Annotated in this window: 56 protein-coding genes, 4 tRNA genes and 2 pseudogenes (2 of these 62 only partly in view); 24 read left to right on the top strand and 38 right to left on the bottom strand. The window is 68.1% G+C overall.

Annotated elements, in window-relative coordinates:
- From mftF to mftA, 3 genes are all read right to left on the bottom strand, one after another.
- A protein-coding gene (gene mftF / locus ACWEMY_RS05655) for a mycofactocin biosynthesis glycosyltransferase MftF (protein ID WP_375930130.1) crosses the window boundary here: on the bottom strand, positions 1-759 show its 5' portion. Its footprint begins 639 nt before the window's first position; the window shows 759 of its 1398 coding nt (coding positions 1-759); it begins with the start codon at positions 757-759; its stop codon lies off the left edge, out of view.
- 139 nt (positions 760-898) lie between these two features.
- Complete coding sequence (gene mftC, locus ACWEMY_RS05650; protein WP_452389038.1) at positions 899-2395, bottom strand: mycofactocin radical SAM maturase; 1497 nt, start codon at positions 2393-2395, stop codon at positions 899-901.
- 2 nt (positions 2396-2397) lie between these two features.
- Entirely contained in the window at positions 2398-2502 is a 105-nt protein-coding gene (gene mftA / locus ACWEMY_RS05645; protein ID WP_375930131.1) for a mycofactocin precursor MftA, read from the bottom strand.
- Positions 2503-2710: 208 nt separating this feature from the next.
- Between mftA and mftR2 the strand changes: the two genes are divergently transcribed.
- Both mftR2 and ACWEMY_RS05635 read left to right on the top strand, forming a co-directional pair.
- On the top strand, positions 2711-3349 hold the full coding sequence (gene mftR2, locus ACWEMY_RS05640; protein ID WP_375930132.1) for a mycofactocin system transcriptional regulator MftR2: 639 nt from the start codon (positions 2711-2713) through the stop codon (positions 3347-3349).
- 37 nt (positions 3350-3386) lie between these two features.
- Positions 3387-4442, top strand: coding sequence for a 2Fe-2S iron-sulfur cluster-binding protein (locus ACWEMY_RS05635; protein ID WP_375930133.1), 1056 nt, complete (start codon positions 3387-3389; stop codon positions 4440-4442).
- A gap of 7 nt (positions 4443-4449) precedes the next feature.
- On the opposite strand, the gene ACWEMY_RS05630 is transcribed toward ACWEMY_RS05635, so the two are convergent.
- The 3 genes from ACWEMY_RS05630 to ACWEMY_RS05620 form a co-directional block, all read right to left on the bottom strand.
- Positions 4450-5190, bottom strand: coding sequence for a DNA alkylation repair protein (locus ACWEMY_RS05630; protein WP_452389022.1), 741 nt, complete (start codon positions 5188-5190; stop codon positions 4450-4452).
- A gap of 79 nt (positions 5191-5269) precedes the next feature.
- Positions 5270-6034 (bottom strand): glutamate racemase, encoded by a 765-nt coding sequence (locus ACWEMY_RS05625; protein WP_452389021.1) that lies wholly within the window; start codon positions 6032-6034, stop codon positions 5270-5272.
- Between the two features lie 65 nt (positions 6035-6099).
- Positions 6100-7299, bottom strand: coding sequence for an NAD(P)/FAD-dependent oxidoreductase (locus ACWEMY_RS05620; RefSeq protein ID WP_375930136.1), 1200 nt, complete (start codon positions 7297-7299; stop codon positions 6100-6102).
- A gap of 252 nt (positions 7300-7551) precedes the next feature.
- Here ACWEMY_RS05620 and ACWEMY_RS05615 point away from each other — a divergent pair, with 252 nt between their 5' ends.
- Both ACWEMY_RS05615 and ACWEMY_RS05610 read left to right on the top strand, forming a co-directional pair.
- Complete coding sequence (locus tag ACWEMY_RS05615; RefSeq protein WP_375930137.1) at positions 7552-7908, top strand: SPW repeat domain-containing protein; 357 nt, start codon at positions 7552-7554, stop codon at positions 7906-7908.
- Entirely contained in the window at positions 7908-8525 is a 618-nt protein-coding gene (locus tag ACWEMY_RS05610) for a TetR/AcrR family transcriptional regulator (protein WP_452389020.1), read from the top strand. The genes ACWEMY_RS05615 and ACWEMY_RS05610 overlap by 1 nt, the downstream gene beginning before the upstream one ends.
- A 3-nt stretch (positions 8526-8528) precedes the next feature.
- Here ACWEMY_RS05610 and ACWEMY_RS05605 read toward each other — a convergent pair whose 3' ends face one another.
- On the bottom strand, positions 8529-10022 hold the full coding sequence (locus ACWEMY_RS05605) for an MFS transporter (RefSeq protein ID WP_452389019.1): 1494 nt from the start codon (positions 10020-10022) through the stop codon (positions 8529-8531).
- A 102-nt stretch (positions 10023-10124) separates the two neighbouring features.
- Between ACWEMY_RS05605 and ACWEMY_RS05600 the strand changes: the two genes are divergently transcribed.
- The 3 genes from ACWEMY_RS05600 to ACWEMY_RS05590 all read left to right on the top strand — a co-directional run bounded on the left by ACWEMY_RS05600 (position 10125) and on the right by ACWEMY_RS05590 (position 11945).
- Positions 10125-11003, top strand: a complete 879-nt coding sequence (locus tag ACWEMY_RS05600) for a helix-turn-helix domain-containing protein (protein WP_452389018.1) — start codon at positions 10125-10127, stop codon at positions 11001-11003.
- Between the two features lie 55 nt (positions 11004-11058).
- Positions 11059-11490, top strand: a complete 432-nt coding sequence (locus ACWEMY_RS05595) for a PPOX class F420-dependent oxidoreductase (protein WP_452389017.1) — start codon at positions 11059-11061, stop codon at positions 11488-11490.
- Between the two features lie 140 nt (positions 11491-11630).
- Complete coding sequence (locus tag ACWEMY_RS05590) at positions 11631-11945, top strand: nitroreductase/quinone reductase family protein (RefSeq protein ID WP_375935484.1); 315 nt, start codon at positions 11631-11633, stop codon at positions 11943-11945.
- 131 nt (positions 11946-12076) lie between these two features.
- Here the strand turns inward: ACWEMY_RS05590 and tuf are convergent, their stop codons facing one another.
- From tuf to hppD, 7 genes are all read right to left on the bottom strand, one after another.
- Positions 12077-13267, bottom strand: coding sequence for an elongation factor Tu (gene tuf, locus ACWEMY_RS05585; RefSeq protein WP_375930145.1), 1191 nt, complete (start codon positions 13265-13267; stop codon positions 12077-12079).
- Positions 13268-13381: 114 nt separating this feature from the next.
- Positions 13382-15484: an elongation factor G gene (fusA, locus tag ACWEMY_RS05580; protein WP_375930146.1), complete on the bottom strand. Its 2103-nt coding sequence runs from the start codon at positions 15482-15484 to the stop codon at positions 13382-13384.
- 148 nt (positions 15485-15632) lie between these two features.
- Positions 15633-16103 carry a 30S ribosomal protein S7 gene (rpsG, locus tag ACWEMY_RS05575; RefSeq protein ID WP_019049358.1) on the bottom strand — a complete coding sequence of 157 codons (471 nt, stop codon included), beginning with the start codon at positions 16101-16103 and terminating at the stop codon, positions 15633-15635.
- Position 16104: 1 nt separating this feature from the next.
- Positions 16105-16479, bottom strand: a complete 375-nt coding sequence (rpsL, locus tag ACWEMY_RS05570) for a 30S ribosomal protein S12 (RefSeq protein ID WP_019049359.1) — start codon at positions 16477-16479, stop codon at positions 16105-16107.
- Between the two features lie 269 nt (positions 16480-16748).
- Entirely contained in the window at positions 16749-17297 is a 549-nt protein-coding gene (locus ACWEMY_RS05565) for a DUF3558 domain-containing protein (protein WP_452389016.1), read from the bottom strand.
- A complete protein-coding gene (locus tag ACWEMY_RS05560) occupies positions 17294-17821 on the bottom strand; it encodes a DUF3558 domain-containing protein (RefSeq protein ID WP_452389015.1) in 528 nt (175 codons plus the stop codon). Before ACWEMY_RS05560 ends, ACWEMY_RS05565 begins: the two co-directional genes overlap by 4 nt.
- 31 nt (positions 17822-17852) lie before the next feature.
- Positions 17853-18998, bottom strand: coding sequence for a 4-hydroxyphenylpyruvate dioxygenase (gene hppD / locus ACWEMY_RS05555; protein WP_452389014.1), 1146 nt, complete (start codon positions 18996-18998; stop codon positions 17853-17855).
- Between the two features lie 142 nt (positions 18999-19140).
- On the opposite strand from hppD, the gene ACWEMY_RS05550 reads away from it, so the two are divergent.
- Positions 19141-19656, top strand: coding sequence for an Lrp/AsnC family transcriptional regulator (locus tag ACWEMY_RS05550; RefSeq protein ID WP_452389013.1), 516 nt, complete (start codon positions 19141-19143; stop codon positions 19654-19656).
- A gap of 44 nt (positions 19657-19700) precedes the next feature.
- On the opposite strand, the gene ACWEMY_RS05545 is transcribed toward ACWEMY_RS05550, so the two are convergent.
- The 3 genes from ACWEMY_RS05545 to ACWEMY_RS05535 all read right to left on the bottom strand — a co-directional run bounded on the left by ACWEMY_RS05545 (position 19701) and on the right by ACWEMY_RS05535 (position 23508).
- Positions 19701-20813, bottom strand: coding sequence for a winged helix DNA-binding domain-containing protein (locus tag ACWEMY_RS05545; protein WP_452389012.1), 1113 nt, complete (start codon positions 20811-20813; stop codon positions 19701-19703).
- A 61-nt stretch (positions 20814-20874) separates the two neighbouring features.
- Positions 20875-21849, bottom strand: a complete 975-nt coding sequence (locus tag ACWEMY_RS05540) for an NADPH:quinone oxidoreductase family protein (protein WP_452389011.1) — start codon at positions 21847-21849, stop codon at positions 20875-20877.
- A gap of 51 nt (positions 21850-21900) precedes the next feature.
- Positions 21901-23508 carry a protein kinase domain-containing protein gene (locus ACWEMY_RS05535; protein ID WP_452389037.1) on the bottom strand — a complete coding sequence of 536 codons (1608 nt, stop codon included), beginning with the start codon at positions 23506-23508 and terminating at the stop codon, positions 21901-21903.
- A gap of 210 nt (positions 23509-23718) precedes the next feature.
- On the opposite strand from ACWEMY_RS05535, the gene ACWEMY_RS05530 reads away from it, so the two are divergent.
- Positions 23719-24489 (top strand): acyl-[acyl-carrier-protein] thioesterase, encoded by a 771-nt coding sequence (locus tag ACWEMY_RS05530; protein ID WP_452389010.1) that lies wholly within the window; start codon positions 23719-23721, stop codon positions 24487-24489.
- Between the two features lie 120 nt (positions 24490-24609).
- Here ACWEMY_RS05530 and ACWEMY_RS05525 read toward each other — a convergent pair whose 3' ends face one another.
- A complete protein-coding gene (locus tag ACWEMY_RS05525; protein ID WP_452389009.1) occupies positions 24610-26277 on the bottom strand; it encodes an FAD-dependent oxidoreductase in 1668 nt (555 codons plus the stop codon).
- Between the two features lie 157 nt (positions 26278-26434).
- On the opposite strand from ACWEMY_RS05525, the gene ACWEMY_RS05520 reads away from it, so the two are divergent.
- A complete protein-coding gene (locus ACWEMY_RS05520; RefSeq protein ID WP_452389008.1) occupies positions 26435-26926 on the top strand; it encodes a SixA phosphatase family protein in 492 nt (163 codons plus the stop codon).
- A gap of 4 nt (positions 26927-26930) precedes the next feature.
- Here the strand turns inward: ACWEMY_RS05520 and ACWEMY_RS05515 are convergent, their stop codons facing one another.
- Positions 26931-27131, bottom strand: coding sequence for a hypothetical protein (locus ACWEMY_RS05515; protein WP_375930157.1), 201 nt, complete (start codon positions 27129-27131; stop codon positions 26931-26933).
- Positions 27132-27179: 48 nt separating this feature from the next.
- Between ACWEMY_RS05515 and ACWEMY_RS05510 the strand changes: the two genes are divergently transcribed.
- From ACWEMY_RS05510 to ACWEMY_RS05485, 6 genes and pseudogenes are all read left to right on the top strand, one after another.
- On the top strand, positions 27180-27548 hold the full coding sequence (locus ACWEMY_RS05510; protein WP_452389007.1) for a VOC family protein: 369 nt from the start codon (positions 27180-27182) through the stop codon (positions 27546-27548).
- An 88-nt stretch (positions 27549-27636) separates the two neighbouring features.
- Positions 27637-28101, top strand: a complete 465-nt coding sequence (locus ACWEMY_RS05505) for a MerR family transcriptional regulator (protein ID WP_452389006.1) — start codon at positions 27637-27639, stop codon at positions 28099-28101.
- Entirely contained in the window at positions 28098-29114 is a 1017-nt protein-coding gene (locus tag ACWEMY_RS05500; protein WP_452389005.1) for an aldo/keto reductase, read from the top strand. The genes ACWEMY_RS05505 and ACWEMY_RS05500 overlap by 4 nt, the downstream gene beginning before the upstream one ends.
- A 46-nt stretch (positions 29115-29160) precedes the next feature.
- Positions 29161-29631 (top strand): annotated as a pseudogene (locus ACWEMY_RS05495) (carboxymuconolactone decarboxylase family protein); the annotation flags it as partial.
- 15 nt (positions 29632-29646) lie between these two features.
- The gene (locus ACWEMY_RS05490) at positions 29647-29964 is read left to right on the top strand and encodes a GNAT family N-acetyltransferase (protein ID WP_375935487.1); all 318 of its coding nucleotides are present in this window, start codon (positions 29647-29649) and stop codon (positions 29962-29964) included.
- On the top strand, positions 29961-30950 hold the full coding sequence (locus ACWEMY_RS05485; protein ID WP_452389004.1) for a pirin family protein: 990 nt from the start codon (positions 29961-29963) through the stop codon (positions 30948-30950). Before ACWEMY_RS05490 ends, ACWEMY_RS05485 begins: the two co-directional genes overlap by 4 nt.
- A gap of 36 nt (positions 30951-30986) precedes the next feature.
- Here the strand turns inward: ACWEMY_RS05485 and ACWEMY_RS05480 are convergent, their stop codons facing one another.
- Together ACWEMY_RS05480 and ACWEMY_RS05475 are read right to left on the bottom strand one after the other, a co-directional pair.
- A complete protein-coding gene (locus ACWEMY_RS05480) occupies positions 30987-31463 on the bottom strand; it encodes an SRPBCC family protein (RefSeq protein ID WP_452389003.1) in 477 nt (158 codons plus the stop codon).
- Complete coding sequence (locus ACWEMY_RS05475; protein ID WP_452389002.1) at positions 31460-31792, bottom strand: ArsR/SmtB family transcription factor; 333 nt, start codon at positions 31790-31792, stop codon at positions 31460-31462. Before ACWEMY_RS05475 ends, ACWEMY_RS05480 begins: the two co-directional genes overlap by 4 nt.
- 128 nt (positions 31793-31920) lie before the next feature.
- Between ACWEMY_RS05475 and ACWEMY_RS05470 the strand changes: the two genes are divergently transcribed.
- The 3 genes from ACWEMY_RS05470 (at position 31921) to ACWEMY_RS05460 (ending at position 34743) form a co-directional block, all read left to right on the top strand.
- A complete protein-coding gene (locus ACWEMY_RS05470) occupies positions 31921-33159 on the top strand; it encodes an FAD-dependent oxidoreductase (protein ID WP_452389001.1) in 1239 nt (412 codons plus the stop codon).
- Positions 33160-33255: 96 nt separating this feature from the next.
- Positions 33256-33933, top strand: a complete 678-nt coding sequence (locus tag ACWEMY_RS05465; protein WP_452389000.1) for a hypothetical protein — start codon at positions 33256-33258, stop codon at positions 33931-33933.
- Between the two features lie 123 nt (positions 33934-34056).
- Positions 34057-34743 (top strand): hypothetical protein, encoded by a 687-nt coding sequence (locus ACWEMY_RS05460; protein WP_452388999.1) that lies wholly within the window; start codon positions 34057-34059, stop codon positions 34741-34743.
- On the opposite strand, the gene ACWEMY_RS05455 is transcribed toward ACWEMY_RS05460, so the two are convergent.
- Entirely contained in the window at positions 34740-35270 is a 531-nt protein-coding gene (locus ACWEMY_RS05455) for a CGNR zinc finger domain-containing protein (protein WP_452388998.1), read from the bottom strand. The genes ACWEMY_RS05460 and ACWEMY_RS05455 overlap by 4 nt on opposite strands.
- 38 nt (positions 35271-35308) lie before the next feature.
- On the opposite strand from ACWEMY_RS05455, the gene ACWEMY_RS05450 reads away from it, so the two are divergent.
- The 4 genes and pseudogenes from ACWEMY_RS05450 (at position 35309) to ACWEMY_RS05435 (ending at position 38063) form a co-directional block, all read left to right on the top strand.
- Entirely contained in the window at positions 35309-36304 is a 996-nt protein-coding gene (locus tag ACWEMY_RS05450) for an EamA family transporter (RefSeq protein ID WP_452388997.1), read from the top strand.
- 194 nt (positions 36305-36498) lie between these two features.
- A pseudogene (locus ACWEMY_RS05445) lies at positions 36499-37344 on the top strand (formate/nitrite transporter family protein).
- A 21-nt stretch (positions 37345-37365) separates the two neighbouring features.
- Positions 37366-37731, top strand: a complete 366-nt coding sequence (locus tag ACWEMY_RS05440) for a type II toxin-antitoxin system RelE/ParE family toxin (RefSeq protein ID WP_452388996.1) — start codon at positions 37366-37368, stop codon at positions 37729-37731.
- Between the two features lie 2 nt (positions 37732-37733).
- Positions 37734-38063, top strand: a complete 330-nt coding sequence (locus ACWEMY_RS05435; protein ID WP_452388995.1) for a helix-turn-helix domain-containing protein — start codon at positions 37734-37736, stop codon at positions 38061-38063.
- Positions 38064-38139: 76 nt separating this feature from the next.
- Here ACWEMY_RS05435 and ACWEMY_RS05430 read toward each other — a convergent pair whose 3' ends face one another.
- The 5 genes from ACWEMY_RS05430 to rplJ all read right to left on the bottom strand — a co-directional run bounded on the left by ACWEMY_RS05430 (position 38140) and on the right by rplJ (position 48512).
- Positions 38140-42093, bottom strand: coding sequence for a DNA-directed RNA polymerase subunit beta' (locus ACWEMY_RS05430; RefSeq protein ID WP_375930190.1), 3954 nt, complete (start codon positions 42091-42093; stop codon positions 38140-38142).
- Between the two features lie 100 nt (positions 42094-42193).
- Positions 42194-45694 (bottom strand): DNA-directed RNA polymerase subunit beta, encoded by a 3501-nt coding sequence (rpoB, locus tag ACWEMY_RS05425; protein WP_375930193.1) that lies wholly within the window; start codon positions 45692-45694, stop codon positions 42194-42196.
- Between the two features lie 543 nt (positions 45695-46237).
- A complete protein-coding gene (locus ACWEMY_RS05420; protein WP_278261488.1) occupies positions 46238-47305 on the bottom strand; it encodes an ABC transporter ATP-binding protein in 1068 nt (355 codons plus the stop codon).
- A gap of 242 nt (positions 47306-47547) precedes the next feature.
- Complete coding sequence (gene rplL, locus ACWEMY_RS05415) at positions 47548-47934, bottom strand: 50S ribosomal protein L7/L12 (protein ID WP_375930197.1); 387 nt, start codon at positions 47932-47934, stop codon at positions 47548-47550.
- Positions 47935-47966: 32 nt separating this feature from the next.
- On the bottom strand, positions 47967-48512 hold the full coding sequence (rplJ, locus tag ACWEMY_RS05410; RefSeq protein WP_375930200.1) for a 50S ribosomal protein L10: 546 nt from the start codon (positions 48510-48512) through the stop codon (positions 47967-47969).
- Positions 48513-48913: 401 nt separating this feature from the next.
- On the opposite strand from rplJ, the gene ACWEMY_RS05405 reads away from it, so the two are divergent.
- Positions 48914-50530 carry an MFS transporter gene (locus ACWEMY_RS05405; RefSeq protein ID WP_452388994.1) on the top strand — a complete coding sequence of 539 codons (1617 nt, stop codon included), beginning with the start codon at positions 48914-48916 and terminating at the stop codon, positions 50528-50530.
- A gap of 36 nt (positions 50531-50566) precedes the next feature.
- On the opposite strand, the gene ACWEMY_RS05400 is transcribed toward ACWEMY_RS05405, so the two are convergent.
- From ACWEMY_RS05400 to ACWEMY_RS05350, 11 genes are all read right to left on the bottom strand, one after another.
- Positions 50567-51106: an NADPH-dependent FMN reductase gene (locus ACWEMY_RS05400; RefSeq protein ID WP_452388993.1), complete on the bottom strand. Its 540-nt coding sequence runs from the start codon at positions 51104-51106 to the stop codon at positions 50567-50569.
- 113 nt (positions 51107-51219) lie between these two features.
- Complete coding sequence (gene rplA, locus ACWEMY_RS05395; RefSeq protein ID WP_375930209.1) at positions 51220-51933, bottom strand: 50S ribosomal protein L1; 714 nt, start codon at positions 51931-51933, stop codon at positions 51220-51222.
- 79 nt (positions 51934-52012) lie between these two features.
- Entirely contained in the window at positions 52013-52447 is a 435-nt protein-coding gene (rplK, locus tag ACWEMY_RS05390; RefSeq protein ID WP_452388992.1) for a 50S ribosomal protein L11, read from the bottom strand.
- 243 nt (positions 52448-52690) lie between these two features.
- A complete protein-coding gene (gene nusG / locus ACWEMY_RS05385) occupies positions 52691-53497 on the bottom strand; it encodes a transcription termination/antitermination protein NusG (protein ID WP_375935490.1) in 807 nt (268 codons plus the stop codon).
- A 106-nt stretch (positions 53498-53603) separates the two neighbouring features.
- On the bottom strand, positions 53604-53984 hold the full coding sequence (gene secE / locus ACWEMY_RS05380) for a preprotein translocase subunit SecE (RefSeq protein WP_375930212.1): 381 nt from the start codon (positions 53982-53984) through the stop codon (positions 53604-53606).
- Positions 53985-54015: 31 nt separating this feature from the next.
- Positions 54016-54088, bottom strand: a tRNA-Trp gene (locus ACWEMY_RS05375).
- A gap of 198 nt (positions 54089-54286) precedes the next feature.
- Positions 54287-55354 carry a fused (3R)-hydroxyacyl-ACP dehydratase subunits HadA/HadB gene (locus tag ACWEMY_RS05370; RefSeq protein WP_452389036.1) on the bottom strand — a complete coding sequence of 356 codons (1068 nt, stop codon included), beginning with the start codon at positions 55352-55354 and terminating at the stop codon, positions 54287-54289.
- A gap of 126 nt (positions 55355-55480) precedes the next feature.
- Positions 55481-55651, bottom strand: a complete 171-nt coding sequence (gene rpmG / locus ACWEMY_RS05365) for a 50S ribosomal protein L33 (protein WP_019049401.1) — start codon at positions 55649-55651, stop codon at positions 55481-55483.
- Between the two features lie 36 nt (positions 55652-55687).
- Positions 55688-55763 (bottom strand) — tRNA-Met (locus ACWEMY_RS05360).
- Positions 55764-55822: 59 nt separating this feature from the next.
- Positions 55823-55895, bottom strand: a tRNA-Thr gene (locus ACWEMY_RS05355).
- A 230-nt stretch (positions 55896-56125) separates the two neighbouring features.
- Positions 56126-56149 (bottom strand) — tRNA-Tyr (locus ACWEMY_RS05350); it runs 59 nt beyond the window's last position.

Raw genomic sequence — 56149 nt, 5'->3', positions numbered from 1 at the left:
CACCTGCATGGATTCGTCGAATCCGCCCTCGCCGAGCAGTGCGGCCCGGCGCGCGAGCAGCGCGGCACTGGGCACATACGACACGATGCCGCGCGCGTGCACCGCCGACTCGCGCCTGCCCAGATCCAGCGACGAGCGGGTGTGTTCGTAGCGGGCCAGCGCGTTGGACGCCTTGTCCAGGGCGACGATCCGCGGCGCGACCAGCGCCACCTGCGGATCGCTGAAGTGTCCCAGCATCACCTCGAGCCAGCCGCTGCGCGGCACCACATCGGAGTCGAGGAAGGCCACGAACTCGGTTGTCGCCGCCCGCAACCCGGCATTGCGGGCAGCGGCCGGGCCGAGCGGGGACTCGTGGCGCAGCACCGTGACCTGGCCACGGCCCTGGCGCGGCGGGATGCGCACCGGCTCGTCGGAGCCGTCGTCGACGACGATCACGTTGTGCCCGCGCAGCGTGGCCAGCAGCCGCAGCACCCCGTCGGCGTTGTTGTAGAGCGGGATGACGACGGTGATGTCGTCGAGCGAGGGCAGCAGCCGCGGACGCGGATTCGCCACGCCGGAGTCGAGCAGCCGGCGCGCGACCATCGCGGACTTGGTGTCGGTGACCTCCAGGTACCCGTCGCCGATCAGCTCGGCGGCCTCCGGGGCCAGGCGCAGCATCCGTGCGGGCGTTCCGCCGATCAGGATCCGGCCCCCGGAAAATGCGCGTACCCGTGGATCGATCCGAACCCCGAAGCCGTCGGGCAGACGATCATGGCGCATTCCTCGCATGCTATGCGCAGTTGGGCTTCCAGACACCATCACCCCACAAAAAAGGAGGAAAGTTCGCCAGAAATCCGCGCGTGACCGGTTGCCGGACAGACGAACAAGATCGGCAGCGCACTTTCGGCAACCGGCGTGTCTATCCGAGCGGACTCTCGTTGCACGCCTTGGCGGGCGCGCGTTTCACTGTCAAGGGCAGTGACACCCGCCCACGGCCGCTGCGCACCGGACGCGAATGATCCACCGCCGGGCGCGGAATCGTGCGGCCCGGCATCGACAGCGCCGCTTCGCCGTAGCCCTGCACGCATTCCGGGTCGGGACCGTTGGCGGGCAGGCCGGTGAAGAACTTGGCGGCCATACAGCCGCCGCGGCAGGAGTCGTAGTGCGCGCACTTGGTGCAGGCGCCGCCGTCGACCGGTTCGCGCAGTTCGCCGAACAGCTGCGAGGTGGTCCAGACGGCGTCGAAACCGCCGTCGGCGACGATGTTTCCGGCCTTGAAGCGGTCGTGGATGGCGAAGGGGCAGGCGTAGACGTCACCGACCGGGTCGACCAGGCAGACCACCCGGCCCGCGCCGCACATGTTCAGCCCGGGTAGGGCCGAGCCGAAAGCGGACAGGTGGAAGAAGGAATCGCCGGTGAGCACGCCGTCGCCGTTGCGGACCAGCCACTCGTAGAGCTCGCGCTGCTGTTCGGGCAGCGGGTGCAGCTCGTCCCACACGTCGGCGCCGCGACCGGAGGGGCGCAGGCGGGTCAGGCGCAGGGTGGCGCCGTAACGGTCGGCGATGGCCTTGAATTCGTCGAGCTGGGCGATGTTGTGGCGGGTGGCCACGACCGAGAGCTTCGCGTCCTTGAAGCCCGCGGCGGCCAGGTTCGACAGGGCCTTGATGGCGGTGTCGTAGGAGCCGGGACCGCGCACGTGGTCGTTGACCTCGGCGGTGGCGCCGTCGAGGGAGATCTGCACGTCGACGTAGTCGCTGGCGGCCAGCCGGGCGGCGACCTCCTCGTTGATCCGAACGCCGTTGGTGGAGAACTTGACTCCGACGTGGTGGGCAGTCGCGTAGTCGACCAGCTCCCAGAAGTCCGGGCGCACGGTCGGTTCACCGCCGCCGATGTTGACGTAGAAGATCTGCATGCGCTCGAACTCGTCGATGAGCGCCTTGCACTGCTCGGTGGTCAGCTCGTTCGGGTCACGGCGGCCCGAGGAGGACAGGCAGTGCACGCAGGACAGATTGCACGCGTAGGTGAGTTCCCAGGTGAGGCAGATCGGCGCGGCCAGACCGGATTCGAAACGGTCGATGAGCCTGCCGCCCTGAACGGTGTCGGTGGAGGCAGGCATGCGCACGGGCGTCACCGGAGTGACCGGGCCGGGGGCAGGCACGATCATGTCGGTGTCGGCCAGCTGAGCCAGTGCCTTGATGTGGGTGTCGGACGCGCCGACACCCTTGGCGCGCAGCGCCTCGCGCACCGAGGCGTGCGCCGGCAGCGACTGCACCACCTCGACCAGATCGCGGCTCTTGAGGAACGAGAGCTTGCGGGTGCCGAAGTGGTACAGCAGCGCGCCGAAGGACTCCGGGCGCAGCGAGACGCGCGGATGCAGCGCCCAGCGGGTGTCGAGATCGAGCACGCCTGCCTCCATGGTCAGTAGACGCCGCACATGCCGTCGATGCTGACCTCTTCGATCAGCGTCTCGGTGACCAGGTCTTCTTCGGTCTCGACGGTCGCGCGCGTGGCGTTCTCGGACATGACTACCTCCAGTGTGTTGCCGGTCACCACGGACCTTAACGTCAGTGACTGCCATAAAGGAGCGGAATCGGAAAATCCCCCTGCCCCGGCGAGCGCGCACCGCACGATCCACACAGCGCCCCCGCGTGATGTGGCGCACCTCTAGACTTCCCAGAGCAGGACGGGAAGGGGCCGGACGGCCCGGCGGCAGTAGAGGTGAGGCAGAGGCTTGCGTAACCACGGTGGGGCGGGGAGCGGCGCGAATTCCACGCTCTCGGAAGCGGAGATCGTCGAGGCGGCGCTGCGCGTCGTGCGCGAAGACGGCGTCGAGAAGCTGTCCATGCGACGGCTCTCGCGCGAGCTCGGCGTCTCGCCGATGGCCCCGTACTACTACGTCGCCGACAAGCGCGAACTACTCGACCTGGTGGCCAGCGCCGCGCTGGCCGGGGTGCGCAAGCCGCCGCGCGAATCCGGGACGTGGCAGGTGCGCCTGCGCGATCTCATCGATCAGATAGACGATAAACTGCGCAGGCATCCCGGCCTGGGCGACATCCTGCTCGAGCAGATGCTCGGTAAGCAGCTCGACCTGATCGACGCGGTGATGGAGATCCTGTTCGACGCGGGCTTCAGCGACCGCAACGTGCTGGCCGCGTACGCGACCATCCACACCTACCTGTTCGGCCGCAGCCGGGTGAATCCGCGCGACCGTTCCGCCCCGGCGGACGTGCTGCTGCCCGAGGCCGTGGCCCGAGCCACGAAGTACATGTCCGACCTGCGCGGCAAGTACTCCTACGACTTCGGGATGGAGGTGTTGGTCGCCGGACTCGAAGCACAGCTTGCAGTGCAGGCGCGTCCCGACCTAGCATGAAACTGAAACACGTTCTAGTTTTGTTCGAGAGGACGACATGACCACAGTCGAGGTTCCGCACGGTTCGCGCTCGGTGGTGCTGCGGGTGGCCGCGGTGATCGCCGAAACGGCCGACACCCACTCCGTGGTCTTCGAGGTGCCCGCCGAACTGCGCGAACGATTCGCCTACCAGCCGGGCCAGTTCCTGACCCTGCGCATCCCCAGCGAGCAGACCGGCTCGGTCGCGCGCTGCTACTCGCTGGCCAGCTCGCCGTTCACCGACGATCAGCCCAAGGTGACGGTCAAGCGCACCGAGGGCGGCTACGGCTCGAACTGGCTGTGCGACAACATCTCCGCGGGCGACGAGATCGAGGTGCTGCCGCCCTCGGGTGTGTTCACCCCCAAGAACCTCGACGAGAACCTGCTGCTGTTCGGCGCGGGCAGCGGCATCACGCCGGTGATGTCGATCCTGAAGTCGGCGCTGTCGCAGGGCTCGGGCAAGGTGGTGCTGGTCTACGCCAACCGCGATGTCGACTCGGTGATCTTCGCCGGTGAGCTGCGCGAACTGGTCGGCAAGCACCCGCAGCGGCTCACCGTCATCCACTGGCTCGAACCACTGCAGGGCCTGCCCACCGCCGACATGCTGGCCGGGCTGGTGGCGCCCTACACCGCCTACGAGGCGTTCATGTGCGGGCCCAAGCCGTTCATGGACCTGGTGCACGACACCCTGGCCCAGCTCGACGTGCCCCGCGCCCGCACCCACGCCGAGGTGTTCAACTCCCTCGCCGGTGACCCGTTCGCCGATCACGCGCCGGTCGAGGTCAGCGACGAGGAGGCCGCCGACGCGGCCACCGTCGAGGTGGAGCTGGACGGGGAGGTGCACGAGTTGTCCTGGCCGCGCAAGCAGACCCTCGTCGACATCATGCTCGACAAGGGCCTGGACGTGCCCTACTCCTGCCAGGAGGGCGAGTGCGGCTCGTGCGCCTGCACCGTGCTCGAGGGCAAGGTGGAGATGGGCAATTCGGAGATCCTCGATCCCGAGGACATCGAGAACGGCTACATCCTCGGCTGCCAGGCGCGGCCGGTGACCGACCACCTCAAGATCCAGTTCTGAGCCGGGTTCAGCGCATCGCGCGATAGGCGGCGCGCTGGTCCGGGGGTAGATGCTCGGTCGCGTAGCTCAGGGCTGTGCGACCCATCCGCGCTGCGTTGATGTCGAGGAAGCCGGTGAGCGCGGCGCGGTCGACGCGTTTGCCGACCTCGCGCAGCATCCAGCCGAGGGCCTTCTGGATGAGATCGCGGCGGTCGTCGAGCAGGGTCGCCGCGAGTTCCAGGGTGGTGCTCGGGTCGCCCGCCTTGATGAAGGCGAAGGTCGACAGCAGCGCTACCCGGCGCTCCCACAGGGAATCCCGCCGTGCCAGGTCGAAGAGCAGGCCGCGGTCCCGGTCGAGCAGCCACGGGCCGACGATGTGTTCGGCGGAGGCGTCGACGAGGTCCCAGTTGTTCACCCGGCCCCTGCCGACGGCGGCGAGATAGAACTCGACCATCCGCGCGCGGGCGTCGTCGTCGCGGGTGCGTGGCTTCGAGGCGGCGGCGAAGCGGGCGTTCAGGATGAACAGGGCCGCGAGGCGTTCCTCGTGGACCGGGCTGTCGAGGAGTTCGCCGATCCCGTCCAGGGGCAGGGTGGCGAACTGTTTGGCGACCTTACGGGTGGCCGGGACGCGGACACCGAGGAAGACGTCGCCCTCGCCGTACTCTCCGGGGCCGGTTTTGAAGAAGCGTTGCAGGTTCTGGGCATCGGTGGGGTCGGCCTGGGTGGCCAAGGCCGCACGTACCCGCGCGACGGTGGGGAGTTCTGACACAGCGCACCTCCGGTGTCGACGGGACCACCTCGCATTCAACACGGGGGTACCGACAAACCCACGCCGACATCCGGCCGGCCTACTGCGCGCGGGCGCCCAGCAGTCGACCGGATTCGAATGTCGCCGCGCTGCTGGGCAATTCGCCGGTGCGTCCGCTGGTGCGGACCGTGACGGTACCCGCACCCGTGGTGGGGCGGCCGAGTTCGTCCATCTTGCGGATCGTCTGCGCGGCCACGGCCTGGGCGCTGTCGAACAGGCGGACACCGTCGGGCAGGGCAGCGACGATGGCGTCGACGACCAGGGGGTAGTGGGTGCAGCCCAGGACCACGCCCTCGACGTCGGCGGGGGTGCGGGCGGCGGCGTCGGCGATGGAGTCGCGGATGGCGGGCAGGTCGCCGCGGTCGATGGCATCGGCCAGGCCGTGGCAGGCCACCCCGACGACCTTCGCGTCACCGGCGAAGCGGGCGATGAGGTCGGCCTGGTAGCGGCTGGCGGTGGTCGCCGCGGTCGCCCACACCGCCACCGAACGGCACTGCGCGGCGGCGGGTTTGATCGCGGGCACGGTCCCGATCACCGGCACCGTCTCCCCCACCGCCGCGCGCACATGGTCCAGCGCCGTCACGCTCGCGGTATTGCACGGCAGCACGATCACCTCGGCCCCGAGCTCGATGGCCTGGCGCGCCGCCCCGAGCACCCGCTCGACCACCCACTGCTCCGGCTTGGGCCCCCACGGCGCGCCCTCGGGGTCGAGCAGCAGCAGCAGATCCACATCGGGCCGCAGCTTGCGCAACCACGCGGCCGTCGGCAGCAGCCCGAGGCCGGAATCGATGAGCGCGACGATCACGCGTCTACCGTATTACAGCCACCGAACCGGCCCGCCGCTAGCTCGCGAGCGCCGGGGTTGCGGGCTCAGCCGGCCGCCGCGAGGAGATCGGCGACCGGGGTGGCGGTGGTGAGTTTGGCGCGCAGCTTCATCACCTGGGCGGTCATGCCCGCGCCGAGGACGGCGGTGAGGATGCCGTCGCGGGAGTAGTAGGCGAGGAATTTGCGGCCGTCGTCGGTGACGACGGTGACGTCGTCGGTGGGGGCCGGGGTGCCGAGGGCCTGGATCTTGAGGTCGTACTGGTCGCTCCAGAAGTACGGGACCCGGGCTGCGGTGGGGGCAGCGCCGCCGAGCAGGGCGGTGACCAGCAGTTTCGCCTGCTCACCCGCGCTGGTCCAGTGTTCGACGCGCTTGCGGACACCGGTGTCGTGCTGCCAGGCGGCGACATCACCGACCGCCCAGACGGCCTCGGCCGAGGTGCGGCCGGACTCGTCGGCGAGCACGCCGCCACCGGCGGTCGGTTCGGCCAGTTCGATCCCGGAATCGGCCAGCCAGTCGGTGACCGGGACCGAGCCGACCCCGACCACCACCAGGTCGGCGGCGACCTCGGTGCCGTCGGTGAGGACAGCCCCGCGCACCCGGTTCGCGTCGTCGGTGAGCAGCGTGTCCACGCCGACACCGCAGCGCAGGTCGACGCCCTCGCCGCTGTGCAGCCGGGCCACCAGGCCACCGATCTGCTCGCCGAGCACCGAGGCCAGCGGGGTGGGCTGCGGTTCCACCAGGGTGACCGCCACGCCCGCCGCGCGGAAACTGGCGGCCAGTTCGCAGCCGATGAAACCGGCGCCGATGATCAGCGCGCGGTCGGCACCGTCGAGTTCGGCGCGCAGGGTGGCGGCGTCGGAGTGGGCGCGCAGCACGTGCACTCCGGCCACCTCGGGCAGGCCGGGCAGCCGGCGCGGGCGCAGGCCGGTGGCGATGATCAGCTGGTCGTAGCCGAGGGTGGAGCCGTCGGCCAGGGTGACGGTGCGCGCGGCGGTGTCCACCCCGGTCACCGCGGTGCCGAGGCGCAGCTCGATGTTCTTCTCCGCGAAGAACTCCGGCGGGCGCAGCGTGGTGTCGTCGGTCTCGCCACGCACGAACTGTTTCGACAGCGGCGGTCGGTCGTAGGGCGGGCGGGCCTCGTCACCGAGCAGCAGCACCTCGCCCTCGTATCCGGCCCGGCGCAGTTCCTCTGCCGTGCGCAGACCTGCCAGCCCCGCTCCGACGATCACGATGGGCGCGCTCATACCTGTGTCCTCCCGGCCTGGACGCCCGCCCTGCGGGCCCGCGCGAGCCACCGCCGCCGAGGGCCGTTCGCCCATGCCATGTTCTTGTGTCGCGGGCCACTACGGCCCCCAGATGTTTGTACCAGTGCGCCCGGCCACAGGTGATACCCACGTCGCAACCCAACCGTGCCGGTTCCGGTATCGACCGGGCGGTCAATCAGGAGTAGACCGAGGTCAGAAGGATTTCTTCGTCTCATCGAGGAGGCACACCCCATGTTCACCGACAGCCGCGCACAGGATTTCCTCGCCGTCGTGCTCGGCGCATTCACCGCGCTGTCCCCGCTGTGGGTCAGCACCAACGACAACGCCCGCTGGACCCTGATCGTGCTCGGCGTCCTCATCGCCGCGACCGGGTTGGTCCAGATGGCACGGGCGAGCATGTCCGCCGCCGACTACGCGATGGGCCTGTTCGGCGTGCTGCTGTTCATCTCGCCGTGGGCGATGGACTTCACCGCCTTCCGCGGCGCATCCTGGACCGCATGGGTGGTCGGGGTCGTGACGGCGGTGGTGGCGGTCGCGGCGCTGCCCGCGATGAACGCGCGCCTGCACAACATGGCTCCGCATCACTGATGCCGGGCCGCCGTGCCGGGCGCCGCAACGCGAAACGCGATGGCGACGCCCGGCAACTCATCCTGGATGCCGCCGAGAACCTGTTCGCCGCCCAGGGTTTCGACGCCACCCCCACCGCGGCCCTCGCCGCGGCCGCCGGCGTCCCGAAGGGTCTGGTCTTCTACTACTTCCCCACCAAGAACGCGATCCTGTCCGCGCTCATGCGCGAACGCGTCCCCGAACGCCCGATCGAGGACCTGCACACCGTCGTCGCCCCCGGCGATCCCGCCACCAGCCTGATCAACCTCGACACCGCCATCAACCTGCGCGACCACCACTCCTCGGTGCTGCGGGTGATCATGTGGCGCGAGGCCGACACCCACCCCGATGTCCGCCGCCGCCTGCGCCTGCTGCGCGACCAGCTCCTCGAGGTCACCGCGCGCGTCCTGCAGGACAGCGTCCCCACGCCCGTCCGGCCCAGCACCCTGCACGCCTGTGCCGCCGCGTGGGTCTCGGCCATGTTCGCCATCGCGGGTGCCGATCGCCTGCACGCCCTGGACGGGCTACCGGTGCCCACCGCGGACGACCTGATGAACGTCGCCCAGGTCGTCGCGGCGGGCATGAACCAGCTCGGCTGAGGTTCACACCGTGGCGGTGGTGTGGAGCTCCGTTCCGTCGGCACTCCGTGCGCGCGGCAGGACCCGCACCGCAACCACGGCGACGAGCACGTGCACGGCGGCCGCGGCCAGCGCGACGACGTGCAGTCCGTCGACGAACGACGCCCGCGCCGCGTCGCGCTGCGCCGGGAGCAGGCCGGGTAGCGCCAGCGTCTCACCGACGGTGGGCGCGAGGTCGGGGCCGGTGAGCCGGAACAGCAGGGCGGCCAGCGAACCGAACACGGCGATACCGAAGGCATTGCCCAGCTCGTTGCTGGTCTCGGCGAGCGCGGCGGCCGAACCCGCCCGCTCGGCGGGCACGGCGGCCACCGCGATCTCGGCGACGACGCTGAACGAGATGCCGTAGCCGATCCCCGCGATCACGGTGGCGGCGAGATACCAGCCGATTCCGGCGGCGGTGCCGGTCGGCAGCAGGGCGAGCAGCCCGACGGCGATGAACACGTGCGCGGCGACCAGCGCGGCCGACCGGCCGACCCGCTCGACGACCAGCGGCGTCAGCACCGATGTCGCGGTGAGGACCAGCGCGCCCGGCACCGCCAGCAAGGCGGCGCGGGTGATGCTCAGTTCGAGGATCGACTGCAGGTAGGTGGCGCCGAGATAGGCCGTGGCCGACCAGGCGGCCAGCGGCAGGAAGCCGGTGAGGACGGCGATCGCGAACACCGGACGGCGGAACAACCCGAAGTCGACCAGCGGCTCGGCCAGGCGCGACTGACGTCGCGCGAACCACACCAGCACCGCCAGCCCGACCACCCCGATGACCAGCCCGTCCACCGATACGCCCGTCGCGGCCGCGTGCTTCACCGCGTACAGCGCCAGCAGCAGTCCGGTGGCCGAGGCGAACACGCTCGGCAGGTCGACCCGCCCCGTCGCGCCGGTGCGCACCTCGCGCAGCAGGATCGGCGCGAACACCAGGAAGGCCAGCAGCACCGGCAGATTGATCAGGAACACCGAGCCCCACCAGAACCGGCTCAGCAGCTGACCGGCCACGACCGGGCCGAGGGCGAAACCGGCGGCGAAGGTGGCCGCGAAGATCCCGATGGCCCGCGCGCGCAGACGAGGATCGGTGAACAGGGTGCTCAGGACGGCCAGCGCCGAGGGCAGCAGGGTCGCCCCGGCCACGCCCATCACCACCCGCAAGCCGATCAGCAGCTCCGCGCTCGTCGCGAACGCCGCGGCGGCCGACGCGATACCGAAGACACCCGCGCCGATCATCAGCAGCCGCAGGCGGCCGTAGCGGTCCCCGATGCTGCCGAAAGCGATGAGCAGCGAGCCGACCGCGAAGCCGTAGCTGTCGAGAATCCACAGGGATTGATCGGCGGTGGGGGTCAGGTCGGCGGTGAGCGTCGGCATGGCGAGGAACAGCACCGAGCCGTCCATCGCGACGAGCAGGACGGGACCGAGGATCACCAGGAGGCCGAGCCAGGCACGCAGCTCGGTAGGAGCGGGTCGTTGCGTCATGCCATCGAAACTGCGGCACCACGCCACCGGCAACCAGCCCCGGTCATGGGTACACCCGCCAGGGATACCCACGCCCCGGCGGCCGTGCCTACGATCGGAGAGATGGAACTGGAGAGCCTCGGCACCTTCCTCAAGACCCGCCGCGACCGGATCACCCCCGCGGCGATCGGCCTGCCCACCTACGGCGCCACGCGGCGCGTGCCGGGCCTGCGCCGCGAGGAACTCGCCCAGCTGGCCGGGGTCAGCGCGGGGTACTACACGCGGCTGGAACAGGACCAGGCGGGCACGGCCTCCGGGCAGGTCCTCGATGCCCTCGCCCGGGTGCTGCGGCTCGACGCGGCCGAAGCCGTCCATCTGCGCAATCTCGCCGGCAGGCCGAGTGCGCCGCGCCTGGTGGCGCCGGAGGTGGAGCAGGCCAACCCGCGTGTTCTCGCGCTGCTCGAGGCGCTCGGCGAGACCATGCCCGCGCTGATCCTGGGCCGTCGCGGTGACGTGCTCGCCTGGAACCGCACCGGTCACGCCCTCTTCGCCGAACACCTGGACTTCGACGCCCCGGCCGACCCCGAGCGCCGCCCCTCGATCCCACGCCAGTTCTTCCTCGACCCGCTCACCCGCGACCTGCACCGCAACTGGGCGGAGCTGGCCCGCGTCCACGTGGCCTACCTGCGACTCACCGCGGGCCGCCACCCCACCGACGCGCGCCTGGCCGAGCTGATCGGCGAACTCGCCATGCGCAGCGGTGAATTCGCGAGCCTGTGGGCCGAAGGTGAGGTAGCCGACTGCACCGTCGGCCGGATGCGGTTGCACCACCCGACCGTCGGCGCCGCGGACGTCGACTACCAGGTCTGGCTCCAACCCGACAGCCCCGATCACCGGCTCGAGGTCTACACCCCGTGCGACGCGCGCTCCGCCGACGCGCTGCGGCTGCTCGCCGCCGGTCTCGACACGTCCGAGACATGCTCGCCCGCGATCCGGGCATAAACCGGGGGGCGGCACCGTTCGTCCATGCACGGCCCCGACCAGGAGGAGATGCGCTGTGTCCGAAGAGAAGTTCGATCCGCGGGCGCTGCTCGCCGAGGCCCGGCTCGGTGTGCTAGCGACGATCAAACAGAACGGGCTGCCCCAGTTGTCCCCGGTGACACCGTATTTCGACAGCACGGCCGGGCTGATCTACGTATCGATGACCGAAGGCCGGGCGAAGACGGTGAACCTGCGCCGCGACCCGCGCGCGGCCCTGGAGGTGACCAGCGCCGACGGGTGGGCCTGGGCCACCGCCGAGGGCAGCGTCACGCTGACCGGCCCCGGTACCGACCCGGACGGCCCGGAAGTCCAGGCCCTCGTCGACTACTACCGTGCCGCGGCGGGCGAACACCCGGACTGGACCGAATACCGGGAGGTGATGGTGTCGGATCGCCGGGTCCTGATGACACTCACCGTCGAGCACGTCTACGGCGCCCGGATTCGCTGAGCGCGCGACTGTCTCGGCGCCCGCGAACTCTCAGAGCGCTGCCATGAACGCTCGGTACCGTGACCGGCACGATATCGTTCACCATCAGGCAGGAGAAGCCGTTGAGTCAGCAATCACTGTTGCGCCGCGCCGTCCAGGGAATGAACGCGGGTGTGGTCGCGCTCGCCGAGGCCCCGGTCATCGGCGGTGTCCTCGGAAAAGCCTTCGCTCAGGTCAGCTATGTGGGCCGCCGCTCGGGCCGCACCTTCACCACGCCGGTCAACTACCGCCGCTCGGGCGACGACTACATCATCGGCGTCGCCCTGCCGGACAAGAAGTCCTGGTGGCGCAATTTCCTCGGTGAAGGTGCGCCGATCATCCTGCGCATCAACGGCGTCGAACACACCGGTCACGCCGTCGCCCGCCGCAACGAGCGCGGCCAGGTCAGCGTTCGGGTCCGCCCGACCTCGGACTGACACCCACTCCGCTACGGAAACCGTTGCGGTGCTCAGGGTTCCGGTGCGGTCATTCCGGTATCCATGGAAAACGCCGAACGGCGCCGCTCCCGGAGGAGCGACGCCGTTGCGGTGTCAGTGGGTCTACAGACTCACTTGATGATCTTGGTGACGCGACCGGCACCGACGGTGCGGCCACCCTCACGGATCGCGAAACGCAGGCCCTCGTCCATGGCGACCGGCTGGATCAGCTTGACGGACATCTCGGTGTTGTCACCGGGCATGACCATCTCGGTGCCCTCGGGCAGGGTCACAACGCCCGTCACGTCAGTCGTACGGAAGTAGAACTGCGGACGGTAGTTGTTGAAGAACGGGGTGTGGCGGCCGCCCTCGTCCTTCGACAGGATGTACGCCTGGCCCTCGAACTCGGTGTGCGGGGTGGTGGTGCCCGGCTTCACGACGACCTGGCCACGCTCGACATCTTCGCGCTTGATGCCACGAACCAGCAGACCGACGTTGTCGCCCGCCTGGCCCTGGTCGAGCAGCTTGCGGAACATCTCGATACCGGTGACCGTGGTCTTGGTCTTGTCCGGACGGATGCCGACGATCTCGACTTCCTCGTTCACGTTGACGATGCCGCGCTCGACGCGACCGGTGACGACGGTGCCACGACCGGTGATCGTGAAGACGTCCTCGACCGGCATCAGGAAGGGGAGCTCGGTCTCACGGACCGGGTCCGGGATCGACTCGTCGACGGCGTTCATGAGCTCGACGATGGACTCGGCCCACTTCTCGTCGCCCTCGAGGGCCTTCAGGCCGGAGACGCGCACGACGGGGGCATCCTCGTCGAACTCCTGCGAAGCCAGCAGCTCGCGGACCTCCATCTCGACGAGCTCGAGGATCTCCTCGTCGTCGACCATGTCCGACTTGTTCAGCGCGACCAGGATGTAGGGCACGCCGACCTGACGGGCGAGCAGCACGTGCTCGCGGGTCTGCGGCATCGGGCCGTCGGTGGCGGCCACGACCAGGATCGCGCCGTCCATCTGGGCGGCACCGGTGATCATGTTCTTGATGTAGTCGGCGTGACCCGGGGCGTCGACGTGCGCGTAGTGGCGCTTCTCGGTCTGGTACTCGACGTGGGAGATGTTGATCGTGATACCACGAGCCTTCTCCTCCGGCGCCTTGTCGATCTGGTCGAACGCGAACGCGTCGTTCAGATCCGGGTACTTGTCGGCCAGCACCTTGGTGATGGCAGCCGTCAGCGTGGTCTTGCCATGGTCGACGTGACCGATGGTGCCGATGTTGACGTGGGGCTTCGTCCGCTCGAACTTCGCCTTCGCCACTGTGGTCCTCCTGGACTAGTTAGTGCGTGCTTTTTTGCAGCAGTGCGGTTAATAAGGGGGGTCGTGCTGACGCCCGGTTGCCGGAGCCAAGCGTACTCGGCTCCGGCAAGCGAATTACTCGCCGGTCGCCTTGGCGATGATCTCCTTGGACACGTTGGCCGGAACCTCAGCGTAGGAGTCGAACACCATGGAGTAGTTCGCCCGGCCCTGGGTCTTCGACCGCAGGTCACCGATGTAACCGAACATCTCCGAGAGCGGAACCAGCGCCTTGACGACACGGGCACCACTGCGTTCCTCCATGGCCTGGATCTGGCCACGGCGGGAGTTGAGGTCGCCGATCACATCGCCCATGTAGTCCTCGGGCGTGGTGACCTCGACCGCCATCAGCGGCTCGAGGATCACCGGACCGGCCTTGCGGGCCGCTTCCTTGAGGGCCTGCGAGCCCGCGATCTTGAACGCCATTTCCGAGGAGTCGACGTCGTGGTACGCGCCGTCGAGCAGGATGACCTTCAGGTTCACCAGCGGGTAGCCGGCGAGCACGCCGTACTGCATGGCGTCCTGGGCACCCGCGTCGACCGACGGGATGTACTCACGGGGCACGCGACCGCCGGAGACCTTGTTCTCGAACTCGTAGGTCGCACCGTCTTCGCCGACGAACGGCTCGACCGCGATGATGACCTTCGCGAACTGACCGGAGCCACCCGTCTGCTTCTTGTGGGTGAACTCGAGCTTCTCGACCTTCTTGGTGATGGTCTCGCGGTAGGCCACCTGCGGCTTGCCGACGTTCGCCTCGACCTTGAACTCGCGCTTCATGCGATCCACGAGGATGTCGAGGTGGAGCTCGCCCATGCCGCCGATGACGGTCTGGCCGGTCTCGGCGTCGAGCTTGACCGAGAACGTCGGGTCTTCGCGCGCCAGCTTCTGGATCGCGGTGCCGAGCTTCTCCTGGTCGGACTTGGTCTTGGGCTCGATGGAGACCTCGATGACCGGGTCCGGGAACGTCATCGACTCGAGGACGACCTGGTTCTGCGGGTCCGACAGGGTGTCACCGGTGGTGGTGTCCTTCAGGCCGATCACGGCGTAGATGTGACCCGCCGAGGCCGAGGGAACCGGGTTCTCCTTGTTGGAGTGCATCTGGAACAGCTTGCCCAGACGCTCCTTCTTGCCCTTGGTCGAGTTGACGACCTGGGCACCGGAGTCGACCTTGCCCGAGTACACGCGGACGTAGGTGAGCTCGCCGAAGAACGGGTGCACCGCGATCTTGAACGCCAGCGCCGAGAACGGCTCGTCGGCGCTCGGCTTGCGGGTGACGACCTCGTCTTCCTTGCCGGGCAGGTGACCCTCGACCGACTCGACGTCCAGCGGGGACGGCAGGTAGTCGACGACGGCGTCGAGCATGGGCTGCACGCCCTTGTTCTTGAACGCCGAGCCACACAGCACCGGGTAGAGCTCGGAGCCGATGGTCATCTTGCGGATGGCGCCCTTGATCTCCTCGATCGTGAGCTCCTCACCACCGAAGAACTTCTCCAGCAGCGCCTCGTCCGACTCGGCGACGGTCTCGAGCAGTTCCTGGCGGTACTGCTCGGCCTTCTCCTGCAGGTCGGCCGGGATCTCCTTGACCTCGTACTTCTCGCCCAGCTTGGTCTCGCCGGTCCACACCTTGGCGTTCATCTCGACCAGGTCGACGATGCCCTCGAAGGTGTCCTCCGCGCCGATCGGCAGCTGGATGACCAGCGGCTTGGCACCGAGGCGGTCCTTGATGGTCTGCACGGTGAAGTAGAAGTCCGCGCCGAGCTTGTCCATCTTGTTGACGAAGCAGACACGCGGCACGTCGTACTTGTCGGCCTGACGCCACACCTGCTCGGACTGCGGCTCGACACCTTCCTTGCCGTCGAAGACGGCCACGGCGCCGTCGAGCACACGCAGCGAACGTTCCACCTCGACGGTGAAGTCCACGTGGCCCGGGGTGTCGATGATGTTGATCTGGTGCTGGTTCCAGAAACACGTCACCGCCGCGGAGGTGATCGTGATGCCGCGTTCCTGTTCCTGTTCCATCCAGTCGGTGGTCGACGCGCCGTCGTGCGTCTCACCGATCTTGTAGTTCACACCGGTGTAGAACAGGATGCGTTCGGTAGTGGTGGTCTTGCCCGCATCGATGTGGGCCATGATGCCGATGTTGCGGACCTTGTTCAGGTCGGTGAGCACGTCCTGTGCCACGGAAATCTTCCCCGCTCGTAGCTAGTTGGGATTCTCTGGTACGACCCTGGTTCGGGTCGTCACTATGTCAACGCCGGAAGCGGCACCGAAGTGCCACTCACGACTGTGAGCCTTCCGGCGCCGACACGAGCGACGGGCCGGGCGGCAATCACCAGCGGTAGTGCGCGAAGGCCCGGTTGGACTCGGCCATCTTGTGGGTGTCCTCGCGACGCTTCACCGAAGCGCCGAGGCCGTTGCTGGCATCGAGGAGCTCGTTGGCCAGGCGCTCGACCATGGTCTTCTCGCGACGGGCGCGGGAGTAGCTGACCAGCCAGCGCAGCGCCAGGGTGTTGGCGCGGCCCGGACGGACCTCGACCGGCACCTGGTAGGTGGCGCCACCGACACGGCGGGGCTTGACCTCGAGGGCGGGCTTGACGTTGTCCAGCGCGCGCTTGAGGGTGACGACCGGATCGGTGCCGGTCTTCTCACGCGCCTGCTCGAGGGCACCGTAGACGATGCGCTCTGCGGTGGACTTCTTACCGTCCAGCAGGATCTTGTTGACCAGCTGAGTGACCAGCGGCGACCCGTAGACCGGGTCGTTGATCAGCGGACGCTTGGGTGCGGGGCCCTTGCGTGGCATATCAGCTCTTCTCCTTCTTGGCGCCGTAGCGGCTGCGGGCCTGCTTGCGGTTCTTCACACCCTGGGTGTCCAGCGAGCCACGGATGATCTTGTAGCGGACACCGGGGAGGTCCTTCACACGACCGCCACGAACGAGCACCATCGAGTGCTCCTGCAGGTTGTGGCCCTCGCCGGGGATGTACGCCGTGACCTCGACTGCGCTGGTCAGGCGAACACGCGCGACCTTACGCAGCGCGGAGTTCGGCTTCTTGGGGGTGGTGGTGTACACGCGGGTGCACACGCCACGACGCTGCGGGCTCCCCTTCAGGGCCGCGGTCTTGGTCTTGGAGACCTTGTCGCGACGACCCTTGCGGACCAGCTGGTTGATGGTTGGCATATACCGGCTTTCTGGCTCATCCCCGCCTGCGCAGGGACCCTTTGGTGTTGGTCGACGTTTAACCTGCACGTCCAGCCACGTTTCCTTTGACCCGCGGTCGGGCGTGTCGCGCGCAGGTCAGGGCCCCTTTTCAGGGCACGCTGGAACTTACCGGCCGCTCTCGCTGGCCTACGTTCACGCACGAACTTGCCCGTAGCAATCCGGGCACAGGGATCCACGATACCCGCGTGCCCGAATCCGGGTCAAAGCGGGGTGCGCCATCCGGGCTGCTACCGGGCCAGATCCAAGGTCAGCTCGACCAATTTCTGCGCCCCGGCACACGGATCGGGGTGCGCCGAGCCCGGCCGGTAGTTGATCCACCAGCCGACCACGCCGACATCGGCGGCCGGCGCGGTGACACCGCAGGAGTCGTTGTCGTTCGGTCTGCGCACCTGCAGGGCCCTGCGGCCCTGGACGGTGATGTCGCCGGTGAGGTAGCCCAGTTTGTCGTTGGTGGTCTTCTCGTTGTTCAGCGTACCCATCTCGTACCAGTTCAGGGTGGCCATGGCCTCGCCGCCGGGGGCGTCGGCGATCGACCACATGCAGACCGCGCCGCTGAAGGCGGGCGAAACGCTCTTGGCGTCGCCGACGATCACGCCGATCTTGTCCTTGGCCACGACTTCGCATTCGCGCAGCAGCTTGTCGAAGTCGGTGTTGATGGATTCGCCGCCACCACCGCTGCCCACCGGTTGGGCGTTGCCCTCGACCTTGTTGCCACAGCCGGTCAGCGCGACCGCGCACAGCAGCGCGACCGCGGTCAGCGCGCGCCGGGCGCTCACCCCAGCCGTCCCACGGTCAGCTCGGCCAGTTTCCTGGCCTTGTCGCACGGGTTGCCGCCGACCGCGAAGACGCCGTTGTTGGTCGACCATTCGAAGAAGTCGTCGTCGAGCTGGATCGCCAGGTCGCAGATGTCACCCTCGGGCGAGAGCGCCTGGAAGCCGGGGCGGCCGCCGACATCGATCGTCTCCGGCGGGCGCCCCACGTTGGAGACCCACGCCTTCTCGCGGTCGATCGGGCTGCCCCGATAGGAGGCGAAGGTCACACTGGGACCGGCGATTCCGGAGCCCTGGTAACTGCATCCGGTGGCGTTCTTGAACACCTGCGAGATGGTGCCGAGGCCGGCCAGGTCGCGCACCTCGGCGTCGGTGACGTGACCGCACTCGCCGACGAACGGGCCGAGCGAGGCCACCTTCGGTGGTGGTCGCATCGAGCCGGTCGGCGCATCGGAGTCGCCCCCCGATCCGCACGACGTCAGCACGACAGCCAGGGCCATGCCGGTGATGATCGCCGAGGGGATCCGCATGCCATGAACTGTAGTGGCTGCCGGGCGGCACTCACAGATTGCCGCGGGCCTCCTGTTCGCGTTCGATGGCCTGGAACAGCGCCTTGAAATTGCCCTTTCCGAAGCCGAGTGAGCCGTGCCGCTCGATGAGTTCGAAGAAGACGGTGGGGCGGTCGCCGAGGGGGCGGGTGAAGATCTGCAGCAGGTAGCCGTCCTCGTCGCGGTCGACCAGGATGCCCCGGCGCTGCAACTGTTCGACCGGTACCCGCACGTGCCCGATGCGGGCGCGCAGTTCCGGGTCCTCGTAGTAGGTGTCCGGGGTGGCCAGGAACTCCACGCCCTCCGCGCGCAGGGCGTCGACGGTGGCGAGGATGTCGGCGGTGGCCAGCGCGATGTGCTGCACGCCGGGCCCGCGATAGAACTCCAGGTATTCGTCGATCTGGGAACGCTTGCGGCCCACCGCCGGTTCGTTGAGCGGGAACTTGACGCGATGGTTGCCGTTGGCGACGACCTTGCTCATCAGCGCCGAGTACTCGGTGGCGATGTCGTCGCCGACGAATTCGGCCATGTTCGTGAATCCCATGACACCGCGGTAGAACTCGACCCAGCGGTCCATCATGCCGAGTTCCACATTGCCGACCACGTGGTCGATGGCCTGGAAGAGCCGGTGCGTGCGCGGGGCGCGGGTGGAGGTGCGGCTGATGTAGCCGGGCAGATACGGCCCGGAGTAGCCGGACCGGTCGATCAGGGTGTGGCGGGTCTCGCCGTAGGTGGCCAGCGCGGCCGAGCGGACGGTGCCGAATTCGTCGCTCTCGTCGTGCGGTTCGACCAGGATCGTGGCGCCGTGCGCGCGCGCCCAGTCGATGCAGCGGTCGACATCGGGGACCTCGAGGGCGATGTCGACCACGCCGTCGCCGTGCCGGTCGTGATGGGCCACCAGCGGGCTGTCCGGGTCGACAGCGCCGGTGATGACGAACCGCGCTCCCCCGCTGCGCAGCACGAACGCCTTGTGGTCGCGGTTGCCGGTCTCCGGCCCCGAATAGGCCTCCAGCCGCATGCCGAAGGCGGATTGCAGGAAGTGCGCGCTCTGGGTCGCGTTGCCCACCACCCAGACCAGCGCGTCCCACCCGATCACCGGAAACGGATCGACACTGTCGTCGTGCTCGATCAGCCCGACGAGCTGCTGCTCAATGGTCATGACCAAGGAGAACTCGACCGCCCGCACCTGGGCAACAACATCACCTGAGTCTGGACATGCTGACACGAGAAGCCACCGAACCGGCACCGATGGTGGACAATTTGAATAGCACCCGATCGCGCCGGAGCACGGAGGTCAGCCGATGCGCACGCCAGCGAAACTGGACGAACTCGATCTCGCGATCCTCGACGCGATGCACCGGTACCAGAAGGCCGGAATCCTGGAACTGTCCCGCCGGACCAAGGTCGCGCGGGCGACGGTGCAGGCGCGGATCAACCGGATGGAGGAGTCCGGCGTGATCGCCTCCTACGATCCGCAGCTCGATGTCACTGCGGCCGGGTTCGATGTGCAGGCCTTCGTCACCCTGGAGATCGCGCAGGGCGCGCTGGACGCGGTGAGCGCAGAGCTGGCCGCGATCCCGGGTGTGCTGGAGGCCTATGCCACCACCGGCTCCGGTGACGTGCTGTGCCGCATCGGCGCGGACTCGCACGCCGGATTGCAGGCGGTGCTGCTCAGTATCGATCGCACGGGGTCGGTGGTGCGCTCGCACAGCGTGATCGTGCTGTCGACGGTGGTGGCCCGGCGGACCATGCCGCTGCTGCGCACGCTGACCCCCACCGGCACGGCCAAGGCACCCGCCTATCGCGAACAGCGCTGAGCGGTATTCACACCGGACCACCGACGCGGTCAAGCCTCACGTGGTCAGGGGCGCAGGTCGGCACCTGGCGCGAGGATCTCGACGTGGGGCTCGGACTCCGATTCCAGGAAGGCCAGCAGCGCAGCCGCTTCGGACTCCACCTGTGCCGCTTCGTCTTTCGTCCAGTTCCGGGTCGGGCTGATCCGCAGCCGGGCGACACCGGACTTCACGAAGACCTTGTACAGACCCGCCATGAACCCGTCGACGAGCACCGGCGAGACCATGGTGCTCGCCGCGCGCGGCGGGGACACCTCCGGCTCGGGGACCACCCGCGCGCGGTCCTGATGCGAGAGCAGGGCGTTGTCGTACCAGCCGAGCAGGCGCACCGGCGCGGGCAGGTCCGGGTCGGCGAGCTCGAGGTCGGCGGCGTCGTAGAGGGTGCGGCCGCGGTCGTCGGTGTAGGTGCGGACGCGCTCGCCCAGTTCGGCCACGGCCTTCTTCATGGCGGGCAGACGCGACCAGGTCTGCATGTCCATGGTGGTGGCCGGGCCGAAGGCGCGCAGGTAGCGCAGGATCAGCTCGGCGACCGGGTAGTCCGGGTCGAGGGGGACGCCGAGCCACGGCTGTACCCGTGACCAGACCGGCCTGCTGTTGTCACGCCAGCGCCCGCGCGGCGGGGTCTGCAGGACGGGTAACTGATACAGCCAGGTCTGCACCACCACGCCGGGGTCCCGGTCGGGATAGCGGCGGGCGGCCTCGGCGCGCAGGTCGGCCACCGGCATCGGCTCGTCACCGAGGACCTGTTCACCGTGGGCGCGCAGCTCGTCGAAGTCCAGGCCAACCATCGCGCCGTAGTTGAAACCCTTGCGCTGCGGCACCTTCTCCAGTTCCGGCTGGATGAGCGGGGCGATCCGCACGGCGTCGGCGGGCGTCACCAGGTGGATCGTGCCGCGCATCAAGGTGATCCGCACCAGCGACCGGTCGTCGAGGGCCGACGACACCGTCGCCGGATCGAAATCGGCTGTCCGGCTCCACAATCCGATGAACGGCGGCGGCACGTCCTGAGCCTGCAACCCGACCAGGTGTTCGCACATCCGCGCGGTGCTCAGGGGCGAGCGCTCCAGCAGGTGCTGGCGGGCGAGCAGGGTGCGGTTGAGCACCCGATTCGACAGCGGCATGCGACTCCCCTTCGACGACGCGGCGACGAGCGCGACGCTACCGCCCACCACCGACAAGGACTCAGCGCAGCCGCACGACCACCTTGCCGGTCGCGGTCCGCTCGTCCAGCGCCGCGACGGCTTCGGCGGTCTTGTCCAGCGGGTACAGCACCGGCTCGGGCGCCGGGATCGCTCCCGAGGCGAGCAGCGGTTCCACCTCGGCCCACTGTTCGGCCAGGTAGGTGGGGTGGCTCATCACCCATTCGCCCCACGCCGCGCCGACGACCTCGACATTCTTGAGCAGCAGCCGGTTCACCTTCACCGTCGGGATCTCGCCCGCGGTGAAGCCGACCACCAGCAGTCTGCCGCCACCGGCCAGCGACCGGACGCTGTCGGTGAAGCGGTCGCCGCCGACCGGGTCGAGCACGATGTCGACCCCGCGCCCGTCGGTGAGTTCCTTCACCGCGGCCAGCCAGCCCTCGGCCAGCACCACATCGGTGGCACCGTTGGCCTTGGCCACCTGGGCCTTGGACTCGGTGCTCACCACCGCGATCACCCGGCCCGCGCCCAGCGCCTTGGCCATGCGCAGGGTGGAGGTGCCGATGCCACCAGCCGCGCCGTGCACCAGCACGGTCTCGCCGGGGGCCAGCCTGCCGCGCTTGGTCAGGCAGAAGTGCACGGTCAGATCGTTGAACAGAATGCCTGCACCGGCTTCGAGCGAGACATTGTCCGGCAGCTTGAACACCGCGTTGCCGGGCGCGACGGCCACCTCGGCCACCGCGTTGCCGAGCATGGTCAGCGCGGCGACCCGGTCACCGGCGACCAGCCCGGACTCCGCGGGCGCTTCGCGCACCACTCCGGCCACCTCGCCACCGACGACGAAGGGCAGGCCCGGCTTCATCTGGTAGAGGCCGCGGGTCATCAGCACATCGGGGAAGGCGATACCGGCCGCGTGCACGTCGATCAGGACACCACCGGGGTAGGCCACGGGTTCGGGCAGATCGACGATCTCGATCGCCGACGGACCCTCCAGCCGGCCGACCTGTGCTGCACGCATAGCGAAACCTCTCTGTTGACTTGCTCTCGCCGAACCTATCCCGGCCGTGGGTCAGCGATGGGCGAATTCCAGCATCGTCTCGCTGACCAGCTCCTGACCGTCCTTGGTGATGGTGAGACCGCCCGGGGTCAGGTGGTACTGCGTGCCGTCGACCGGGTTGGTCGCGGTGAAACCGCCACCGCCGGTCGGCAGCGGGTCGTCGAGTTCGATGCCGAGACCGTCGCTGGCCCTGGCGCCCTTGTAGTAGTACCGGTTGTCGCCGGTGTGGCAGATGACCACCCGCGACCCGCTGGTACGCGCGATCGTCATCGCGGCGTCGTTGTCGTTGCAGCGCGGCCCGCCGGTGCGGAAACCCTGGCCGTCGGCGCCGGTCACGCTCGACTGCAACGGCGGCACCGTGGTGACGGCCGGGGTGGGCGGCGGCTGGGTGATCTCGGTGGTCGGCGCGGTCTGGTCGTCGCCCACGTCGGTGGGCTGCACGACCGACGGGGGTCCCGGGGGCGGATCGGCGACGGTGCCGGTGTCGTCACCGAGGCTGAGCATCACCCACACGGCCGCGCCCACCGCCGCGACCACGATCAGCGCGCCGAGGGCACCGGCCAGGATCGGGGTCGAGGAGTTGCGTTGCGGCGGGAGCGGCAGCGGCGCGGAGGGATGGGTGTAGCCGCCCGCGCGGGTGCCCTGTGGACCGGTGGTGCGGTAACCGGGCGGCGGAGTCCACTGGGCGGGCGGGACCGCCGGATCGACCACCACCTGCGGACCCGACACGGTGGGCGGCGGCGGGCCCGGGTCGACCGGGCGCGCGCCGGTGACCGGACCGGACGTCGTGACCGCCGCGATCTGCGGGCCGGGCGCGGTACTCGGCGCCGCCCGCTCGGCCTGCACGAGCGCGGCGCGGGCGGCCCTGGCCAGGTCACCGGTGGTGCGGAAACGCTGCTGCGGGCGCTTGGCCATGCCGCGATCGATCACCGCGTCGAAGAACGACAGCCCGGGGTCGACCGCGCTGGGCCGCGGCGGCGGCGCCATCTGATGCGAGCCGATCGCGCCCGCGAGGCTGTTCACCGGGTAGGGCACCCGGCCGACCAGGCATTCGTAGAGCACGCAGGTGAGCGCGTAGGTGTCCACCGCGGCGGTGAGCGGGGCGTCCTCGAAACGTTCGGGGGCCATGTAGGCCATCGAGCCGACCGCGCTACCGGTGCTGGTGAGCTGCGGGTCGGAGTCGGCGTGCGCGATGCCGAAGTCGACCAGGTAGGCGAACATGCCGCCGGTGAGCAGGATATTGGCCGGTTTCACATCGCGGTGGATCAGGCCGATCTCGTGCGCGGCGTCGAGCGCGGCGGCGATCTGCTCCACCACCTGGACCGATTCGCCGGGCGTGAGCCTGCCGTGGCGTTGCAGGCGATCCTTGAGATCGGTGCCCTTGACCAGGCGCATGTCGATGTAGAGGACACCGTCGACCTCGCCCCAGTCGTGCACCGGGATGACGTGCGGCTCCTGCACACTGGCCATCGCGTGCGACTCACGGCGGAAACGCTGCACATAGACCGGGTCCCCGGCCAGCTCACGATTGAGCACCTTCACGGCGACAGTGCGATTCTTGGAGGTGTCGTAGGCCTCGTAGACCTCCCCCATACCGCCGACTCCGAGGAGCCTTCGCATTTCATAGCGCCCGAACATCGAGCCCGCCATCGCCCCGCCGGCCATCCCAGCAGGCTACCCGGCGGCGGACGGCTCTGTCATGTACGACGAGCGCGACCCGGTACCACTTCACCCGGCTCCGCGTGAGGGTGTGATCTGCGCCCCGTAAAGTCGTGTGCAGAACTACGCAAGAAGTCGCGGCGCACCCGGTGAGCCGTGCAAGGAGCACACGTGTCACTCGATCGGCCACTGGCCCCGCTTCCCCAGGAGGGCATGGGTTTCGCCGCGGCGTGGCCCGTCCGGGCCGCCGATGTGGATCCCTATCACCGGCTGCGCTTCGACGCCGTGGCGCGCTACCTGTCCGATATCGCCTGGGACGAACTGCACCGGACCGAACTGCACCTCACCGACCCCACCTGGATCGTGCGCCGCACCGTCATCGACGTGGTGCGCCCGGTCGTCTGGCCCGACCAGGTGCACCTGACCCGCTGGTGCTCGAGCATGTCCACCCGGTGGACGAACATGCGCACCCGCATCACCAGCGACGGCGGCGGGCTGATCGAGACCGAGGGTTTCTGGATCAACCTCAGCGAGTCGAGCAACCTGCCCTCCCGGATCAGCGACGAGGGCCTGGCCTATCTGGCGCGTTCCACCGACGAGCACCGGCTGCGCTGGCGGCCCTATCTCACCGATCCGGCGCCGCGCGAATCCGACGCCGATCTGCCGTTCCCGATCCGCGCCACCGACATCGACCAGTACAACCACGTCAACAACGCCTGCTACTGGCAGGCGGTCGAGCAGTACCTGGTCGACTATCCGAAGCTCGTCGCCGGGCCGCACCGCGCCGTCATCGAGTACGTGGCGCCGGTGCTGGCGCGCGAGCACATCACCGTGCGCGCGCGCTACGAACCCGGCGACGCGGGCGGGCGCCTGACGCTGCGGTTGTGGTTCGTGGTCGGCGGCATCACCACCACGGTGGTCCGCGTCATGCCACTGCCGTGACATTTGCGGCTGGCGCCGCGGGTTCCCGGCCTGTTCCCTTGATCTTCCCTCCCGCCGGGTACTCCTTCGTCGCACCCTCTGGTCAGTCCAGATCAAGGCGGCCGAGAACCGCCGTGGCGGCTAGCCTTTGGCGGCCTTCAGCAGGTCCGCCCTGGTGGTGAACTTGACCCGTGGCCTGCCCGCTGCCTTGCCCGCCGACTTCTCGGCCTGGTCGATGGTCTTCCAGCCCTTGCGGTCGACCAGATCCGGCTGACGTTGCGCGAGCAGGGCCTGCAGCGCGGCCCGGTCGCCGGTGGGCGCGGTGAGCTTGCCCGCGATGAAATCGCTGATCAGCGCCTCCACCGTCTCCTCAGCGTCGAGCCGGTTGGAGCCGATGACGCCGCGCGGCCCGCGCTTGATCCAGCCCGAGACGTACACGCCCGGAACCGGTTCGGTGGCCTCGATGACCCGGCCGTGCTCGCTGGGCACCGTGCCACGGCGCTCGTCGAAGGGCAGTCCGGCGACCGGCACCCCGCGATACCCGATGGCACGCAGCACCAGACCGGTCTCGAGGGTCTCGGTGCGGTCGGTGGCGGTGGCCACCAATTGCCCGTTCTCCTCGGTCAATTCGTTGTGCGCGAACTCCAGCGCGGTGGCGTGCTCGTCGCCGTGCACCGCGGTCGGGGTGGCCAGGTAGCGGAAGACGATGCGCTTGTGCGCCGGGTCGGCGGTGAGCTGCGAGTACTCCTGGGCCAGCTGGTATTTCAGGCGCAGCGAGGGTTCGATGTTCGCATCGTCGAGCAGTGCCTGGCTGTGCGGGTCGAGGGTGAGCTCGGCCGGGTCGACGATCACGTCGACATCCTTCATGTGCGTGAGCGCCAGGAACTCCGGCGAGCTGTAGGCCGCCTGCAGCGGGCCGCGCCTGCCGAGGATCACCACCTCGCGGATATTGCTGCGGCGCAAGGCGTCCAGCGCGTGGTCGGCGATGTCGGTCTTGGCCAGCTCGTCGGGATGGGCGGTGAGCACGCGGGCCACGTCCAGGGCGACATTGCCGTTGCCCACGATTACCGCGCGTTCGCCGGACAGGTCGAACTCGCGCTCGGCGAAGTCGGGATGGCCGTTGTACCAGGCGACGAACTCGGTGGCCGAGTGGCTGCCGGGCAGGTCCTCGCCCGGCACACCGAGGCGGCGGTCGCTGGAGGCGCCGACGGCGTAGATCACCGCGTGGTGGTGCGCGAGCAGTTCCTGGTGGTCGATGTGCTGCCCGATCTCGACATTCAGGTAGTACTGCAGGGTGTCGCGCCGGAAGGCGGAGTCGAACATGTTCGCCACGCCCTTGGTGCCGGAGTGGTCGGGCGCGACACCGGCCCGGATCAGGCCCCACGGTGTCGGCAGCCGGTCGAACATCTCGACCTCGACATCGCTGCGGCGCAGCAGTTCGTCGGCCGCGTAGCAGGCCGCCGGACCCGCGCCGACGATCGCGACGCGCAGCGTGCCCAGGTCCTTGGGCGGGCGCACCGGGGTGCTCAGCGGATCGAAGTTCGACTCGAGCGGGTGACGCTGGAACCAGGCGGCGTTGATCTCGCGGTATCTGGCCAGCGAGGCGAGCAGGTCGTCCTCGGAGAAGATGGCGTCCACCGGGCAGGCGTCGACACAGGCGCCGCAGTCGATACAGGTGTCGGGGTCGATGTGCAGCATCTCCGCGGTCGCGAACTCCGGCTGATCGGGAGTCGGGCGAATGCAGTCGACCGGGCACTCGGTGACGCAGCTGGCGTCGTTGCAACAACGCTGCGTGATGACGTAGGCCATGGGTGCAGATCCTCGAAATATGTGGTCGGTGGCTCGAGGCGACATCGCAGGACGTCCGCGGCGGGGTATGCCATGGGCGCATCAACGGTGACGCAGCTTTCAGTGTGCCTCGAGTGTGACACCGACCTCACCTGTGGTCCGGATTACGGTGGTCCCCATGGCGGTGACTCTGATCCTCATGCGGCACGGCAAATCGGCCTATCCCGACGGCGTCGACGATCACGACCGTCCGCTGGCACCGCGCGGGCAGCGCGAGGCGGCACTGGCCGGTGACTGGCTGCGCGCGACCCAGCCCCCGATCGACGCGGTGCGCTGCTCGACCGCGACGCGCACCCGCCAGACCCTCGCGGCCACCGGAATCGATGCGCCGGTCGAGTACACCGACGACATCTACGAGGCGAATCCGCACACGCTGATCGAGCTCGTCCAGCTCACCGACGACGCGATATCCACGCTGCTCGTCGTCGGCCATGTCCCCGGAATTCCCTGGACCGCCTGGGAACTGGCCCACAACCGGGACTCCGACCAGGCCACCGAACTGAGCCGCAAATTCCCCACCTCGGCCCTGGCCGTGCTCGAATTCGACCGGCCCTGGGCACGGATCGACCCGGGATCGGGCGAACTGACGTTCTTCCACATCCCCCGCTAGGCGGCTACTTCAGCAGCTTGCCGCCCACCACGACGCCGACGCCGAGCAGCACCAGCAGGACGAAGGCCACGAAGCCGTTCGTCAGCCACCAGACCACGCCGAGTACCAGCACCACCGGAGCCACCGCGATCGCGGTGATCACGGGGCTCTCCTTGACCGTTTCCCACGCCGAACGGGCCCGGATCCGGTCGATGTCCTTAGCCATGTGATCCAGACTACGTTTCTGTCGGTGGTCGGTGCCATGCTCGTGGCCATGGATTGGAAAATCGAACTCGTTGCCATCCCGGTCACCGATGTCGATCGGGCCAAGGACTTCTACACCAGCATCGGCTTCAACGCCGATCACGACCACACGCCGAGCCCGGACATCCGGTTCGTCCAGCTCACCCCGCCGGGCTCGGGATGCTCGATCTGTATCGGCCGCGGGCTCACCGAGGCCGCGCCCGGCAGCGTCGAGGGCATGCAGATCGTGGTGGCCGACGCCGACACGGCCTACGAGCAGCTCGTGGCCGCGGGCGTCGAGGCCACCCCGGTCCAGGACCTGCCCTGGGGCCGGTTCACCTTCTTCGCCGATCCCGACGGCAACCGGTGGGCCATCCAGGAGCTGCCGAAGTACAACTGAATTCGCTCGTCCCGTGAGGATTAGTCTTGCTTGGAGTGCACTCCAGGTGGATAGCGTCGACCTGGTTCCACGAGAAGGGACGAGCACGATGGATCCGGACGCGACCGCACGGGCCGAGGGCACCGACGAACAGCGCGAACGCCCGCGCTATTCGATCGGCGAGGTGGCCGAACGCTCGGGACTGAGCCGCGACACGCTGCGCTGGTACGAGAAGATCGGCCTGATGGGCTACATCGGCCGCGACCACACCGGCAACCGGCGCTTCAGCGATCGCGACCTGGAGTGGCTGGCGCTGATCACCCGGCTGCGCCTGACCGGCATGCCGGTGGCCGACATGATCCGCTACGCCGAACTGGTGCGGGCCGGTGAGCAGACCTTCCCGCAGCGGCTGGCCATGTTCCAGCAGACCAGGTCCGACGTGCTCGACAAGATCGCGGAACTCCAGCAGACCGTGGCCGTGCTCGACTACAAGATCGCGCTCTACCAGGGCCGATCCGAGGTCGAGCAGCCGGCCGCGCTCACCGCGTACACGAGCGAAGGAACCGATGTATGAGCACCACCGCGACACTGCCCACCATCACCCTCGGCACCGACGGCCCGCTGGTCGGCGCGCAGGGCCTCGGCTGCATGGGCATCAGCGAGTTCTACGGTGACACCGACGCGGCCGAATCCCGCGCCACCCTCGACCGCGCGCTCGAACTCGGCGTCACCCTGTTCGACACCGCCGACATCTACGGTTCGGGCCACAACGAGGAGTTCCTCGCCGATTTCGTCCGGGCCAACCGGTCGGATCTGGTGATCGCCACCAAGTTCGGCATCGTCCGCAAGGCCGACGACCCGTCGTACCGTGGCTTCGACAACTCCCCCGGCTACATCCGCACCGCCGTCGAGGCCAGCCTGCGCAGGCTCGGCGTCGACACCATCGACCTGTACTACGTGCACCGCCGCGATCCTCGGGTGCCGATCGAGGAGACGGTCGGCACGCTGGCCGAACTGGTCGCGGCGGGCAAGGTCAAGGCGCTGGGCCTGTCCGAGGTGACCGGTGACGAACTGCGCGCCGCGCACGCGGTGCACCCGATCGCGGCCGTGCAGTCGGAGTGGTCGCTGTTCTCCCGCGACGTGGAGCGCACCGCGGTGCCCGCCGCCGTGGAACTGGGCGTGGCCTTCGTGCCGTACTCGCCGCTGGGCCGCGGCTTCCTCACCGGCTCGTTCCGTTCGGCGAAAGACCTGGGCGACAACGATTTCCGCCGCTCCCAGCCGCGGTTCACCGGTGACAACGCCGAGCGCAACGCCGAACTGCTCGCGCCGCTGGCCGAGATCGCCACGGCCCACGGGATCACCCGGGCCCAGGCCGCGCTGGCCTGGGTGCACGCGCGCGCCGAGGTGCACGGCCTGCCCGTGGTGCCGATCCCGGGCACCCGCAAGCGCGCCAGGTTGGCCGAGAACGTCGCCGCGGCGACGGTGCGGCTCACCGCCGGGGAACTCGCGACACTCGAGCCGATCGCCGCGCAGGTGGCGGGCGAACGGTACGCGGACATGTCCTTCACCTCCGCGGGCCGCGAGTAGGCCTGCCGCGCCGCGGTCCGGGCGGACCGCGGCGCACCGGGCTAGCATCGCGGAGGTGACCGAAGGCCAGCAACGCGTATGGATCGACAAGCAGCATCCGGCCGTCTACAAGGCCATGAGCGCCACGGCGGCCGAGATCAGAGCCGCCGCCGCGGCCGCGGGGATCGACCGGCGGCTGGTGGAGCTGATCAATCTGCGCGTCTCGCAGATCAACGGCTGCCCGTACTGCCTCGACGTGCACGAACACGCCGGGCTGGGCGCGGGCCTGAGCGCCCAGGAGATCGCGGTGCTGCCCGCGTGGCGGCGCGGCGGCACCTATTCCGAGGCCGACCGGGCCGCGCTCGGCCTGGCCGAGGCGGTCACCACGCTGCCGGAGGAGGAGCGCACCGATCGGGAATACGCGATCGCGCGCGAGCATTGGTCCGAAGAACAGATCTCGGTGATCATCTGGATCGCCGTCGCCATCGGCGCGTTCAACCGCGTGTCGATCCTCAGCGCGCACCCCGTTCCGGTGCGGAAGGAGCGTAAGAAGATGACCGAGGCCAAGCCCGAATCCGAACGCCGCGTCGTGCGCAACGAGGAGAAGAACCGCTACGACGTGTTCCTCGACGGCGAGCTCGCCGGCTTCGCCGAATACGTCGAGCGCGGCGACGACACCGATTTCGTGCACACCGAGATCGACGGCGCGTTCTCGGGCAAAGGTCTGGGCGGGGTACTGGCTCGCCTGGCCATCGAGGACGTGATCGCGCGCGGGCGCACCATCACCGCGCACTGCCCGTTCATCCGCGGCTACCTCGACAAGCACCCCGAATACGACGCGCACGTGGTGGGCAAGGGCATCCCGAAGTGAGCGATCTGGAGGCCGATCCCACCGAGGCGCTGTGCGAACCCTCGCCCAGCCCTGGACCGATCTCCGAGCTGTATCCGGCCAGGGAGGTGCCGCTGGGCGGCGTGCGCGGCGTGTATGTGGAACGCACGCTGCCGCAACGGGATCTGCCGACGGTCGGCGCCTGGTGTTTCCTGGACCGGTTCGGTTCGCCGACCGTCACCACCACCGGCGCCTCCCCCGATATCCTGCCGCACCCGCACATCGGCCTGCAGACGGTGACCTGGCCGTTCGACGGCCGCATCCGGCACCGGGATTCGGTGGGCTCCGATGTCGAGATCGAACCCGGCCAGCTGAATCTGATGACCTCCGGTCGCGGTATCGCGCATTCGGAGTTCGGGGTGCCGGGAGCGGCGGCCGGCAACGGCCTGCAACTGTGGATCGCGCTGCCCGACAGTGCGCGCGAGGGCGACCCGCATTTCGAGCAGCATCGCGAACTGCCGGTCTACGAGCAACCGGGCCTGCGGGCCACGGTGCTGATCGGCGCGCTCGGTGGGGTGGTCTCGCCCGCGCGGGCCTACACGCCGATCCTCGGCGCCGACATCGTGCTCGACGCCCGCGCGCGGGTGCGGTTGCCGCTAGAGCGCGCCTTCGAGCACGCGGTGCTGGTGATCGGCGGAACCGTCGAGGTCGACGGGGTCGAGCTGAGCGCCGGACCGCTGCTGTACCTGGGCACCGACCGCGCCGAGCTGACGCTCACCAGCACCGAGGGCGCGCATGTCGCGCTGCTCGGCGGCGAGCCGTTCGGCGAGGAACTGGTGATGTGGTGGAACTTCGTCGCCCGCACGCACGAGGAGATCCTCGCCGCGCGCCAGGCGTGGGAAGCCCGTGACACCAGCCGTTTCCCGACGGTTGTCGGCCACGACCCGGACGAGCGGATTCCCGCACCGCCGCTGCCGCCGCTGCGGCTGAAGCCACGCAAACGCGCCACCGGCTGCACGCACCGCTGATCCGGCGCCGCCGTGGCGCCACACCGGGCGCGGGGCTCAGCCCTGGGCGAGCAGGGCGTCCAGCGCGCGGTAGCTGTCGTTGAGGCCGGTCTCCATGCCCGACTCGACCATGCCCGCGCACTCCTCGGCGGTGTGGAAGATGCTGTCGGTGACCACCTTGGTGCGCCCGTTGCCCAGGTCGACGAAGGTGGTCGAGTCGATCGAGATGTGGGCGGGCATGCCGTCCCATTCGAAGGACTGCACGATGCGCTGCTTCGGGGTGATCTCCCGGAAGCGGCCCTCGAAGCCGTAGGCCTGGTCTCCCTCGTGTTCGACGAAGCGCCAGTGGCCGCCCTTGCGGAACTCCCAGCGCTCCACATCGAGTTCGTGGCCGCGCCCCCACCAGCGCGAGACCTGCTCGATACGGCTGTAGGCGGCCCAGACCCGGTCCAGTGGGGCGTCGAATTCGCGTTCGATGTGCAGTTCGCGGTCCGAGGTGGAGGTGATGACCGCGTCCTTGGTGTCGGTACTCATTGCTCTGGCTCCGTTCGTTGCAGGAATTCGCCGAGACGGTCCATCCGGGCTTCGAGCATCTGCCGATAACCCTGCATCCAGGCCACCTCCCGATCGAAGACGTGCTCGCCGATGCGGCAGTACCGCACCCGGCCACGCTTCTCGGTGACCACCATCCCCGCCGCCTCCAGCAGCCCGATGTGCTTCTTGATGCCGGTCAAGGTCATCTGGAAGCACTCGGCCAGCTCGCTGATACTGGCGGGCCCACGCCCGAGCCGCTCGAGGATGCCCCGACGGGTGGGGTCCGCGAGCGCCCCGAACGAGGCATCGAGGAAGTCATACTGAACCATCTAGTTCAGTATTGCGCGGTGCGGTGAGCGCGTCAAGGATCGATCCGGCGAGATCGCCGAAACCCTGGACCCGCACCGGATTCGACTACTACGCTTCGTCGTAGACAACGACTTCGAGGGGGCATCGCATGGACGAGACCACCTGCTGCATCGTGGGCGGCGGACCGGCCGGAATGATGACCGGACTGCTGCTGGCCAGGGCGGGCGTGCGCGTCACCGTACTGGAGAAACACGCCGACTTCCTGCGCGACTTCCGCGGCGACACCGTCCACCCCTCGACCATCCGGCTGCTCGACGAACTCGGCCTCGGCGACGAGTTCGCCCGGCTCCCCCAGACCGCGGTGACCACGATGCGGCTGTACGCGGGCGACCGGATGGTCGTCGCCGCCGACCTCACCCGGATTCCGGGCCGGTACCGCCACGTCGCCATGGTGCCGCAGTGGGACTTCCTCGACCTGCTGGCCCGCGCCGCCGCCACGGAACCGACCTTCACCCTGCGGACGCGTTCGCGCGTCACCGGGCTGATCCACGAGGCGGGCGCCGTCGCCGGGGTCCACTACCGAGATGCCGACGGCGCCGAGCAGAGCCTGCGGGCCGATCTCGTGATCGCCTGCGACGGACGCGATTCCGTGGTGCGCGAAGCCGCGGGCCTGCGCCAGCAGCACGAGGACGTGCCGATGGACCTCTGGTACTTCCGCATCCCGAAATCGGTCGACGACCGCGCGGGCGGCGCCTTCCAGGGCCGTTTCACCAGCGGCGACTCCGCGGTGTGCATCGACCGCGGCGACTACTTCCAGACCGGCTACCTCATCGCCAAGGGCAGCGACGCGGCGCTGCGGGCCGCGCACGAGGTGGGTTGGCTGCGCGAACGCGTCGGCGAACTCTTCGGCTGGCCGACGTCGGCGACCGCGGCGCTGCGCTCCTGGGACGACGTCGCACTGCTCGAGGTGACCGTCGGCATGCTCGAGCAGTGGTCGGTGCCCGGTCTGCTGTGTATCGGCGATGCCGCGCACACCATGTCACCGGTCGGCGGGGTCGGGGTGAATCTCGCGCTGCAGGATGCCGTGGCGGCCGCGGGCTTCCTGGCCGAGCCGCTGCTCGACCGGGCGGTGCTGCCCGCCGATCTGGCGAAGGTCCAGCGCAGGCGGATGCTGCCCGCGAGCTTCACCCAGCGCCTCCAGCGCGGCGAACACGACCTGCTCATCGCGCCCGCGCTGCGCGGAGCACTGGACACCGCGCCGCTGCCGCTGCGGGTCGTGGACGCGGTGCCACCCCTGGCCTGGCTCGTTGGCTACCTCGGCGGGATGGGCATCCGTCCCGAACACGCGCCGGAGTTCGCCCGCCGTGCGCCCGTGGCGGCCGGATGATCATCCGATGACTTCCGATCCGGCCGCTCAGCGGTTAGGTTTGCCGCGACAAACGGGATGAATCGGTCCCGGGTGCGACAGCGGGAGGCTTACACGATGAGGATCGGCACTGTGCTCGCGGCGGCGTTGCTGGCGGTGGGGGTCACCCTGTCGGCGACCGGGATCGGTGCCGCCGAACCGGCTCAGCCCGGCATCACGCCGCTGCCCGCGCAGACCACCACCCCCGCGCCGGCGGGCACCCAGCCCGGCATCACCCTGCGCGGCGCCGACAAGGCCGTGGCCTACCAGGTCGGCGTGTCCGAGGACCGGCGGGCGGTGGTGACCACGCTCGACGCGGGCCGCTTCGAGCTCGCCCACGACGCGCAGGTCGTCACCATCGCCGACGCCTCCGGTGCGGTGATCGCGGCACTGCCGATGGCCGTGCGCTTCGGCGAGCACACCGTGCCGCTGGCTCCGCGCATCGACGAGACCGGCACCGAACTCACCCTCATCCCGATCGGCGAATCCGACACCCCCGTGCGCGATATCAGCGCCCAGGAGAAGTTCTTCGCCGAGACCCAGCGGCTCCAGCCGCAGATCATCGAGGGCGCGGCGATCGGCGCGGCCATCGGTTTCGTGCTCGGCTTCCCGCTCGGGCTGTTCGTCCTGGACTTCATCACCGTGCCGGTGGCGACTGTCGCGGGCGCGGCGATCGGGGCGATGGCGGGCTACGCGCTGGCCGGTGGACAGCCCGCCGTCGACACCGCGCTCGCCTACGTCACCGGGGCTCCCTGACGATCGGCGCGGTCACCCGGCTGACCAGCCGGGTTCCGGCCCAACACGATTCACGTCCTCCGCTACCGTGGACAGCACGCGGACTCCGCACCGGCGCCGGAGCCGCACGTTCGTGAGTGGGTGGTGAGAGACGTGTTCGACCCGCTGGCCGATATCGACCGAGCCCTGGCCGAGCAGGCCGGATGGACCTGGTTCGACGACTACCTGCTGTACACGTGCGGGATCGCCGAGCTGCTCGCGAGCGGACAGGTCGCGCGGGTCCCGTCCGCCGCGACCAGGGTCCGGCTCGACACCGGCGAGATCTGCTTCGCCGACGGCGGCGCGCAGTGGTACACCTGGCGTGGCCTGGGCGACGGCCGGTGGGCACCCGGCCGGACCGCCGCCGACGGCCGCACTCCCCTTGGCGTGGTCGCGCATCTGGGCAACGCGGTGCGCAATGAATCGCGCCGGTTGCGGGCCGAGGCCGCCGGGCAACCGCGCTGGGTGACCGAACGGCCGGGCTCGGCGATGATCTCGAATCGCCGCGTCCACCTGGCCAATCCGGACCGGGCGTTCGCCGTGCACTGGTCGGCGCTGGAGAGTGTCGACCTGACCGCGCCCGACCTGGTCGGCTGCCGGTTCCCCACTCGCGACGGCGTGATGCAACAGCTCCAGATCCGTAGCGCCTGGGCGCCGCTGGTCTTCGTCACCGCCGCGCTACAGCACTTTCCGCAGCATCCGCTGCTGCGCACCGGGACGTGGCTGCCCGCCGGGTTCGAGGACAAGTGTCATCTGGCGGGCAAGAAGTGCCCGAAGGTGCGCTCGCTCTAGCGTTGCCGCGCCCGGTAGGCGGCCACGGCATTGCGGTTGCCGCAGGCGGTGCTGCAGTAGCGCCGCGACCGGTTGCGCGACAGATCCAGCACCAGCCCCGCGCACTGCGCGTCGGCGCAGATCGACAGGCGGCTCAGCTCGTCGGCGCGGATCACATCGATCATGGCCATGGCGGTCTCGACGGCGATGCGCACCGGCAGCGGAGCCTCGGGCGGCACGGCGTGCACGTGATAGTCGACGTCACCGTGGCGGACCAGCTGCGGGACCGCGCGATGCTCGACGAGGATCTGGTTCACCAGGGTGACCGCGGTGTCACGGTCGCTGGTCAGCAGCTCGCGCAGCGGGGCGCGCAGGTCGCGCACCGCGGCCAGTTCGGCGGCGTCGCCGGTATGCACGCCCGTGTAGACGTGCCGGTCGAAGAACTCGTCGAGCTGGGCCACCGCCGTGAGGGTGTCGGGCTCCTCGGCGGAGTTGATCAGTTCGACCGCCGCCAGTAGTGCCGCTTCGGTGTCATGAGCGAAAACCACATTGACATATTACCCCGCGCTCCTTACCGTCATTTGTCATGGCGACTTTGACCCATGACGCGGCATCCCGGATGCGGTCCGGGCTGGCGTTCGCGCTGGCATCGGCCACCTCCTTCGGACTGTCCGGCCCGCTCGCGCGCGGCCTCATGGACGCGGGCTGGAGCGCCGCGGCCGTCGTCGCCGCCCGCGTCCTGCTCGCCGGGGTCGTCCTGCTGCCACTCGCCCTTCCGCAGTTGCGCGGGAACTGGAAGCTGTTGCGCGCCAACGCGACACTCATCGTCGCCTACGGCGCGATCGCGGTCGCGGGGACACAGCTCGCCTACTTCAACGCCGTCGCGCACATGACGGTCGGCGCGGCCCTGCTCATCGAGTTCACCGCGCCCATCGCGGTCGTCGGCTGGCTGTGGGTGCGGTATCGGCAGCGGCCCGGCGCGGCCACCGTCGCGGGTGCCGCGCTGGGCATCGCAGGACTGCTGCTGGTGCTCGACGTGGTGTCGGGGCTGTCCGTCGAGGCTATCGGTGTCGTCTGGGCGCTGGCGTCGATGGTCGGCGCCGCAACGTATTTCGTGCTCTCCGCGCACGGCACCGACCTGCCGGGCACGGTGCTGGCCGCGGGCGGGCTGCTGATCGGTGGGGTGATCCTGCTGGTGGCGGGCGCGGCGGGCATCGTGCCGCTGCACGCGGCGACCGGTCAGGTGGCCTTCGCCGACTTCACGACACCGTGGTGGGTGCCGATCCTGCTCATCGGCATCGTCACCGCGGCCATCGCCTACGTCACCGGGATCGCCGCCACCCGCAGGCTCGGCTCCCGGCTGGCCTCCTTCGTCGCGCTCACCGAGGTGCTGGCCGCCCTGGTGTTCGCCTGGGCACTGCTCGGCGAGGCGCCACGACCAGTCCAATTGCTCGGTGGCGCACTGATTCTCGGCGGCGTGATCATCGTGCGGCTCGGCGAACCCGAAGCCGTGCCGGTCGGCGACCCCGAGGCCCAGGCCGTCGCCGACGACGGCGCGACGGCTCCCCCGTCACCCTCCTGAATGCGGCCGGAGACCGAGACAGCCTCCACCAGTGGGTATATCGTCGGAGCCGACAGCCGCGCCGGGTCCGCGCCCCGCGACGGCTGCGCTCCTCGTCGGCTCTCACCGCCCGCCCGCCACTCGGCCGCCCGGTGACCGGGTGACGATGGCCGCGGCGAAAACCGCTGCGCCGGAGGAACTAGCAAGGGGTCTACATGTCATATCTGAAGCCGGCGGACTTCGTCGAGAAGATGGTCGACGCGGGCGAAGCCAAGGCGTTCATGTCCACCCGCGACACCGTGCTCCGCGCCTATATGGCGGGCGCGATCCTGGCCCTGTCGGCCGCGTTCGCGGTGACCGTCACGGTCAACACCGGCGAACCACTGCTCGGCGCGGTGCTGTTCCCGGTCGGGTTCTGCATGCTGTACCTGCTCGGATTCGATCTGCTCACCGGCGTTTTCACGCTCGTGCCGTTGGCCTTGATCGACAAGCGCCGTGGCGTCACCGTGCGCACCGTACTGCGCAACTGAGGCTGGGTATTCCTGGGGAACTTCGCCGGTGCGTTCACCGTGGCGGTGATGATGGCGATCATCCTGACCATGGGCTTCTCCGTCGACCCCAGCGCGGTCGGTGAGAAACTCGGCGAGATCGGCGAGGCCCGCACCCTCGGCTACGCCGAGCACGGCGCCGCGGGCATGCTCACCCTGTTCGTGCGCGCGGTCCTGTGCAACTGGATGGTCTCCACCGGCGTGGTCGCCGCCATGATGTCCACCTCGGTCTCCGGCAAGGTGATCGCCATGTGGATGCCCATCATGCTCTTCTTCTACATGGGTTTCGAACACTCCATCGTCAACATGTTCCTGTTCCCCTCCGGCCTGCTCCTCGGCGGCGATTTCTCCCTCGGCGACTACCTGCTCTGGAACGAAATCCCCACCGTCGCAGGCAACCTCCTCGGCGGCCTCACCTTCGTCGGCCTCACCCTCTACGCCACCCACGCCCGCCCCGCCCCCACCCGCCAACCCACCGACCAGAAACATCTCGGACGGTCGTCGCAGACATAAGTTCTGACTTATACTTGCTGAGTGGAATGGGAGATCGTGCTATTGGAGCCAGTCGACCACTGGTTCATGAAGCTGTGCGAGTCCGACCCCGCCTCAGCAGCCTTGATCGAGCAGGCCTTGGACCGACTCGCCGCAGTCGGTCCTGCGCTGGGTCGGCCTCTGGTGGATACGCTCAAACACAGTCGGCTGAGGAATCTCAAGGAGCTGCGCCCCGGCTCACGCGGACGCTCGGAGATCCGCATGCTCTTCGTGTTCGACCCGGATCGCCAAGCGATCATCCTGGTCAGCGGAGACAAAGCCGGGCGGTGGTCCCAATGGTATGACGACGCGATTCCGCTGGCAGAGCATCGCTATGCGGAGTATCGCGTCGAGAAGGCGAAGGAGTAGTGATGACCGGCGCACGCAATTGGCGTGAGGTGAAGGAAGAAGCCCACCGGCTGCACCCGGAATTGGCCGACCCGGAAGTTCAGGCGGCCGCTGCCGCGCAGCTGGACGGCCGAATCGCCGGCCACCATCTCAAGGAGCTCCGCCAGACGATCGGCAAAACCCAGGCCGATCTCGCCGCCGCGCTCGGCGTCAGCCAGGCGAGAATCTCACAGATCGAGAACGGCGACCTCGCAGCGATGGAACTCGACACACTCCGCGCGTATGCCCGCGCGCTCGGTGGACATGTAGACATCAGCGTGAGCGTCGGTCCACACACCATCAAAGTGGCCTAGCGACCCCCGCTCCCCACCACACGAAACGGCCCCCGCTCCGGAAAGAGCGGGGGCCGTTCGTTTGCCTGGCTACCGGCTAGCGGTAGTCGCTGAAGCCGTAGTCGTCCAGCGGCACCGCGGCGCCGGTGGAGGAGCCGAAGCTGTCCGGGGAGTAGTAGGTGTCGTCGTAGGACGGCACCGCGTACGCCGCGGCACGGGCTTCTTCGGTCGGCTGCACCTGGATGTTGCGGTAACGGTTGATACCGGTACCGGCCGGGATGAGCTTACCGATGATCACGTTCTCCTTCAGGCCGATCAGCTTGTCGGAGCGGCAGTTGATGGCCGCGTCCGTCAGCACTCGGGTGGTCTCCTGGAAGGAGGCCGCCGACAGCCACGAATCGGTGGCCAGCGACGCCTTGGTGATACCCATCAGCACCGGACGACCGGAGGCGGGCTCGCCACCCTCGGCCACCACACGACGGTTCGAGGCCTCGAACTCGGCACGCTCGGTGAGCGAACCGGGCAGGAACTCGGTCGCACCCGAATCGATGATCGTCACGCGACGCAGCATCTGGCGCACGATGACCTCGATGTGCTTGTCGTGGATCGACACACCCTGCGAGCGGTAGACCTCCTGGACCTCGTGGACCAGGTGGACCTGCACCTGACGGGGACCCATCACGCGCAGCACCTCGTGCGGATCGGCAGCGCCCTCGAGCAGCTGCTGACCCACCTCCACGTGGTCACCGTCGGCCAGCAGGCGCTCGGTGCCGTCGTCGTGCTTGAACACCCGCAGACGCTGACGCTTCGAGAGCTTGTCGTAGACCACTTCGTCCGAACCGTCGTCCGGGATGATGGTGATCTTGTAGAAGCGGTCGTCGTCCTCGAGACGCACCCGGCCCGAGACCTCCGCGATCGGCGCCTTGCCCTTGGGGACACGGGCCTCGAAGAGCTCCTGGACACGCGGTAGACCACCGGTGATGTCATCGCCCGCGACACCACCCTGGTGGAAGGTACGCATGGTCAGCTGGGTACCCGGCTCACCGATGGACTGGGCGGCGACGATGCCGACGGCCTCGCCGATGTCGACCAGCTTGCCGGTGGCCATCGAGCGGCCGTAGCAGGTGGCGCAGACGCCGGTGCCGGTGGTGCAGGTCAGCACGGAGCGGACCTTCACCTCGGTGATACCCGCGTCGAGCAGCGCCTCCAGCGCCGGGTCGCCGAGGTCGGCGCCCTTGGCCACCACGACGTTGCCCTTCTCGTCCACCGCGTCGGACGCGAGCGTCCGGGCGAAGGTCGAGGTCTCGACGTGGGCGTCGCGGATGATCGTGCCGTCGGCCAGCTTCTCCGCGATCGGCACGACGATGCCGCGCTCGGTGCCACAGTCGTGCTCGCGCACGATGACGTCCTGCGAGACGTCCACCAGACGACGGGTCAGGTAACCCGAGTCGGCGGTACGCAGCGCGGTGTCGGCCAGACCCTTACGGGCACCGTGGGTGTTGATGAAGTACTCGAGCACGGTCAGGCCCTCACGGAAGGAGGACTTGATCGGGCGCGGGATGAACTCACCCTTCGGGTTCGTCACCAGGCCCTTCATACCGGCCAGGGTTCGGGTCTGGGTGAAGTTACCGGTCGCGCCCGAGTCGACGATCGTGATGATCGGGTTGTCGGCCGGGTAGTGCGAACGCAGCGCCGTACCGACCTCTTCGGTCGCTTCCTGCCAGATCTTGACCAGGGCGTTGTTGCGCTCCTGGTGATCGAGCGCACCACGCTGGTACTTCTTCTCGATCTGATCGGCCATGCCCTCGTAGCGCTCCATGATGTCGGCCTTCTCCGGCGGAACGAGCACGTCCGACATGGAGACGGTGACACCCGAACGCGTGGCCCAGTAGAAGCCGGCGTCCTTGAGCTTGTCGACGGTCTGCGCGACGACGATCATCGGGTAGCGCTCGGCCAGATCGTTGATGATCGTGGCCTGCCGCTTCTTCGGCATCGGCTCGTTGATGAACGCGTAGTCCGCCGGGAGCAGATCGTTGAACAGCACGCGACCCAGGGTGGTCTCGGCCAGCCACGCGTCACCGCGGTGCCAGCCCTCCGGGAACAGCTCCGCCTCGATCTCGCGCGGCGGGCGCTGCTCGGTGAGGCGCACCTTGATCAGCGAACGCACGGTGAGCTCACCGCGGTCCACGGCCATCTGCGCCTCGGCGGGCGAGGAGTAGACGCCCTGCTCGGCCTCGTCCTTGGTGGCGGCCCGGTAGGTGCCCACACCCTTCTCGTCGAGACGAGTCAGGTAGAACAGGCCGGTCACCATGTCCAGACGCGGCATCGCCAGCGGGCGACCCGAGGCCGGGGACAGGATGTTGTTCGACGACAGCATCAGGATGCGCGCCTCGGCCTGCGCCTCCGCCGACAGCGGCAGGTGCACGGCCATCTGGTCACCGTCGAAGTCGGCGTTGAACGCCTCACACACCAGCGGGTGCAGCTGGATGGCCTTGCCTTCGACCAGCTGCGGCTCGAAGGCCTGGATACCCAGGCGGTGCAGGGTGGGCGCGCGGTTCAGCATCACCGGGTGCTCGGCGATGACCTCTTCGAGGACATCCCACACCTGGGCACGCTGACGCTCGACCATCCGCTTGGCGGACTTGATGTTCTGCGCGTGGTTGAGATCGACCAGACGCTTCATGACGAACGGCTTGAACAGCTCGAGCGCCATCAGCTTCGGCAGACCGCACTGGTGCAGCTTGAGCTGCGGGCCGACCACGATGACCGAACGGCCCGAGTAGTCGACACGCTTGCCGAGCAGGTTCTGACGGAAACGACCCTGCTTGCCCTTGAGCAGATCGCTCAGCGACTTCAGCGGGCGGTTACCCGGTCCGGTGACCGGACGGCCACGACGGCCGTTGTCGAACAGCGCGTCGACGGACTCCTGCAGCATCCGCTTCTCGTTGTTGACGATGATCTCGGGCGCACCCAGATCGATCAGTCGCTTGAGGCGGTTGTTGCGGTTGATCACGCGGCGGTACAGGTCGTTCAGGTCGGAGGTGGCGAAACGGCCACCGTCGAGCTGGACCATCGGGCGCAGCTCCGGCGGGATCACCGGAACGGCGTCGAGCACCATGCCCATGGGCGAGTTGCCGTTGGCCTGGAAGGCCGCGACGACCTTGAGCCGCTTGAGCGCGCGCAGCTTCTTCTGGCCCTTGCCCGAGCGAATGGTCTCGCGCAGGTTCTCGGCCTCGGCGTCGATGTCGAAGTTCTCCATCAGCTTCTGGATGGACTCCGCACCCATGGCGCCGGTGAAGTACTCGCCGTAGCGGTCGACGAGCTCGCGGTAGAGCACCTCGTCGACGATGAGCTGCTTGACGGCCAGCTTGGTGAAGGTGGTCCAGATCTCGTCGAGACGATCCAGCTCACGCTGGGCGCGGTCGCGCAGCTGACGCATCTCGCGCTCGCCGCCGTCCTTGACCTTGCGGCGCACGTCGGACTTGGCACCCTCGGCCTCGAGCTCGGCCAGGTCGGCCTCGAGCTTCTGCGCGCGGGCCTCGAGATCGGCATCGCGCTGATCGGCGACGGCCTTCTTCTCGACCTCCATCTCGGCCTCGAGGGTGCTGAGCTCGTTGTGGCGCAGCTCCTCGTCGACACCGACGATGACGTAGGCGGCGAAGTAGATGATCTTCTCGAGATCCTTCGGCGCCAGATCCAGCAGGTAACCCAAGCGCGAGGGCACGCCCTTGAAGTACCAGATGTGGGTGACCGGGGCGGCCAGCTCGATGTGGCCCATCCGCTCACGACGCACCTTGGCGCGAGTCACCTCGACGCCACAGCGCTCACAGATGATGCCCTTGAAGCGGACACGCTTGTACTTGCCGCAGTAGCACTCCCAGTCCCGGGTGGGGCCGAAGATCTTCTCGCAGAAGAGCCCGTCCTTCTCCGGCTTGAGCGTGCGGTAGTTGATGGTCTCCGGCTTCTTGACCTCACCGAAAGACCAGTTTCGGATGTCTTCAGCGGTGGCCAGGCCGATCCGGAGTTCATCGAAGAAGTTGACGTCTAGCACGTAACTTCCTTTCCCCTGTTCGGGTCGAATTCGAGCAAAAGTTCACTAGTTGTCGAGCACTGGCGGCCGGGCGCGTTCGCGGCGCCCAGCCGGTCAGTACCTAGTTCGCCAAATCGTCGACGGTGGCCGCTTCGTTCCTGGACAGGTTGATGCCCAGGTTCGCCGCGGCGCGCTCCAGATCCTCGTCGTCACCGTCACGCATCTCGATCGCGGCGCCGTCGGAGGACAGCACCTCCACGTTGAGGCACAGCGACTGGAGTTCCTTGAGGAGCACCTTGAACGACTCCGGAATGCCCGGCTCCGGAATGTTCTCGCCCTTGACGATCGCCTCGTAGACCTTCACGCGGCCCACCACGTCGTCGGACTTGATGGTCAGGAGTTCCTGCAGCGTGTACGCCGCGCCGTAGGCCTGCATGGCCCAGCACTCCATCTCACCGAAACGCTGACCACCGAACTGCGCCTTACCACCGAGCGGCTGCTGGGTGATCATCGAGTACGGGCCGGTCGAACGGGCGTGGATCTTGTCGTCGACCAGGTGGTGCAGCTTCAGGATGTACATGTAACCGACCGCGACCGGGTACGGGAACGGCTCGCCGGAGCGACCGTCGAACAGGGTCGCCTTGCCGTTCTCGTCGACCATGCGCTCACCGTCGCGGTTGGGCAGGGTCGAACCGAGCAGACCGGTCAGCTCGTCGTCCTTGGCACCGTCGAACACCGGGGTCGCGATGTTCGAGTCGGCCGGGGCGCCGAGCATCTCCTCGGGCAGCGAGGCCGCCCAGTCGGGACGGGTGCCGTCCGCGGCCACGTCGACATTCCAGCCGGCCTTGCCGATCCAGCCCAGATGGGTCTCCAGGATCTGGCCGATGTTCATACGACGCGGCACACCGTGGGTGTTCAGGATGATGTCGACCGGGGTGCCGTCGGGCATGAACGGCATGTCCTCGATGGGGAGGATCTTGCCGATGACGCCCTTGTTGCCGTGGCGACCGGCGAGCTTGTCGCCGTCCTGGATCTTGCGCTTCTGGGCCACGTAGACGCGGACCAGCTCGTTGACACCGGGAGGCAGATCGTCGTCGTCCTCGCGCGAGAACACGCGGATGCCGATGACCTTGCCGGACTCGCCGTGGGGCACCTTCAGCGAGGTGTCGCGCACCTCGCGCGCCTTCTCACCGAAGATCGCGCGCAGCAGCCGCTCTTCCGGGGTCAGCTCGGTCTCGCCCTTCGGGGTGACCTTGCCGACCAGGATGTCGCCGTCACGGACCTCGGCACCGATGCGGATGATGCCGCGCTCGTCCAGGTCGGCCAGCACCTCGTCGGAGACGTTCGGGATGTCCCGGGTGATCTCCTCGGCGCCCAGCTTGGTGTCGCGGGCGTCGATCTCGTGCTCTTCGATGTGGATCGAGGTGAGAACGTCCTCTTCCACGAGGCGCTGCGACAGGATGATCGCGTCCTCGTAGTTGTGGCCTTCCCACGGCATGACGGCGACGAGCAGGTTCTTGCCCAGCGCCATCTCACCGTTCTCGGTGCAGGGGCCGTCCGCGAGGACCTGCCCCTTCTCCACCCGCTGGCCCTCGTCCACGATCGGACGCTGGTTGGAGCAGGTGCCCTGGTTGGAGCGGTTGAACTTGCGCATCCGGTAGGACTTGCGGCTGCCGTCGTCGGCCATCACGGTGACGTAGTCGGCCGAGACCTCCTCGACCACACCCGGCTTCTCGTTCACCACGACATCGCCGGCGTCCACCGCGGCGCGCAGCTCCATGCCGGTACCCACGATCGGGGACTCGGAACGGATCAGCGGCACGGCCTGACGCTGCATGTTCGCGCCCATGAGGGCACGGTTGGCGTCGTCGTGCTCGAGGAACGGGATCATGGCCGTCGCGACCGACACCATCTGGCGCGGCGAGATGTCCATGTAGTCGACCTGCGACGGGGTCACGAACTCGACCTCTTCGCCGGCACGGCGGACGAGCACCTTCTCCTCGACGAAGCGACCCTCGGCGTCCACCGGCGAGTTCGCCTGGGCGCGCACGTAGCGGTCTTCCTCGTCGGCGGTCAGGTACTTGACCTCGTCGGTGACCTTGCCGTCGACGACCTTGCGGTACGGGGTCTCGATGAAACCGAACGGGTTGACCCGCGCGTACACCGACAGCGAACCGATCAGGCCGATGTTCGGGCCTTCCGGGGTCTCGATCGGGCACATGCGGCCGTAGTGCGACGGGTGGACGTCACGGACTTCCAGGCCGGCGCGCTCACGGGACAGACCACCCGGGCCCAGCGCCGACAGGCGGCGCTTGTGGGTCAGGCCCGACAGCGGGTTGTTCTGGTCCATGAACTGCGACAGCTGGGAGGTTCCGAAGAACTCCTTGATCGCGGCGACGACCGGGCGGATGTTGATCAGGGTCTGCGGCGTGATCGCCTCGACGTCCTGGGTGGTCATCCGCTCGCGGACCACACGCTCCATGCGGGACAGGCCCACGCGGATCTGGTTCTGGATCAGCTCGCCGACGGTGCGCAGGCGACGGTTGCCGAAGTGGTCGATGTCGTCGATCTCGACGGGGACCTCTTCGCCGCCGGGGGCGGTCATCGTGCGGTCACCGGCGTGCAGGCGCACCAGGTACTCGATGGTGTCGACGATGTCTTCCTTGGTCAGCACCGAGGAGGTCACCGGCTCGTGCACGTGGATGCCGAGCTTCTTGTTGATCTTGTAGCGACCGACGCGCGCCAGGTCGTAGCGCTTCTCCTTGAAGAACAGGTTCTCCAGCAGGGTCTGCGCGGACTCCTTGGTCGGCGGCTCGCCCGGACGCAGCTTGCGGTAGATGTCGAGCAGCGCCTCGTCCTGGCCGGGGGTGCTGTCCTTCTCCAGGGTCGACATCATGATCTCGGAGAAGCCGAAACGCTCGACGATCTCCTCGGTGGTCATCCCCAGCGCCTTGAGCAGCACGGTGACCGGCTGACGGCGCTTGCGGTCGATGCGCACACCGACGGTGTCGCGCTTGTCGACGTCGAACTCCAGCCACGCGCCGCGCGAGGGGATCACGCGCACGCTGTGCAGGTCCTTCTCGGTGGTCTTGTCGATGCTGTGATCGAAGTAGACGCCCGGGGAGCGGACCAGCTGCGAGACGACGACACGCTCGGTGCCGTTGATGATGAAGGTGCCCTTGTCGGTCATCATGGGGAAATCGCCCATGAACACCGTCTGGCTCTTGATCTCGCCGGTGTTGTTGTTGATGAACTCCGCGGTGACGAACAACGGCGCCGCGTAGGTCATGTCCTTCTCTTTGCACTCTTCGATGGAGGCCTTGACCTCTTCGAAGCGCGGGTCGGAGAACGACAGGGACATGGATCCGGAGAAGTCCTCGATCGGCGAGAGCTCTTCGAGCACCTCCTCGAGGCCGCCTGCAAGACCGACGTCGCCGCGTGCGGCCGCCTTCTCACGCCAGTCGGGGGTACCGACCAACCAGGCGAACGAGTCCGTTTGTAGGTCGAGAAGTCCGGGCACCTCCAAGGGCTCTCGGATCTTCGCGAACGAAACCCTCGAGGGGGCTCCGGGGATTCCAGCCTTGGTCTGGGTGGAGACTGCCAAGATGCGTCCTTCCAGCACCTCACGCGCGTCGCGTGGTGGTCCGCGACCGTCGCTTACCTGCTACGTTGTTGAGATTCTCGCTGGTGACAGCCCGAACGAAACCAGAACAAGCAGCAGCGGAAGTAACACCGGAAGGGTGGAACTCACGTGTGCGAATCAAGGTGTGGACAGGAGGCAGCCAGCGCAACGTCCAAACTTACACCCCTACACAAGGGGGTGTCAACATACCATCCGAGTGACCACTCGCACGGCAAACGCGCCGATGTCCGTCAACGCTGGCCGCGTCGGACATTCCGGGCGCTGGGAGCCCCTCAACAGCTGACGCCGTTGTGAATAGGGTGACGGTTCTCGCGCGCCTCGTCAAGTGGCGCGGCACGGTCTGTCCGGGAAGTGAGATCGCCTGGCGCGCTGCGCATCCCCCGGCCACAGCGGCGGTCATTTTACCCGCGACACGCCGAATGCGGCAACTCGCAGATCCGCCGCTCAGCGCCGCGATTCGGGCCGTGAACGCACCGAGCCCCGGCCGTGGCGGCCGGGGCTCGGTGTCGCGTCGAACGAGGCTCAGGCGTTGGCCTGGCCGTGCGGAATCGTCTTGCCGAAGACCTCGGTGGGCTGGTCGCTGCCGTAGGCCGCCATCACCTGGGTGTCCTCGGACTGGTCCAGCGACTCGCGGATCGCCACCTGCGCGGCGTGCGGCAGGGTGTGCATGATCTCGCGCACCCGGGCCTGCCTGCGGAAGACCGCCTGGCGCACGGGCATGCCCGGCTCGGCCTTCATCTGCGGGATGATGCCCTCGATCTCCTCGGCGCCACCGTGGTGGTGACCGGCGTCGACGAGCGCCTGCTCGCGCGCCATCTGCGCCTCGTCCTTCTCCTCGGACATACCGATCGGGCCGATCATGCGGCCGTTGAGGAACTGCTTGACCACCGGCTCCTCGCTGGTGAGCAGCACCTCGCGGGGACCGAACATCACCAGGTTGCGGCGGAACAGCATGCCGATGTTGTCCGGCACGGTACGGGCCAGGTTGATGTTGTGCGTCACGATCAGGATCGTGGCGTCGATCTGGGCGTTGATGTTGAGCAGCAGCTGGGCCAGGTACGAGGTACGCACCGGGTCCAGGCCGGAGTCGGGCTCGTCGACCAGGATGATCTGCGGGTCGAGCACGAGCGCGCGGGCCAGGCCGGCACGCTTGCGCATACCGCCGGAGATCTCGCCGGGGAGCTTGTTCTCGGCACCGAGCAGACCGGTGAGCTCGAGCTTCTCCATGACGATGCGCTTGATCTCGCTCTCCGACTTCTTCGTGTGCTCACGAAGCGGGAAGGCGATGTTGTCGTAGAGATTCATCGACCCGAACAGCGCGCCGTCCTGGAACAGCACACCGAACAGCTTGCGGATCTCGTAGAGCTCCTTGTTGGAGCAGGTGGTGATATCGGTGCCATCGATGAAGATGGATCCGCGCTCGGGCCGCAGCAGGCCGATGAGCGACTTCAGGAACACCGACTTACCCGTACCCGAGGGGCCGAGCAGCGCGCTCACCTCACCCGAAGGGAGCGTGATCGACACGTCCTGCCAAATTCGCTGGGAACCGAAGGATTTGGTAACACCCTCGGTCCTGACCTCGACGCCCACGCCTACCTCCATTGATCACTGCGAGCACCCCACCCGCTGTCCGCGCGCAATTGACACGGCGGCACCGCACAACACTGTGGGTCCGGTCACTGTATCCCATCAGTGAGACAGGGCACACCCTTCATATGACTGAAGAGTAACCCACCCGGTTGATACAGCGTGTATCACCATCGCATGTCCGGACAAATGACAAACGGGCGGCCCCCGAAAGGGCCGCCCGTTCGCAAGCGCGAAGCGCGGAATTACTTGACCGAGACCTTGGCGCCGGCCTCTTCCAGCTTGGCCTTGGCAGCCTCGGCGGCGTCCTTGGCGACCTTCTCCAGGATCGGCTTCGGGGCACCCTCGACCAGGTCCTTGGCTTCCTTCAGGCCCAGGCCGGAGACGATCTCACGGACCACCTTGATGACCTGGATCTTCTTGTCGCCGGCGCTCTCGAGAACGACGTCGAACTCGTCCTGCTCCTCGGCGGCGTCGGCGGCGGCCGGGGCGGCACCCGCGGCGGCAACGGCGACGGGGGCAGCGGCGGTGACCTCGAAGGTCTCCTCGAAGACCTTGACGAACTCAGCGAGCTCGAGCAGGGTCAGCTCCTTGAAGGCGTCGATCAGTTCTTCGGTGCTCAGCTTGGCCATGATGGTTCCTTCCGATGTTTGTAAAAGTGGTCTTATTCGGCGTCGGCCGGGGCGGCAGCGCCCTCGCTCTGACGCTTCTCCAGCAGGGCCTGGGCGAGCCGGGCGACCTGGGAAGCGGGAGCGTTGAACAGGCCTGCGGCCTGCGCGGGCTTGGCCTTGAACGCGCCGGCCAGCTTGGCCAGCAGCACCTCGCGGGAGTCCAGGTCGGCGATGCGCTCGACCTCGGCCACGGACAGCGCTTTGCCGTCCATGTACCCGCCCTTGATCACGAGGGCCTTGTTGTCCTTGGCGAACTGCTTGAGCGCCTTGGCCGCGTCGACCGGCTCACCCTGGATGAAGGTGATGGCGGTCGGGCCGACGAACAGCTCGTCCAGACCCGCGACACCGGCTTCGCCGGCAGCGAGCTTGACCAGGGTGTTCTTGGCGACGGAGTACGTAGCGCCGGTGCCCAGCGCGCGACGCAGCTCGGTGAGCTTGCCGACCGACAGACCACGGTATTCCGTGACGACAGTGGCCGTGGAGTTCTTGAACTGCTCCGCGATCTCCGCGACAGCGGTGACCTTTTCAGGCTTCGCCATACTTCGCCTCCTCTCTGATGTCGGTTCGTGAACGCGCACTACCGAATCAGGGGCCGGCGACAAAACTAACGCCCCGGACGCAAGGCGTACCGGGGCGCGAAAGATCGGCCTCAGCTCTCCCTGCGTGGGCCGCCGGCAATGTCGCCGGACCTTCGATCGACCCCGCACAGGCGGCATCGACGACCAACGGTCTTCGGTAGAACGAATGGGTAGCCACCGAACGAGTCGATGACCGGAGCTCACTGTACCGGCACCTACCCCCATCTGCCAAAACGGGTCGGCGAACGCCCGAAATCAGCGGATTGTTTGTGGCGCAGGTCACTTCGCCACCCCGAATGTGGCAGCAATCCCACGGGAAAAGTGTTACGCCAGGTGACAGTAATCTGCTTCACTCCTTTGCTATGGCAACCTCCATAGTCGCTCCACCAGTGCTGCTGGACCGGCGTCCGCAGCGATTCCTCGCACTCCTCGTCATCTGCCTGGCCGAATTGCTGGTGGTGCTCGACAACACCATCGTCAATGTCGCGCTCCCCTCGATCGGCGTCCAGCTGCAGACCGGCGTCTCCGGCCTGCAATGGGTCGTCGACGCCTACACGCTCACCTTCGCGGGCCTGCTGCTCGCGGCGGGCAACCTCGGCGACCGTTACGGCCGCCGCCGGATCATGGTCATCGGCCTGATCGGCATCGCGGTGATGTCGGTCGGTGGCGCGCTGGCCGGTTCGATGACGCAGGTCATCGCCGCCCGCGCGGCCATGGGCGTGTTCGCCGCCGCCGTCTTCCCGGCCACCCTGGCCCTGATCATCAACATCTTCACCGACCGGCGCGAACGCGCACTCGCCATCGCCGCGTGGACGGCCATGGCGGGCTTCGCCATCGCCATCGGCCCGATCTCGGGTGGCTGGCTGCTCGAACACTTCAGCTGGCATTCGGTGTTCTGGATCAATGTGCCGGTGGCGCTGGTCGCGCTGGTCGCCACGCTGCTGTGGGTGCCCGAATCCCGGTCCGAATCGGTGGGCACACTCGATCTGGTCGGTATCGCGCTCTCGATCGCGGGCATCACGCTGGTGGTGTGGTCGATCATCGAGGCGCCGCACAACGGCTGGCTCTCGCTCACCACCCTGGGCACCGGATTGCTCGGCGCGGTCCTGCTCGCCGCCTTCGTCACGTGGGAATTGCGCAGCGCCGCACCGATTCTCGATATGCGGTTGTTCCGCAATCGCCGATTCTCGTTGCCCGCCCTGGCCATTGCCGTCGGCTACTTCTCGATGTTCGGCTTTCTCTTCCTGATCACCCAGTATTTCCAGGGCGTGCGCGAATACACGCCACTCGAATTCGGTATCGCGTCACTGCCGTTCGCGTTCTCGGTGGCGATCGGCGCACCGGTCGCGACCCTGCTTGCGCAGCGGGTCGGCACCACCGCGGTGCTGGTGATCGGGCTGCTGCTCACCGGATTGGGTCTCTACCTGGGCGGCCAGGTCACCGTGGACAGCAGCTACCTGATCGGTGTGCTGCCGTCGATGGTGTCGATGGCGCTGGGTCTGGGCATCGTGCAGGGCCCGGCGACGGAGTCGATCATGTCGGCGCTACCGCTGGACGAGGCGGGCGCGGGCTCGGCCGTCAACGACACCACCCGCGAGATCGGCGGCACCCTCGGCGTCGCGGTGCTCGGCTCGATCGTGGCCTCCTACTACAGCAGCCGCATCGGCGCGCGGGTCGACGCCATCCCACTGGGCATCATGAACGCCAACGAGAAGAGCCTGGTCAAGGCCAGTCCGCTCAGCGTGCTGGAGCTGCGCAAACGCGAGCTGACCCCGTTCCTGGAGACCCAGCGCGAGAACCTCATCGTCGCCATGAAGACGGCCACCCTGCAGGGTGCGCACACCGCGTCGCTGGTGGCGGCGGGAGCGGTCGCGGTCTGCGCGCTGATCGTGGCGATCTTCCTGCCGTGGAAACCGCAGGGTGGCGAGTCCGTGCTGCTCGGCTGGCGCGAGACCGAGGACGCCGAAACGAAGAGTTGACCGAGCGCGCACCGGGCCGATGCGGCTCGGTGCGCGTCACCCCCTGATCCCCCGCAGGTGAGCGGCCAGTTGGACCAGCGCGATCGACGCTTTCAGCGGGAACTCCCGATCCGTGACCAGCCCGTTCTCGTCGACATCGGCGCCGAGCAGCGGCACCCGCAGACACGCCGACCGAACCACGTCGGCGCCGACATAACCGAGCACCGTGGACAGCGTCCCCAACGCGCCCTCGCCGCGACCCGGTTGCGCCACCGACAGCCAGGCCACCGGTTTCTCGTGCAGGTCCGCCGTGCCGACGGTCCAGTCGAGCAGGTTCTTCAGGCTGCCGGGCAGTGTCCCCGCGTATTCGGGGGTGCAGATGAGCACCGCGTCGGCGGTGGCGAGCTCGGCACGGAGGTCGACCACCGCGGGATGGTCGTCCGGATCGTCGCCGGGAACGAAAGCGGGCAGGTCACGCAGGCCGGTGTAGAGGTCGGCGCGCATCCCGCGGGGCGCGACCCCGGCGACGGCGCGCAAAGCGGCGGTATTGGTCGATCCGGCTCTGGTGCTACCGGAGATCAGCAGAATCCTGGTCACACCTGTGCGCAACCGGCAGGTCGTGGCGAATAGTCCCCCGGAACACCGCGAGGGTGGGAACGCAGTGCGTTCCCACCCTCGTGGTCGATCAGGAGCTACCTGTCAGGTGAAGCTCACGCATCCTCGTCGAGGAGGTTGCGGGTACGGTTCGGGTCCACCGGGATGCCCGGTCCGGTGTTGGTCGAAACCGTGATCTTCTTGACGTAGCGGCCCTTGGCGGTCGACGGCTTCACACGCAGGATCTCGTCCAGCGCGGCGCCGTAGTTCTCCACCAGCTTGGCGTCGTCGAAGGACGCCTTGCCGATGACGAAGTGCAGGTTGGCCTGCTTGTCGACGCGGAAGTTGATCTTGCCGCCCTTGATGTCGGCGACGGCCTTGGTCACATCGTTGGTGACGGTGCCCGTCTTCGGGTTCGGCATCAGACCACGCGGGCCCAGGACACGCGCGATACGGCCGACCTTGGCCATCTGGTCCGGGGTGGCGATCGCGGCGTCGAAGTCGAGCCAGCCGCCCTGGATCCGCTCGATCAGGTCCTCGGCGCCCACGGCGTCGGCACCGGCGGCCTCGGCCTCGGCGGCCTTCTCGCCGGCGGCGAACACGATGACGCGGGCGGTCTTACCGGTGCCGTGCGGCAGGTTGACGGTGCCGCGGACCATCTGGTCGGCCTTACGCGGGTCGACGCCGAGACGAACGGCGACCTCGACGGTCGCGTCGGTCTTGGTGGTCGCGGTCTCCTTCGCCAGGCGCGCGGCGCTCAGCGGGGAGTACAGCTTGTCGCGATCGACCTTCTCAGCAGCGGCGAGATACGCCTTGCTTCGCTTTGCCATGATTCTCTGTCCTTAATGTTCTGGTGTCAGATGTGGTTCCCGGGCCTGGCCGGCCCTCCCACATGGAGCGAGAGTTCGCTCAGCCCTCGACGGTGATACCCATCGAACGGGCGGTACCGGCGATGATCTTCGCGGCCTGATCGAGATCGGTGGCGTTGAGATCCTCGGCCTTGGTCTTGGCGATCTCCCGGACCTGGTCCATGGTGACCTTGGCGACCTTGGTCTTGTGCGGCTCGGCCGAGCCCTTCTGCACACCGGCGGCCTTGAGCAGCAGACGCGCGGCGGGCGGGGTCTTCAGCTTGAAGTCGAACGTCCGGTCCTCGTACACCGAGATCTCGACCGGGATGACGTTGCCACGCTGCGACTCGGTCGCGGCGTTGTACGCCTTGCAGAACTCCATGATGTTGACGCCGTGCTGACCGAGCGCGGGGCCGACCGGAGGAGCCGGGTTGGCGGCGCCAGCCTGGATCTGCAGCTTGATGAGCCCGGCGAGCTTCTTCTTCTTGGGGGGCATCTTTCTTCCTTGGGTTTCGGGTTCCTTACGGTTGCCGTAAGCCTGTTGCGGGATCGCTCCCACGCCGGGTCCAAACCCGGCATTCGCGCACGACCGCACCGCCGGGCGGAAAACGCCTGGCGCGGGTCTGCGCACGAACTGTCACACTCTACCGAACCGCGGCACGGCCACCGCGGGCGGGGAGGTCCGGTAAACGGCAACGGCACCGCCGAGGCGGTGCCGTTACCGGAGAACCGGGTGGAACTAGATCTTGGAGACCTGGGTGAAGTTCAGCTCGACCGGGGTCTCGCGACCGAAGATCGAGACGAGCACCTTGAGCTTCTGCTGCTCGGCATTGACCTCGCTGATGCTGGCGGGCAGCGTCGCGAACGGGCCGTCCATCACCGTCACCGACTCGCCGACCTCGAAGTCGACCTCGATGATCGGCTTGGCCGAGACCTCGCCCGAGGACTCCGCGCTGGTCGAGGTGGTCGCCGCGGCGGCCGCCTTCTTCTGCTGCGCACCGGCCGGGACCAGGAACTTCACGACCTCGTTGATGGTCAGCGGGGTCGGCTTGGCGCCGGGGCCGCCGCCGGTCATCCCGACGAAACCGGTGACACCGGGAGTGTTGCGCACCGCGCCCCACGACTCGTTGTTCAGTTCCATACGGACCAGGATGTAGCCGGGCAGCACCTTGCGGTTGACGTGCTTGCGCTGGCCGTTCTTGATCTCGGTGACCTCTTCGGTCGGCACCTCGACCTGGAAGATGTAGTCCTCGAGGCCGAGGTTCTGCACGCGGGTCTCGAGGTTGGTCTTGACCTTGTTCTCGTAGCCGGCGTAGGAGTGCACGACGTACCAGTCGCCGGGGACCCGGCGCAGCTTGGCCTTCATCGACTCGACCGGGTCGGCCTCGGGGTCTTCCTCGGTGGCGACCTCCGCGACGGCGGCTTCCTCGGCCACGTCGGCGGGCGCGTCCTCGGTGGTGGCCTCGACCTCGTCGGTGGCGGTCTCCGCCACGACAGCGTCGTCAACCGGGAACTCGTCGTTGGTGTCGTTCTCCGGGGTGCTCACTGAGGCACTCGCTTCCTGTGTCGTCACGTACATCCTCTGGCCGGGTCGGGGCGCGGAAAGCTCACTCCGCCGTTCCGGAATCGGCTACCGGCGTTGGCGTCGGCGATCAGCCGAACAGCCAGTCGATGCCCTTGATGAACGCTATGTCGATCCCGTAGATGAACGCGACCATGAAGACCACGAACACCAGAACGACGGCCGTATAGGTGACCATCTGCTTCCGGTTGGGCCAGATCACCTTGCGCAGTTCCGCGATGACCTCTCGCAGGAACTTGATCAGCCGCTTGAACGGATTGCCCGTCTTGGCCTTACCAGCGTTCTTGTCCGCCTTGCGCGCGGCCGAGGGCCGATCGAGCGTGGCGACCGAACCGGTGTCCGCCGGGGAATCCGACGTACGCGCACGGCGAGCTGTCCGCTTGCCGCTCGGCCGAGTGGCAGCGGCGGTGTCGTCGCCGTCTTCGGCGCGAGTTTCCCGCTCGTCCGTCACGTCGATCCTTCCTCGTCGCTGGCATTCAGGGCAGGGGCGACAGGACTTGAACCTGCAACCTGCGGTTTTGGAGACCGCTGCTCTGCCAATTGAGCTACGCCCCTTCGGTTGGACCGGCCTGAGCCGATATGTCCAACCACAGTCGATATTAATTTATCGAACCCTGGTGTCACACAACATGCGCGCCGCCTTCGAGGGGAGCGAGCTCCCCGGGAAGATCAGCGCGCAGCAGCCGGTGACCCCAGAGCTCCGAGTGTACGGTACCGCGTGCGGTATTCGCCAATCCGGGGCAGGTGTCCAGGTCAGGACAGCTGAACGGTTGCCGTGGCGCGCCCGAAGATCTTCTTCCCCGCCGACTTCGCCGTGATGGCGACGACCGCGGTTCGGGATTCCGGATCCACCGATTTCACCTTACCGGTGAATTCCACCTCGGCCGGGGACTCCGCGCCGACATAGACCGGACTGGTGAAGCGCACGTTGTACTCCTGCACCGCGCCGGGATCGCCCAGCCAGGAGGTGACGAAACCGCCGCCGAGACCCATCGTGAGCATGCCGTGGGCCACCACGTCGTCCAGGCCGACCAGCTCGACGATCTCGTCGCTCCAGTGGATCGGATTGGCGTCGCCGGAGACGCCGGCGTAGTTCACCAGGTCGCCACGGGTCAGGCGCACGGTGCGCGGGGGCAGCTCGTCGCCCGCGGTGACGCTGTCGAAGGACAGGGCGCGAGGGCACACGGTCGGCGCGGGCGCCTTGGTGACCGGGTCCGGGGCGATCGGCCCACCCGCGGGGAGGTGCCGGACCGGCTCGTCCTCGCCGAGGCCGTGCATGAGCACGTTGCGGATCGTGTCCGACATCCCGGGATCGATGTCACCGCCGCTGCGGCCGATGAGCGTGGTGTAGGTGGTGAGCACCAGTTCGTCGTCCTGGGCGGTGACGATGTTCTTGGTCACGATGATGTCGCCACCGAACGCCTGCCGGAACGAGTGCAGGTAGACATCGCAGGTCAGCTGGTCGCCGACGCGGATCGGGCGGTGGAACTCCAGGATCTGGTCGGTCTGCATGATCTGGCTCAGGTCGTAGCCGGTGACGATCTGCTCGAACAGCTTGCGCTGGGCCAGGATGCCGACCAGGGAGATGAAGGTGAGCGGGGCGAGCAGGGCGTCGTGGCCGTACTCGCGCGCGATGCTCTCCTCCCAGTGCACCGGGTGGTAGTCCTGCACGGCGCGGGCGTACTCGCGCACCTTCTCGCGGCCGACCTCGTAGAAGTCGTCGACGCGGTAGTGGTGGCCGACCATCGCCGCCGCGTGCGCGGCGGGATCGAACGGGTCGGCGGCTGCGGCGGTGACCGCTTCGTCAGTTCCGGTGTTCAGTGTCACAGGGTGGACCTTACTCACCGGTCAACGGCACCTTCGCCGATGGGGGTGACCCGGCGGAACACGAAAAAGCCGAAGGCCGGACTCACGTCCGGCCTTCGGCTTGAAATCTGAGGTGCTGAATCAGCGCGACTCGCGGTGCGCCCGGTGGGTTCCGCAGTTCGGGCAGAACTTCTTCAGCTCGAGACGATCCGGGTCGTTACGCCGGTTCTTCTTGGTGATGTAGTTGCGGTGCTTGCACTCTTCGCAGGCCAAGGTGATCTTTGGCCGGACATCGGTGGACTTCGCGGCCACGATATGCCTTCTTTCCGGTCTGGGCTGAGTCGTTATTGGTAGCGATGGCCGGACTTGAACCGGCGACACAACGATTATGAGTCGTTTGCTCTACCGACTGAGCTACACCGCCACGGCGGACCTATTACGGTGATGCCGGCGGGAAAGTCGGTCACCACCGGCAATCCGGCGAGCCCCCTAACGGAATCGAACCGTTGACCTTTTCCTTACCATGGAAACGCTCTGCCGACTGAGCTAAGGGGGCATGACTACGTGGCACAGAGTCTGTATCGGCGGGCCGATCAGCGTGACCCCGTGCTCCGGCGTCCTGAAGAAGATTACACACTACCTGCCGAGAGCACCAAATCGCCTGGTCAGGTCATATTTTCACGGCTTCTTCACCAGCTCGGAAACGGGCGGTGACGCGGAGGCCTTCCTCGACCTGCCCCGATAACCAAAGAACCCCGCCGATCTGATGATCGACGGGGTCCGATGTGGCAGATGTAGGATTCGAACCTA

The sequence above is a fragment of the Nocardia sp. NPDC004415 genome (genome assembly GCF_053602435.1).
This window is presented reverse-complemented; position numbering and strand designations above follow the sequence as displayed.

Coding starts and splice junctions, on each gene's coding strand:
- mftC (WP_452389038.1), bottom strand. CDS start 2,395: ATGGAGGCAGGCGTGCTCGATCTCGACACCCGCTGGGCGCTGCATCCG.
- mftA (WP_375930131.1), bottom strand. CDS start 2,502: ATGTCCGAGAACGCCACGCGCGCGACCGTCGAGACCGAAGAAGACCTG.
- ACWEMY_RS05635 (WP_375930133.1), top strand. CDS start 3,387: ATGACCACAGTCGAGGTTCCGCACGGTTCGCGCTCGGTGGTGCTGCGG.
- ACWEMY_RS05620 (WP_375930136.1), bottom strand. CDS start 7,299: ATGAGCGCGCCCATCGTGATCGTCGGAGCGGGGCTGGCAGGTCTGCGC.
- ACWEMY_RS05615 (WP_375930137.1), top strand. CDS start 7,552: ATGTTCACCGACAGCCGCGCACAGGATTTCCTCGCCGTCGTGCTCGGC.
- ACWEMY_RS05610 (WP_452389020.1), top strand. CDS start 7,908: ATGCCGGGCCGCCGTGCCGGGCGCCGCAACGCGAAACGCGATGGCGAC.
- ACWEMY_RS05605 (WP_452389019.1), bottom strand. CDS start 10,022: ATGACGCAACGACCCGCTCCTACCGAGCTGCGTGCCTGGCTCGGCCTC.
- ACWEMY_RS05600 (WP_452389018.1), top strand. CDS start 10,125: ATGGAACTGGAGAGCCTCGGCACCTTCCTCAAGACCCGCCGCGACCGG.
- ACWEMY_RS05590 (WP_375935484.1), top strand. CDS start 11,631: ATGAACGCGGGTGTGGTCGCGCTCGCCGAGGCCCCGGTCATCGGCGGT.
- rpsG (WP_019049358.1), bottom strand. CDS start 16,103: ATGCCACGCAAGGGCCCCGCACCCAAGCGTCCGCTGATCAACGACCCG.
- rpsL (WP_019049359.1), bottom strand. CDS start 16,479: ATGCCAACCATCAACCAGCTGGTCCGCAAGGGTCGTCGCGACAAGGTC.
- ACWEMY_RS05560 (WP_452389015.1), bottom strand. CDS start 17,821: ATGCGGATCCCCTCGGCGATCATCACCGGCATGGCCCTGGCTGTCGTG.
- hppD (WP_452389014.1), bottom strand. CDS start 18,998: ATGACCATTGAGCAGCAGCTCGTCGGGCTGATCGAGCACGACGACAGT.
- ACWEMY_RS05550 (WP_452389013.1), top strand. CDS start 19,141: ATGCGCACGCCAGCGAAACTGGACGAACTCGATCTCGCGATCCTCGAC.
- ACWEMY_RS05545 (WP_452389012.1), bottom strand. CDS start 20,813: ATGCCGCTGTCGAATCGGGTGCTCAACCGCACCCTGCTCGCCCGCCAG.
- ACWEMY_RS05540 (WP_452389011.1), bottom strand. CDS start 21,849: ATGCGTGCAGCACAGGTCGGCCGGCTGGAGGGTCCGTCGGCGATCGAG.
- ACWEMY_RS05535 (WP_452389037.1), bottom strand. CDS start 23,508: ATGCGAAGGCTCCTCGGAGTCGGCGGTATGGGGGAGGTCTACGAGGCC.
- ACWEMY_RS05525 (WP_452389009.1), bottom strand. CDS start 26,277: ATGGCCTACGTCATCACGCAGCGTTGTTGCAACGACGCCAGCTGCGTC.
- ACWEMY_RS05520 (WP_452389008.1), top strand. CDS start 26,435: ATGGCGGTGACTCTGATCCTCATGCGGCACGGCAAATCGGCCTATCCC.
- ACWEMY_RS05515 (WP_375930157.1), bottom strand. CDS start 27,131: ATGGCTAAGGACATCGACCGGATCCGGGCCCGTTCGGCGTGGGAAACG.
- ACWEMY_RS05510 (WP_452389007.1), top strand. CDS start 27,180: ATGGATTGGAAAATCGAACTCGTTGCCATCCCGGTCACCGATGTCGAT.
- ACWEMY_RS05505 (WP_452389006.1), top strand. CDS start 27,637: ATGGATCCGGACGCGACCGCACGGGCCGAGGGCACCGACGAACAGCGC.
- ACWEMY_RS05500 (WP_452389005.1), top strand. CDS start 28,098: ATGAGCACCACCGCGACACTGCCCACCATCACCCTCGGCACCGACGGC.
- ACWEMY_RS05490 (WP_375935487.1), top strand. CDS start 29,647: ATGACCGAGGCCAAGCCCGAATCCGAACGCCGCGTCGTGCGCAACGAG.
- ACWEMY_RS05480 (WP_452389003.1), bottom strand. CDS start 31,463: ATGAGTACCGACACCAAGGACGCGGTCATCACCTCCACCTCGGACCGC.
- ACWEMY_RS05475 (WP_452389002.1), bottom strand. CDS start 31,792: ATGGTTCAGTATGACTTCCTCGATGCCTCGTTCGGGGCGCTCGCGGAC.
- ACWEMY_RS05470 (WP_452389001.1), top strand. CDS start 31,921: ATGGACGAGACCACCTGCTGCATCGTGGGCGGCGGACCGGCCGGAATG.
- ACWEMY_RS05465 (WP_452389000.1), top strand. CDS start 33,256: ATGAGGATCGGCACTGTGCTCGCGGCGGCGTTGCTGGCGGTGGGGGTC.
- ACWEMY_RS05450 (WP_452388997.1), top strand. CDS start 35,309: ATGGCGACTTTGACCCATGACGCGGCATCCCGGATGCGGTCCGGGCTG.
- ACWEMY_RS05435 (WP_452388995.1), top strand. CDS start 37,734: ATGACCGGCGCACGCAATTGGCGTGAGGTGAAGGAAGAAGCCCACCGG.
- rplL (WP_375930197.1), bottom strand. CDS start 47,934: ATGGCCAAGCTGAGCACCGAAGAACTGATCGACGCCTTCAAGGAGCTG.
- rplJ (WP_375930200.1), bottom strand. CDS start 48,512: ATGGCGAAGCCTGAAAAGGTCACCGCTGTCGCGGAGATCGCGGAGCAG.
- ACWEMY_RS05405 (WP_452388994.1), top strand. CDS start 48,914: ATGGCAACCTCCATAGTCGCTCCACCAGTGCTGCTGGACCGGCGTCCG.
- rplA (WP_375930209.1), bottom strand. CDS start 51,933: ATGGCAAAGCGAAGCAAGGCGTATCTCGCCGCTGCTGAGAAGGTCGAT.
- rplK (WP_452388992.1), bottom strand. CDS start 52,447: ATGCCCCCCAAGAAGAAGAAGCTCGCCGGGCTCATCAAGCTGCAGATC.